Origin of the sequence: Hymenobacter translucens, assembly GCF_020685205.1 — a bacterium.
Classification (GTDB): Bacteria; Bacteroidota; Bacteroidia; order Cytophagales; family Hymenobacteraceae; genus Hymenobacter; species Hymenobacter translucens.
In genome coordinates this window covers 339,474-395,052 of sequence record NZ_JAJERB010000003.1, presented here as the reverse complement: position 1 = coordinate 395,052, position 55,579 = coordinate 339,474, and the positions used below count along the sequence as shown (strand labels likewise).

General features: G+C 61.9%; 51 protein-coding genes and 1 tRNA gene (1 of these 52 running past the window's edge). 23 read left to right on the top strand and 29 right to left on the bottom strand.

What is annotated here, in order from left to right:
* Nucleotides 1-208 precede the first annotated feature (208 nt).
* Both LJY25_RS08905 and LJY25_RS08900 read left to right on the top strand, forming a co-directional pair.
* Nucleotides 209-826, top strand: coding sequence for a hypothetical protein (locus LJY25_RS08905; protein ID WP_227607971.1), 618 nt, complete (start codon nucleotides 209-211; stop codon nucleotides 824-826).
* 286 nt (nucleotides 827-1,112) lie between these two features.
* Nucleotides 1,113-2,873, top strand: a complete 1,761-nt coding sequence (locus LJY25_RS08900) for a T9SS type A sorting domain-containing protein (protein ID WP_227607970.1) — start codon at nucleotides 1,113-1,115, stop codon at nucleotides 2,871-2,873.
* A gap of 113 nt (nucleotides 2,874-2,986) precedes the next feature.
* Here LJY25_RS08900 and LJY25_RS08895 read toward each other — a convergent pair whose 3' ends face one another.
* Both LJY25_RS08895 and LJY25_RS08890 read right to left on the bottom strand, forming a co-directional pair.
* Entirely contained in the window at nucleotides 2,987-3,511 is a 525-nt protein-coding gene (locus LJY25_RS08895; protein WP_227607969.1) for an MOSC domain-containing protein, read from the bottom strand.
* 139 nt (nucleotides 3,512-3,650) lie between these two features.
* Nucleotides 3,651-4,361, bottom strand: coding sequence for a VIT1/CCC1 transporter family protein (locus LJY25_RS08890; RefSeq protein ID WP_227607968.1), 711 nt, complete (start codon nucleotides 4,359-4,361; stop codon nucleotides 3,651-3,653).
* Between the two features lie 169 nt (nucleotides 4,362-4,530).
* Here LJY25_RS08890 and LJY25_RS08885 point away from each other — a divergent pair, with 169 nt between their 5' ends.
* Nucleotides 4,531-5,184 (top strand): Dps family protein, encoded by a 654-nt coding sequence (locus LJY25_RS08885; RefSeq protein ID WP_227607967.1) that lies wholly within the window; start codon nucleotides 4,531-4,533, stop codon nucleotides 5,182-5,184.
* 139 nt (nucleotides 5,185-5,323) lie between these two features.
* Here the strand turns inward: LJY25_RS08885 and LJY25_RS08880 are convergent, their stop codons facing one another.
* On the bottom strand, nucleotides 5,324-5,821 hold the full coding sequence (locus tag LJY25_RS08880; protein ID WP_227607966.1) for a low affinity iron permease family protein: 498 nt from the start codon (nucleotides 5,819-5,821) through the stop codon (nucleotides 5,324-5,326).
* 395 nt (nucleotides 5,822-6,216) lie between these two features.
* Here LJY25_RS08880 and LJY25_RS08875 point away from each other — a divergent pair.
* Nucleotides 6,217-6,299 (top strand) — tRNA-Leu (locus tag LJY25_RS08875).
* A 132-nt stretch (nucleotides 6,300-6,431) separates the two neighbouring features.
* Here the strand turns inward: LJY25_RS08875 and LJY25_RS08870 are convergent.
* Entirely contained in the window at nucleotides 6,432-7,985 is a 1,554-nt protein-coding gene (locus tag LJY25_RS08870; RefSeq protein ID WP_227607965.1) for an NFACT RNA binding domain-containing protein, read from the bottom strand.
* Between the two features lie 315 nt (nucleotides 7,986-8,300).
* On the opposite strand from LJY25_RS08870, the gene LJY25_RS08865 reads away from it, so the two are divergent.
* Nucleotides 8,301-8,780: a hypothetical protein gene (locus tag LJY25_RS08865; protein WP_227607964.1), complete on the top strand. Its 480-nt coding sequence runs from the start codon at nucleotides 8,301-8,303 to the stop codon at nucleotides 8,778-8,780.
* A 6-nt stretch (nucleotides 8,781-8,786) separates the two neighbouring features.
* On the opposite strand, the gene LJY25_RS08860 is transcribed toward LJY25_RS08865, so the two are convergent.
* From LJY25_RS08860 to LJY25_RS08850, 3 genes are all read right to left on the bottom strand, one after another.
* Nucleotides 8,787-9,557, bottom strand: coding sequence for an MBL fold metallo-hydrolase (locus LJY25_RS08860; RefSeq protein WP_227607963.1), 771 nt, complete (start codon nucleotides 9,555-9,557; stop codon nucleotides 8,787-8,789).
* 113 nt (nucleotides 9,558-9,670) lie between these two features.
* Nucleotides 9,671-10,048: a response regulator gene (locus LJY25_RS08855; protein ID WP_227607962.1), complete on the bottom strand. Its 378-nt coding sequence runs from the start codon at nucleotides 10,046-10,048 to the stop codon at nucleotides 9,671-9,673.
* Between the two features lie 37 nt (nucleotides 10,049-10,085).
* Nucleotides 10,086-14,096 carry a PAS domain S-box protein gene (locus LJY25_RS08850; protein ID WP_227607961.1) on the bottom strand — a complete coding sequence of 1,337 codons (4,011 nt, stop codon included), beginning with the start codon at nucleotides 14,094-14,096 and terminating at the stop codon, nucleotides 10,086-10,088.
* A gap of 137 nt (nucleotides 14,097-14,233) precedes the next feature.
* Here LJY25_RS08850 and LJY25_RS08845 point away from each other — a divergent pair, with 137 nt between their 5' ends.
* Nucleotides 14,234-15,352 carry a glycosyltransferase gene (locus LJY25_RS08845; RefSeq protein WP_227607960.1) on the top strand — a complete coding sequence of 373 codons (1,119 nt, stop codon included), beginning with the start codon at nucleotides 14,234-14,236 and terminating at the stop codon, nucleotides 15,350-15,352.
* Nucleotides 15,353-16,264, top strand: a complete 912-nt coding sequence (gene miaA / locus LJY25_RS08840) for a tRNA (adenosine(37)-N6)-dimethylallyltransferase MiaA (protein WP_227607959.1) — start codon at nucleotides 15,353-15,355, stop codon at nucleotides 16,262-16,264. It abuts the gene before it with no gap.
* Between the two features lie 212 nt (nucleotides 16,265-16,476).
* On the opposite strand, the gene pfkA is transcribed toward miaA, so the two are convergent.
* Entirely contained in the window at nucleotides 16,477-17,448 is a 972-nt protein-coding gene (pfkA, locus tag LJY25_RS08835) for a 6-phosphofructokinase (protein ID WP_227607958.1), read from the bottom strand.
* A gap of 262 nt (nucleotides 17,449-17,710) precedes the next feature.
* Between pfkA and LJY25_RS08830 the strand changes: the two genes are divergently transcribed.
* Entirely contained in the window at nucleotides 17,711-18,160 is a 450-nt protein-coding gene (locus tag LJY25_RS08830; protein ID WP_227607957.1) for a tellurite resistance TerB family protein, read from the top strand.
* 49 nt (nucleotides 18,161-18,209) lie between these two features.
* Here LJY25_RS08830 and LJY25_RS08825 read toward each other — a convergent pair whose 3' ends face one another.
* The 4 genes from LJY25_RS08825 to LJY25_RS08810 all read right to left on the bottom strand — a co-directional run bounded on the left by LJY25_RS08825 (nucleotide 18,210) and on the right by LJY25_RS08810 (nucleotide 21,056).
* Nucleotides 18,210-19,403: an aspartate aminotransferase family protein gene (locus LJY25_RS08825; RefSeq protein WP_227607956.1), complete on the bottom strand. Its 1,194-nt coding sequence runs from the start codon at nucleotides 19,401-19,403 to the stop codon at nucleotides 18,210-18,212.
* A 105-nt stretch (nucleotides 19,404-19,508) separates the two neighbouring features.
* The gene (locus LJY25_RS08820) at nucleotides 19,509-19,997 is read right to left on the bottom strand and encodes a hypothetical protein (RefSeq protein WP_227607955.1); all 489 of its coding nucleotides are present in this window, start codon (nucleotides 19,995-19,997) and stop codon (nucleotides 19,509-19,511) included.
* Between the two features lie 30 nt (nucleotides 19,998-20,027).
* Entirely contained in the window at nucleotides 20,028-20,483 is a 456-nt protein-coding gene (locus LJY25_RS08815; RefSeq protein ID WP_227607954.1) for a hypothetical protein, read from the bottom strand.
* Between the two features lie 30 nt (nucleotides 20,484-20,513).
* Entirely contained in the window at nucleotides 20,514-21,056 is a 543-nt protein-coding gene (locus tag LJY25_RS08810) for an RNA polymerase sigma factor (protein ID WP_227607953.1), read from the bottom strand.
* Between the two features lie 233 nt (nucleotides 21,057-21,289).
* Here LJY25_RS08810 and LJY25_RS08805 point away from each other — a divergent pair, with 233 nt between their 5' ends.
* From LJY25_RS08805 to LJY25_RS08785, 5 genes are all read left to right on the top strand, one after another.
* Nucleotides 21,290-21,973 (top strand): zinc ribbon domain-containing protein, encoded by a 684-nt coding sequence (locus LJY25_RS08805; RefSeq protein ID WP_227607952.1) that lies wholly within the window; start codon nucleotides 21,290-21,292, stop codon nucleotides 21,971-21,973.
* A gap of 81 nt (nucleotides 21,974-22,054) precedes the next feature.
* Nucleotides 22,055-22,720, top strand: coding sequence for a hypothetical protein (locus tag LJY25_RS08800; protein WP_227607951.1), 666 nt, complete (start codon nucleotides 22,055-22,057; stop codon nucleotides 22,718-22,720).
* A gap of 79 nt (nucleotides 22,721-22,799) precedes the next feature.
* Entirely contained in the window at nucleotides 22,800-23,519 is a 720-nt protein-coding gene (locus tag LJY25_RS08795) for a DUF92 domain-containing protein (protein WP_227607950.1), read from the top strand.
* A 98-nt stretch (nucleotides 23,520-23,617) separates the two neighbouring features.
* Nucleotides 23,618-24,223 (top strand): hypothetical protein, encoded by a 606-nt coding sequence (locus LJY25_RS08790; protein WP_227607949.1) that lies wholly within the window; start codon nucleotides 23,618-23,620, stop codon nucleotides 24,221-24,223.
* A 230-nt stretch (nucleotides 24,224-24,453) separates the two neighbouring features.
* The gene (locus LJY25_RS08785) at nucleotides 24,454-25,590 is read left to right on the top strand and encodes an eCIS core domain-containing protein (protein ID WP_227607948.1); all 1,137 of its coding nucleotides are present in this window, start codon (nucleotides 24,454-24,456) and stop codon (nucleotides 25,588-25,590) included.
* 106 nt (nucleotides 25,591-25,696) lie between these two features.
* Here LJY25_RS08785 and LJY25_RS08780 read toward each other — a convergent pair whose 3' ends face one another.
* From LJY25_RS08780 to LJY25_RS08755, 6 genes are all read right to left on the bottom strand, one after another.
* Entirely contained in the window at nucleotides 25,697-26,656 is a 960-nt protein-coding gene (locus LJY25_RS08780; protein ID WP_227607947.1) for a transketolase family protein, read from the bottom strand.
* Nucleotides 26,657-26,753: 97 nt separating this feature from the next.
* The gene (locus LJY25_RS08775; protein WP_227607946.1) at nucleotides 26,754-28,154 is read right to left on the bottom strand and encodes a vWA domain-containing protein; all 1,401 of its coding nucleotides are present in this window, start codon (nucleotides 28,152-28,154) and stop codon (nucleotides 26,754-26,756) included.
* Nucleotides 28,155-28,224: 70 nt separating this feature from the next.
* On the bottom strand, nucleotides 28,225-29,130 hold the full coding sequence (locus LJY25_RS08770) for a transketolase (RefSeq protein ID WP_227607945.1): 906 nt from the start codon (nucleotides 29,128-29,130) through the stop codon (nucleotides 28,225-28,227).
* 155 nt (nucleotides 29,131-29,285) lie between these two features.
* A complete protein-coding gene (gene bcp, locus LJY25_RS08765) occupies nucleotides 29,286-29,735 on the bottom strand; it encodes a thioredoxin-dependent thiol peroxidase (protein WP_227607944.1) in 450 nt (149 codons plus the stop codon).
* A gap of 117 nt (nucleotides 29,736-29,852) precedes the next feature.
* Nucleotides 29,853-31,898 carry a M23 family metallopeptidase gene (locus LJY25_RS08760; RefSeq protein WP_227607943.1) on the bottom strand — a complete coding sequence of 682 codons (2,046 nt, stop codon included), beginning with the start codon at nucleotides 31,896-31,898 and terminating at the stop codon, nucleotides 29,853-29,855.
* Entirely contained in the window at nucleotides 31,882-32,496 is a 615-nt protein-coding gene (locus tag LJY25_RS08755; RefSeq protein WP_227607942.1) for a fumarylacetoacetate hydrolase family protein, read from the bottom strand. The genes LJY25_RS08760 and LJY25_RS08755 overlap by 17 nt, the downstream gene beginning before the upstream one ends.
* A gap of 253 nt (nucleotides 32,497-32,749) precedes the next feature.
* Here LJY25_RS08755 and LJY25_RS08750 point away from each other — a divergent pair, with 253 nt between their 5' ends.
* Entirely contained in the window at nucleotides 32,750-33,547 is a 798-nt protein-coding gene (locus tag LJY25_RS08750; RefSeq protein WP_227607941.1) for a M48 family metallopeptidase, read from the top strand.
* A gap of 29 nt (nucleotides 33,548-33,576) precedes the next feature.
* Nucleotides 33,577-34,149, top strand: coding sequence for a hypothetical protein (locus tag LJY25_RS08745; RefSeq protein ID WP_227607940.1), 573 nt, complete (start codon nucleotides 33,577-33,579; stop codon nucleotides 34,147-34,149).
* A 166-nt stretch (nucleotides 34,150-34,315) separates the two neighbouring features.
* On the opposite strand, the gene LJY25_RS08740 is transcribed toward LJY25_RS08745, so the two are convergent.
* Both LJY25_RS08740 and LJY25_RS08735 read right to left on the bottom strand, forming a co-directional pair.
* Nucleotides 34,316-35,014: an alpha/beta fold hydrolase gene (locus tag LJY25_RS08740; RefSeq protein ID WP_227607939.1), complete on the bottom strand. Its 699-nt coding sequence runs from the start codon at nucleotides 35,012-35,014 to the stop codon at nucleotides 34,316-34,318.
* On the bottom strand, nucleotides 35,011-36,417 hold the full coding sequence (locus LJY25_RS08735) for a UDP-N-acetylmuramate--L-alanine ligase (protein WP_227607938.1): 1,407 nt from the start codon (nucleotides 36,415-36,417) through the stop codon (nucleotides 35,011-35,013). Before LJY25_RS08735 ends, LJY25_RS08740 begins: the two co-directional genes overlap by 4 nt.
* 265 nt (nucleotides 36,418-36,682) lie before the next feature.
* Between LJY25_RS08735 and dnaB the strand changes: the two genes are divergently transcribed.
* A complete protein-coding gene (gene dnaB / locus LJY25_RS08730; RefSeq protein WP_227608226.1) occupies nucleotides 36,683-39,235 on the top strand; it encodes a replicative DNA helicase in 2,553 nt (850 codons plus the stop codon).
* A gap of 153 nt (nucleotides 39,236-39,388) precedes the next feature.
* Here dnaB and LJY25_RS08725 read toward each other — a convergent pair whose 3' ends face one another.
* The 3 genes from LJY25_RS08725 to LJY25_RS08715 form a co-directional block, all read right to left on the bottom strand.
* Nucleotides 39,389-39,745 (bottom strand): hypothetical protein, encoded by a 357-nt coding sequence (locus LJY25_RS08725; RefSeq protein ID WP_227607937.1) that lies wholly within the window; start codon nucleotides 39,743-39,745, stop codon nucleotides 39,389-39,391.
* A gap of 162 nt (nucleotides 39,746-39,907) precedes the next feature.
* On the bottom strand, nucleotides 39,908-40,357 hold the full coding sequence (locus LJY25_RS08720) for an ankyrin repeat domain-containing protein (RefSeq protein WP_227607936.1): 450 nt from the start codon (nucleotides 40,355-40,357) through the stop codon (nucleotides 39,908-39,910).
* 115 nt (nucleotides 40,358-40,472) lie between these two features.
* A complete protein-coding gene (locus tag LJY25_RS08715; protein ID WP_227607935.1) occupies nucleotides 40,473-42,086 on the bottom strand; it encodes an MDR family MFS transporter in 1,614 nt (537 codons plus the stop codon).
* A 163-nt stretch (nucleotides 42,087-42,249) separates the two neighbouring features.
* Here LJY25_RS08715 and LJY25_RS08710 point away from each other — a divergent pair, with 163 nt between their 5' ends.
* The gene (locus LJY25_RS08710; RefSeq protein ID WP_227607934.1) at nucleotides 42,250-43,017 is read left to right on the top strand and encodes a sulfite exporter TauE/SafE family protein; all 768 of its coding nucleotides are present in this window, start codon (nucleotides 42,250-42,252) and stop codon (nucleotides 43,015-43,017) included.
* 255 nt (nucleotides 43,018-43,272) lie between these two features.
* On the opposite strand, the gene LJY25_RS08705 is transcribed toward LJY25_RS08710, so the two are convergent.
* The 3 genes from LJY25_RS08705 to LJY25_RS08695 form a co-directional block, all read right to left on the bottom strand.
* Nucleotides 43,273-44,529, bottom strand: coding sequence for a pyridoxal phosphate-dependent aminotransferase (locus LJY25_RS08705; RefSeq protein WP_227607933.1), 1,257 nt, complete (start codon nucleotides 44,527-44,529; stop codon nucleotides 43,273-43,275).
* A gap of 213 nt (nucleotides 44,530-44,742) precedes the next feature.
* A complete protein-coding gene (locus LJY25_RS08700; RefSeq protein WP_227607932.1) occupies nucleotides 44,743-45,981 on the bottom strand; it encodes a PepSY-associated TM helix domain-containing protein in 1,239 nt (412 codons plus the stop codon).
* 80 nt (nucleotides 45,982-46,061) lie between these two features.
* Entirely contained in the window at nucleotides 46,062-48,473 is a 2,412-nt protein-coding gene (locus LJY25_RS08695; protein ID WP_227607931.1) for a TonB-dependent receptor, read from the bottom strand.
* Between the two features lie 256 nt (nucleotides 48,474-48,729).
* Between LJY25_RS08695 and LJY25_RS08690 the strand changes: the two genes are divergently transcribed.
* Nucleotides 48,730-49,167 carry a molybdopterin cofactor-binding domain-containing protein gene (locus LJY25_RS08690; RefSeq protein WP_227607930.1) on the top strand — a complete coding sequence of 146 codons (438 nt, stop codon included), beginning with the start codon at nucleotides 48,730-48,732 and terminating at the stop codon, nucleotides 49,165-49,167.
* Nucleotides 49,168-49,658: 491 nt separating this feature from the next.
* Here LJY25_RS08690 and LJY25_RS08685 read toward each other — a convergent pair whose 3' ends face one another.
* From LJY25_RS08685 to LJY25_RS08675, 3 genes are all read right to left on the bottom strand, one after another.
* A complete protein-coding gene (locus LJY25_RS08685; protein WP_227607929.1) occupies nucleotides 49,659-50,846 on the bottom strand; it encodes an MFS transporter in 1,188 nt (395 codons plus the stop codon).
* Nucleotides 50,847-50,918: 72 nt separating this feature from the next.
* Nucleotides 50,919-51,548, bottom strand: coding sequence for a hypothetical protein (locus LJY25_RS08680; protein WP_227607928.1), 630 nt, complete (start codon nucleotides 51,546-51,548; stop codon nucleotides 50,919-50,921).
* Nucleotides 51,549-51,635: 87 nt separating this feature from the next.
* Entirely contained in the window at nucleotides 51,636-52,610 is a 975-nt protein-coding gene (locus LJY25_RS08675) for a hypothetical protein (RefSeq protein ID WP_227607927.1), read from the bottom strand.
* A 281-nt stretch (nucleotides 52,611-52,891) separates the two neighbouring features.
* Between LJY25_RS08675 and ygiD the strand changes: the two genes are divergently transcribed.
* The 5 genes from ygiD to LJY25_RS08650 form a co-directional block, all read left to right on the top strand.
* On the top strand, nucleotides 52,892-53,725 hold the full coding sequence (gene ygiD / locus LJY25_RS08670; RefSeq protein ID WP_227607926.1) for a 4,5-DOPA-extradiol-dioxygenase: 834 nt from the start codon (nucleotides 52,892-52,894) through the stop codon (nucleotides 53,723-53,725).
* Nucleotides 53,726-53,978: 253 nt separating this feature from the next.
* Nucleotides 53,979-54,530, top strand: a complete 552-nt coding sequence (locus LJY25_RS21355; protein WP_317206586.1) for a hypothetical protein — start codon at nucleotides 53,979-53,981, stop codon at nucleotides 54,528-54,530.
* An 86-nt stretch (nucleotides 54,531-54,616) separates the two neighbouring features.
* Nucleotides 54,617-54,925 (top strand): hypothetical protein, encoded by a 309-nt coding sequence (locus LJY25_RS08660; RefSeq protein WP_227607925.1) that lies wholly within the window; start codon nucleotides 54,617-54,619, stop codon nucleotides 54,923-54,925.
* 99 nt (nucleotides 54,926-55,024) lie between these two features.
* On the top strand, nucleotides 55,025-55,297 hold the full coding sequence (locus LJY25_RS08655; RefSeq protein WP_227607924.1) for a hypothetical protein: 273 nt from the start codon (nucleotides 55,025-55,027) through the stop codon (nucleotides 55,295-55,297).
* A 117-nt stretch (nucleotides 55,298-55,414) separates the two neighbouring features.
* On the top strand, nucleotides 55,415-55,579 hold the 5' portion of the coding sequence (locus LJY25_RS08650) for a hypothetical protein (protein ID WP_227607923.1). 21 nt of this gene lie beyond the right edge of the window; 165 of the gene's 186 nt are visible here — the first part of the coding sequence; it begins with the start codon at nucleotides 55,415-55,417; its stop codon lies beyond the right edge, outside the window.

Here is a 55,579-nt window from a genome sequence, read left to right as displayed (position 1 = left end):
TTCCCCGGTTTTGAGCTGCTTGAAGCAAGCTGCTGGCCGGGAGGGGCTGACCGGCCTTCGGCCACCCAGCGCAGGCCGGTGCCGCCCTTTGGTTGAAAATAACAGAAGGCGGTTGGTCCGGTATCTTGCTGGGGCGATTTTCGGGGTAGAAAAGAACGGCCGGGCGTACTACTTTTGGAGCACCCCTGACCACCCATACCCCGCTCTCATGATTTTCTTTGGCACCAACGGCACCGTCCGGCGCACCGAGCCCTTGCCCGGCGTAGCCTGCCCCAGCTGTGCTACTTCCGGTTCCCTACACCTGAGTGTGGTTTGCCGGTATGCGCACGTGTACTGGATTCCTACCTTTCCCATCGGCAAAAGCGTGGTGGGGCAGTGCACCCATTGCCAGAAGGCCTGGCTTGCAAACCAGCTTCCCCCGGCGCTGGCGGGAGCGGCCACCGCCCTGAAAAAGGAAACCTCGGCTCCGCTGTGGCACTGGTCGGGGCTGGGCATCCTGGCCGTGCTGATCGGAATTGGTTTGGTTGCCAATGCCCGGGACGACCAGGACGATGCCGCCTATCTGGCGGCCCCCCGGGTGGGCGACATCTATACCGTCCGGGCCAGCGACACAACCAGCAACTACTCTTTGCTGAAGGTGGTCAGCTGCAAAGGCAATACCCTGGATCTGGTAGCCAACGAGTACGTGATTAACGATCCTACTCCCCTGGATGACCTGAACTCCCCGGACAAGTACAGCAAGGAGCCGATGTCCCTGACCCGGGCCGACCTGCAGATCATGCTGAACAAGGGCCAGCTCACCGACGTGGACCGGCTGGGCGAGTAGCGGTCTGCTACTACTCGGAAGTGAGGGCAGGAGCCCGGCGCGTTTCGGCACTGGCTGCCGGCATCACGTAGGCCTGGCCGTGTATGCCGGCAGAAGTCACACTGCAGCCGGGCGGGAGGCTGCCGGCCGGAGGGATTGTCGGGCAGTAGGACCGGAGGCCGGGACGGGGCGCCGGAGGCCCATCCGATGACCGCAAAATCCATGTCACGCGAAGGGGGGTGTTGTCCTTGGCTGGGGTAGGCGAACGGTGAACCTTGGCTCATCGTTCACCTAACCCTTTCACCGTATGTCCACTTTACGCCAAAGAATTCTTCCGCTCCTGGTTTTTGGGGCGCTGCTGCTGCCCGGCCGGGTGTTTGCGCAGCAAGACGCGCTGGTCTTTCAGAAACAATGGGACCAGATGGCGCGGGAGCATGCCCGGGTAGCGGCCCCGGTAGCTCCGTCGGCGGTTTCCGCCCTGCGCAACGGCCCCTGTGACCTGGCCCCCAACGGCGACTTTGAGGCCCAGGGGCAGGCCCCTACCCGCATCAACAACGTGGGTGGCGGCTCCCCGGGCGCGGGGGTGCCCAACGACCCCATCCCCTCCCAGCTGCAAAACTGGATTTCGCCCACCGCCGGCACTCCCGACTTCTACGCCAACAACGGTACCACGGCCGACATCCGGCCGGCTACGGCTATCTACGGGCCTTTCGTGCCGTTTGCCGGGCAGGGCAGCGTAGGCCTGGGAGCCCGGATGGAGTACGTAGACGCCGGCGGCAACTGGCGCGACCGGGTAGCCGAGTACGTGGAGGCGCCGGTAAGCCTGACTCCCGGCCGGTACTACGGGCAGTTTCAGGTAGAGCTGACCCGCAACGCGGCGGCCTCCAACTGCGGCTTTAACAGCGGCTTTGGATTTCAGCTGTCCAACGGGCGGCTGCCGGGTGCCAACGACGGCATGCGGGACTTTCTGCCGCTGACCTTCGTTGGGGTGCTCAGCACCCAGCCCGTCGACCAGAGCTACGTGGATTCCTGGCACCGGGTGTCGGGTCAGTTCACCGTGAGCGGCGAAAACACGCTTACCCTGGGCTTCTTCAACCCCGACAGCCCGGACTACTTTCCCCTGCCCGGCCGCAACCCCGACGTTCCCAACACCTACGTCTTCGTCGATAACGTTGAGCTGTTCCGCATTCCGACGGCCGGCCCCAAGGTGGTTTGCTCGATGCAGGCCGTAGAGATTGGGGAAGGCTGCCCGATTCCCGGCGCCACCTACGAATGGCGGGTGCGGGGCACCTCGACCGTGATTTCCACCAGCCTGCCGGCCACCGTAGCCCCGACCACCACGACTAGCTACGAGCTGACGGTTATCCTGCCCGACGGCTCTACCTATACGACGTCCACGTCGGTTTCGGCCTGTCCGGCTCCTCCCTGCCCGGCGGGCAGCGGCCTCGGCGGTCAGCTGGAGTTTGCTTCCGAACTCGGACCCATTGCCTATCCTCCCGGCTCTCCCAGTCAGAACGACTACGACGACTACTGCTACTCCCAGCGCTTCAGCTTCACGGTGCCGGCCGCTCAGACGACCGGGGCTACGGGCTACGCCTGGGTGGTAAGCGGCTTCGACGTAACCAATGGCAATGAGGTGACCGGCTACACCGAGAGCGGGCCGACTATGTCCTTCGTGCCGATTTCCACCTACCCCAACCGGCTGCGCAACGTGAACGTCACCTGCATCATCAGCTACGGTTCCGGCTGCGCCAGCGGGGAAAGCTATAGCAGCTTTACGGTGGTCAGCGCGGATGAGTATGGTAACCAGTGCGTGATGTACCGTGCCCCGGGCCAGCCAAAGCCCACTACCAAGCTGGCCTTCCCCAACCCGGCCGTCGACTTCCTGACCCTGCCCGCGGACGTGCAGCAGGTTGAGCTTATCAACCAGGCCGGGCGCGTCGTGCTCACCCAGCAGCAGGCTCAGGGTGGTCGTCTGAACGTAGCGTCGCTGCCCGAGGGCCTGTACATGCTCCGCACGCTGCAGGAAGGCAAAGTGGCTACCCAGCGGATTCAGATCCGGCACTGATTCCGGGTTGAGTCCCGCTAAACAAAAAAGGTCCTGCCGGCTGGCAGGACCTTTTTTGTTAGGGTGCCGTCCCCGCGGCCGAACCAACGGCCCCGGTATGGATCGGGCAGGCGTCAGGCGGCCGGCTCTACCATCCTTACTACGTCGCCGACCCGCAGCCGGCCGCCCTGCACGATGCGGGCAGTAAGGCCCCCGTGGCCCCGCATGGCGTTGTAGCCGCCGGGGCCCAGCTCTTCCTCCATCCGGGAGCAGGGGTGGCATTCCCCGGTGATTTCCAGGATTACCTCGTCGCCCAGCTGCACCCGGCGGTTTTTCAAAGCCAGCAGGTTCAGCCCGCTCACGACCAGGTTGCGGCGCAGGCGGCCGGGGTCCACGGACCCGTTCTGGCCCAGAAAGCCCGCTACCGCGGCCAGGTGCTCGTGCTGCAGCAGCGTCACCTGCCGCTTGCCCCCGCTCTTGACGCGGGCATGGTCGCCTTCGAGGCGGGCGTCGGTCAGCACGTCCACCTCAATCAGGCTTTGCAGAGGCTCCCGCCGGGCCGGGCGGATGCCAATCCACTCCACCCGTCCGGTCTGGGGAAGCGTGGCCAGCATCTGCGCAATTTTCGATTTGTCGTCGCCAAAGAAAGGAAAGGGCATGGGTTACTGGGCTGATGAGAGAACGTGTTGGAATAGGCGAATGGGGACGTACAGGTTGATTGGAGATGGGTAGAGGAAGGGAGAACGACTGTTGGGCGTTGCCCGGTTCAACGCAACAGCCATTTTCCCGGTCAGCCTATCACCCTCCGATCCACTGGGCTACGAAGTACGCGGCGCCGGCGGCCAGGGCGCCCACCCCGGCCATCTTGAGGGCGCCGGTTACCGGGGGCTGGCCGGTCATGCGGCTTTTCAGGTAGCCGAATACCAGCAGGCACAGCAGGGTGATGACGGCCGACCAAAGCAGGCCCTCGGTGGGCGTGTCGGTCACGAAATAGGCGCTCAGCGGAATCAGGCCGCCCACGGCGTAGGCAATGCTGATGGTGGCGGCGCTTTTCCACGCCTGCCGGGGGTCGGGTTTTTCCAGGCCCAGCTCGTACTTCATCATAAACCGCACCCACTGCTCGGGGGAGGCGGTCAGCTCCTGCACGGCCAGCTCCCGGGTGGCTTCCGACAACCCGATTTCGGCCAGCAGGTCGCGCACCTCGTCCCGCTCCACTTCGGGCACCTCGCGCACCTCCCGGTACTCGCGGGCCAGCTCGGCCTCGTAGTGGTCGACCTCGGTGCGGCCGGCCAGGTAGCCGCCCAGTCCCATGGCAATGGAGCCCGCCACGATTTCGGCCAGCCCCGCCGTAATCACCAGCCCCGACGACTGCACGGCCCCGCTCAGACCGGCGGCCAGGGCAAAGGGTACGGTGAGGCCGTCGGAAAGCCCGATGACAATGTTCTGGAGCATGGCCGAGCTGGTCAGGTGCTGTTCAGGATGAGGGTGGGCGTGGGGATGGGAATGCATAGGAGAAACGGATGCCGAGGAAAGCAAAGCGGTATGATGGGCTACGGATAAAACCGCCAGCCGGGGAAAATGGCCCGGCGGGCGGCCAACCCCGGCCCGGAACGTTCGTAGAGAGAAGCACTGGCAGCCGCAGTTGCTGTCTGCTTTTTCGTTACAAGCTACCCTACGCATGGCAACCAAAGAAACCACCAAGAAAGCATCTTCTTCCAAGGCCGCCGGCAAAGGCGCCGCCAGCAGCAACGGTCAGGCCGCGGTGCAGCCCGGCAACGTCGAGCAGCCCATCCTCAACCAGCGCGCTGATATGCTGCAGCGCTTCGGCATCGTGACGCCCCGCATGCCCGTGGGACTCGACGCCAAGGTGCGGCAGCAGAGCGTGGACATGCTCAACCAGCTGCTCGTGGATACCATCACGCTGCGCGACCTCTACAAAAAGCACCACTGGCAGGTTGTGGGCCCCACCTTCTATCAGCTCCACCTGCTCTACGACAAGCACTACGAGGAGCAGAACGTGCTGGTCGACGCCATTGCGGAGCGGATTCAGCTGCTGGGCGGCGTAAGCTACGCCATGGCCCCCGACGTGGCCGAAAACACCGCCATTCCCCGCGCCCCCCGCGACCGGGAAGAAGCGCCCGTACAGGTGTCGCGCCTGCTCGAAGCCCACGAGATTATCCTTAAGGAGTGCCACGAGTACGCCAAGAAGTCGGATGACGCCGGCGACGACGGCACCAACGACCTCATCGTAAGCCAGCTGATCCGCACCAATGAGCTGCAGGCCTGGTTTGTGTCGGAGCACGTGGTGGATACGCCCCTGGCCCGCTCGTAGGCCGGACCTTCCGCACCGACGAAAAAAGGCTGCTTTCCAGGGGAGGCAGCCTTTTTCTTGTGGTACGTTTTAGTTGTCAGTTGCTGGTTGTCAGTTGTCCGGATCGTTCTGACAACTGATAACTGACAACCAGCAACTGCTAGTGACGGCGTTGGCCCAGCTTTTCCTGGCGGTTTTCCTCGGCCTCGTCCACGGTGTGGGTCTGGCCCAGGTCATCATCCAGCTTGGCTTTTTCAGCCAGCAGGCAGTAGTACTGGTGCAGAATATTGATTTCCTGCTCGGTCAGGTCCTGGGCGTTGATAAGGCGGTTGCTGGAGCCTTTGGTGGCGGCCACCAGCTCGTTGAGCTTGAGGTGCAGCACCAGGGAATCCTTGTTCTGAGCCCGCTGAATCAGGAATACCATCAGAAACGTGATAATGGTGGTGCCCGTGTTGATGACCAGCTGCCAGGTTTCGGAATACCCGAAAAAGGGTCCGCTGACGGCCCAGGCCAGCACGACGCCCAGGGCCAGGCCAAACGCCATGGACGTACCGGACAGCCTGGTAATCAGCTGGGCCAGCCGGGGAAAAAACTCCGCTGACTCTTTGGGGGCTGCTGGGGCCGGCAGGATGGGCGGGGCAAGGGTTTTTGTCGACATAGGAGTAGGGGCGGAAGCTCAGTACAGAAAGGGCCGGCGAAGGGAACCGGCAGTTAATCAGGCCTTTTACGGGAATTACGGTTGAGGTTACGGAAGCCAGAATACCGGAGCTTGCCCATCCTGTTGCTGAACCGCTCTTCAGCCGGAGCTGAACCGTCGGAACCGGGACTGAGAAATAGGATGCCGGGGGCGGCCATTCGGCACGGGCCGGGCATGCACGGGCGCAGCCGGTGCCGAACCTGCTCATTTCCAGTGCCCGCTTGCCGCGGCCCGTCGAGCTTCGGCAAAAAATAGGGGCTATTCTTGCGGGACTGGGATTTGCTCCTTACTTTTGCCCTCGCTTTGCCGCCTCAGCAAAGCCGAAAGCCTGGCTTTCGACGCTTACCCGAATAACTGCGCACGTGGTGAAACTGGTAGACACGCCATCTTGAGGGGGTGGTGCCCTCCGGGTGTGGGAGTTCGAATCTCCCCGCGCGCACAGCCCAACAAGGCCGCTCTGGTTTCCCGGAGCGGCCTTGTTGTTTTTGGGGAATCAGTTTTTAGTTGTCGGTTGCTAGTTGTCCGTTGTTCGTATCGTTCTGACAACTAACAACTAACAACGAGCCTAGGTCTACTGTCCGGCCCGCTCAAAGGGGTTAGCGGGCACGACCAGCACCACCCGCTCCCGCTCCACCACTACCGAGCCCGGCACCGCGCCCTTGGGCTTGCGTACAAACTTCTTGGGCGTAACCGTAACCGGGCAAAGCGAGTCGTTCTGCCGGCGCGAGTACCAGGCCGCCAGCTGGGCGGCGTGCTCCACCACCGGCTCCGGCACCGTCTGCCCCGACTTGTGCCGGATAACGACGTGGGAGCCGGTCACGTCTTTGGCATGCAGCCAGAGGTCCTCTTTATGGGCGTAGCGCTGGGTAAGCAAGTCGTTGTTTTGGGCATTGCGGCCCACCAGAATCGTAAAGCCCGCATCCTCAAACACCTTGAAGGGCAGCTCGGTAGCGGCTTTGGCCTTGGTTTCGGGCTGCAGGCCGTGGGTTTTGCGCCAGGTGCGCAGGGCCCGCAGGTCCGTAACGGCGTCGAGCTCCTCCAGCCGTTCGAGGCACCACAACGCCTCCGCTTCGCGCCGCTCGACCCGCTCCTGCAGCTGCCCGGTTTCAATCTTCTGGTTTTTGGCCTTGCGGTACAGGTTCTGGGCCGTGAGCTGGGGCGTTTCGGTAGCCTTGAGCTTGATGATCCGCTGCTTGTCCTGGTAGAAGTCGAATACCTCTACTTCCGTAGCCCGGGGCGGAATAGTGGTCAGGTTCGCCATAATCAGGTCGGCCGTCTGGCGGTGGCCGGCGGTGTGCTCGAGGGCGTGCAGGCGGGTGCGGGCCAGGCTGGCGCTGGTACTGGCTTCCTCGGCCCGCTTTTCCAGCAGGGCCCGCACCTGGCGCAGCTCGTTTTCCAGGGCCCGGCGGCTGAGCGCCAGGGGCAGGAAGGTGCGCAGCGCCATCAGGGGCTCGGGCGGCAGCGTCTGCTCTACCTCGCCTACCGGCAGCAGGGTAAGCCGGGTTTTGCCGTCGCTACTGGTGATATAGAAGTGGGCCGGGCTTTCCAGTTCGGCTACCACCTGCTCTACCAGTTGCCGGCGGGTAGCGGCATCAGCCTGGTCGTAGCCGCGCTGGGTGCGCAGAAAGCGGGGCGGCACGTCGCCCAGGGCGGGGTAGCTTTTGAGCGGGTTGTTCGGGTCGGGCTGGGGCTCGGGGGCCGGGGCCAGATCGGCATCGGCCGTGTAGCGCTGGTGAAACAGCTCGGCCGGGGCATCGGGCGAGGGCCGGAAAACAGCGTTGGGACGGGGGCCGTAGAGCTTGAGCAGGAGGGAGGCGCCCCCGGCAAACTCCAGCGCCAGCACCCGGTCGTGAGGGAAAGTCGTGGCCCGGTGGAACGCCAGTCCGAGCAGCCCCGGCAGCAGATCCACTGAGTTAGTTCGGGCCCGGTTAAACGACTCCGGCAAGGCCAGCGCGGTAAAGCCCGCCGACAGCTGGGCCTTCAGCCAGAATTCCGCCGCGCCGTTGGTGAGGCCGATGACCAGCTCATCCTTTTCCTGCGAAAAGCACGTGGCTACCCGGAAGCCCGCCAGCTCGTGGGTAAGGGCCCCGGCCAGCTGCCGCAGGAAGTAGTAGTTGTTGTGCATAGGAGGGTAAGGCCGGCTTGCGCCCGGCGGGGCTGAAGATACGGCAGGGTTGCCATCCCCTCATCTGCACTCAGGCTGATGAGTTTGTGTAAGGAAGGGCTGCGGGCCCGTACATTGGAGACCTGGTACGGGCCGCAGCTTATGGCCTGGCCCGGCAGCGGGAAGGCGAAGGACCGAACCGTCTGGCAGTGAGTGTATCCGGTGCCGTGCGTAAGAATAACCCTGGATGAGTGCAACTATTCACCCAGCCTGGGGCTCGACTAAACAGTGGCGGCCGGAGAAGGCGCTCGGCAACTACCTTTTCGCCTGTATCCGATGAAAGTATCTACTCTCGCTTTAGTTGCCCTGCTCGGCCTGGGAGCTTGTCAGAAATCAGCGGTGGCCCCCAACGTGGAACACGGGGATAGTACCGCCGTATTCGACCAGGAGTTTGCCCTGTACTACCGGCAGCAGGCTATGCTACCCGCCGCGGCCGGCCCCGAGCTGACGGTACAGGTAGAGGAGCTGTACACGAGCTACTGCCCTGAAGAAGCGCGGTGCATCGTAAGCACGGCGGCCTGGCCCACGCTCCGGATAACCGACCAGCAGGGCCAGTCGCAGCAGGTGAAGCTTCCGGCCAATCGGCCGGCAGTCTTTACCCCGGCTTTTCTTGATACGACCAGCGTGCAAGCCAACGGCCGCCGCTACCTGCTCACCTACACCCGCTGGAACCTGGATCGGACCCCACCCCGGGGCGGATATCCCGCCAAGCATGATTATACGGTGTCGTTGCGGGTATCCAAGCCGGCGCAATAAGGGCGCTTACTCCACACTCAGCCGCAGCCCGTCGTAGGCCAGGCGAATGAATTCGGGCAGGGTGGCTTCCACGTCGCGGTGCCGGCCCAGCAGGTGGCTGATGTGGGTGAGGTAGGCCCGGCGCGGTGCCAGCTCGGTCAGGATTTCCACGGCTTCGGGCAGGGAGAAGTGGGAAATGTGCTTTTCCACCCGCAGGGCATTCAGCACAATCACGTCGGCGCCGCGCAGCTGCTCCATCGCCTCGGGGGCCAGGTAGTTGGCGTCGGTCACGTAGGCAAACCCGCCGATGCGGAAGCCCAGCACCGGCAGCTTGTAGTGTAGGGCCCGGATGGGCTGGAAGGGCACCCCTTCCACCAGAAAGCTTTCCGTGTCGCTCAGGATCGGAATGGTCTGTACCTGGGGTACGCCGGGGTACTTCTTGTCGGCAAAGATGTAGGCGTACTCCCGGCGCAGCTGGTCCAGCACCCGGGGCTCGGCGTACACCGGCATGTCCTGCTGTTGCTTGAAGTTGTAGGCCCGGATGTCGTCCATGCCGGCGGTGTGGTCCTTGTGCTCGTGGGTGAACACCAGAGCATCGAGGTGGTCGATCCGCTCGCGCAGCACCTGCTGGCGGAAGTCGGGCCCCGAGTCGATAATCAGGCTTTTTCCCTGCACCTGCACATGCACCGACACCCGCAGCCGCTTGTCGCGGTAGTCGAGCGAGCGGCACACGGTGCAGTGGCACCCAATCACGGGCACCCCCTGCGACGTTCCCGTACCGAGGAAAGTAACTTGCACTTCGTTTGAATTAAGAATTAGTAATTAAGAATTAATAATTGTCGGCCAAAAAGCCGGAACCGGACAACAAGACCCAATTCTTAATTACTAATTCTTAATTGTTAATTCATTTCCTACCCCGCGTGCTGCTTGACCATGCGCACCAGGGCGTCGAAGTCGAGGGGCTTGGGCAGGTAGTCGGTGATGCCGGCCTCGCGGAACTGCTCCATGGAGTAGTTATTGGCGTTGCCGGTAATGGCAATGATGGGCACCTGGGCAATGCGGGGGTCGGCGTGGCTGCGGATTTCACGGCTGCACTCCATGCCGTTCTTCACGGGAATGTTGATGTCCATGAGTACGCAGTCGATCTGCTGACTTTCAACCTGCTTAAGGACCTCGCCACCGTTTTTGGCCGATACGATGCGGTATTGCTGGAGCTCCAGAATTTTCTTGGTCAGATTCAGAATAACTGAGCTGTCTTCTGCAATCAGGATCGTTTTGGAATCAGCCATGAGAGGAAATTTGTAAAGGAGGGTTAGGAGGGTAAGCTCAGGAGCGGGGCGCGGTCAGCGCCGGGTAAGCAGTAGTGAATTGTACAAAGAAACGACGCAGGGCTTCAAAATCCTGCTTTGTACGCTGGGAATTTCCCTGCCGCAGGTCGTGCTCCATCGATTTGGCGCACTCAGCCAGCGCGTTAAGGCCCAAGGTAAAGCCCGTACCCTTGAGTTGATGCAAATGTGGCAAAATCTGGTCGTACTGCCCGGCGGCCACCAGGGTTGCGGCCTCCAGCAGCAGGTCGCCGGCTTCCTGCTCGAAATCCTGGTACAGCTGAAAGGCAAATTCCTCGCCCCCCAGCTGCCGCAGCTGTTCTAGCACTTCCCCGTCGAGGGCCGCCACGTCCGGCTCAGCCGGTGCCGCTAACGCCGGAGCTTCGGAGGCAGCGGGATGGCCCACCGCCCAGCGGTGCAGCACGGTGTACAGATCCTGGGTTTTAACCGGTTTGGCCACGTACCCATCCATGCCCTGCTGCACAAACCGCTCGGCGTCCTCCTTCATCGAGTAGGCCGTCATGGCCACGATGGGCGGGCAACTGGCGCCCAGGCGCTGCCGGATTTCCAGCATGGCCGTTACCCCGTCCATCTCCGGCATCTGAATGTCCATGAATACCACGTCGTAGTGGGCGTTGGGGGCCGTTACCCGGCTGATGGCCTCGAATCCGTCGTTGGCCACGTCGGTCTGGCAGCCCAGCTTTTCGAGCAGGCGGAAGGCGACTTTCTGGTTGATGGGGTTGTCGTCGACGAGCAGCACCCGCGGGGCCACCGCGAAGCGCACCATCTCGGGGCCCCGCTCCCGGGCCGCCTGGCGCACCCGCATGATTTCGGCCTCGTTGGTAGCCACCCGGCAGCGGATGGTAAACCAGAACGTACTACCGCTGCCTTCCTCCGACAAAACGCCGATTTCACCGCCCATCAGCTCGGCCAGCTGCTTGCTGATGGCCAGGCCCAGCCCGGTGCCGCCAAATGACTTGGTGGGCGTGTTGTCCAGCTGGGTGAAGTTGGTGAACAGCAGCTTGGCGTTGTCGCCGGAGATGCCGATGCCGGAGTCCCGCACCGCGAAGCGCAGGGTGTGCTCCTGCCCGTCGGTGCTCACCGATGATACCAGGATGCTGACCGTGCCCTGCAGGGTGAACTTGATGGCGTTGGACGTCAGGTTCGACAGCACCTGCAGCAGGCGGGTTTCGTCGGCCAGAATGAAGCGGGGCGTGTGGGGCGTGATTTCAAACGTGAAGTCCAGGTTTTTCTGGTGGGCCCGGTTGGCAAACAGGGAGTGAATCTTCTCCAGCGTGTAGTGCAGGTCGATGCCGGTTTCGTTGAGGTCGAGCTTGCCGGCCTGAATCTTCGACAGATCCAGGATATCGTTGAGAATGGCCAGCAGCGCGTCCGACGACTTGCGCAGCGTATCCACGTAGTCTTCCTGCTCTTCCGAGGCCACCGTCTGGTGCAGCAGGTCAATCATGCCGATGATGCCGTTCATGGGCGTACGCAGCTCGTGGCTCATGTTGGCCAGAAACTGGGTTTTAGCTTCCAGCGCGCTTTCGGCCTCGTCCTTGGCCCGGTGCAGGTCGTCCTGAATCTGCTTGAGCTCGGTAATGTCGCGGGCAATGCCTTCGGTGCCGCTCAGCTCTCCCGACACGGCCCGGGCGTTGATCAGCACGCTTACCGGATACCCGTCCTTGTGACGGATGGCGGTTTCGAAGTTGCGCAGTGCTCCGTGCCGCTTTACTTCTTCCAGCAGGCGGCCCCGGTCTGCGGGGTTCACGTAGTAGTCCAGAATCGGGGTGCCCAGCACTTCCTCGGGCTTGTAGCCCAGCACCTGCTCCACCGAGGGGCTCAGAATGGTAAGCAGGCCCTGGTCGTCGGTGCGGTAGTAGATGTCCTGGAACGACTCGAAGATGGCGCGGAACTTCTCTTCCTGGGCGGCCAGCTCGAGCTGGGACCGTTTCTTTTCGGTGATGTCGTGGGCAATGCCGGAAATTTCCTCGAACGTGCCATCGTCGAGGTAGATGGGGTTGAGGTAGATTTCCCGCCAGGTGTCCTGGCCCCGGGCGTCGCGCAGGCGCACCTCAAACCGCTGGGGCTGACCCAGAAATGCCCGCCGGTAGTTGTCGACGAACAGCTCCCGCGACTCGTCCTCCATCATGCTCAGGTCGGCCTGCCAGAGGTTTACGTTCAGGACCGGGTACACGCCGTTGCGGCGCAGGAAGTAGGCGGCGTAGTTGCGGTTAAACGAAGTCAGGTGGGAGCCCGTGTCCACGGACCACATCAGGTGGGACCCGCTTTCAAAGATGGCGTTCAGGCGGGCGTTCTGCTTGTTGATCTGTACCTCGTTGCGCTTGCGCTCAATGGCCAGGGCTACCTGGTTCGAGATGAAGTGCAGAATCTCGATGTCGGCCGGGGCGTAGGCGTCGGCTTTGTGGTAGTCCTGCACGGCAATCACGCCGATAATCCGCTCCCCGATGCTCAGGGGCGAGCACAGCATCACCTCCGGCATCTGCCCGTAGGCCGCAATCGTGCCCGCGTTGATCAGGGCCTGAAGCTCGTGCTTGAGCAGAAACAGGGGCCGGCCGGTCCGGATAATGTACTCCGACACACCCGTCGAGAAGGGCCGGGCCACCGAGCCGTGCCCGCCCTGCATGTTCTGGTCGACGAAGTACGAGAAGTTGAGCTGGGTGCGGGCCTCGTCGCAGAGGGCGATGTAGATGTTGTTGGTTTCAATGATCTTGCTCAGCTCCCGGTGAATGGCCCCGTAGAGCGAGGACAGGTCTTTGGAGCTGATAGCCAGGTTGGCAATGCTGTAGTATACCTTCTGCAGGCGCTCGGCCTTGATGCGGTCGGTGATGTCGTGCAGAATGGCGCGGGTGCTAATTGGCTCGTCGCCCTGCCAGGTGCAGGTGATGGACCCGATCAGGTGAACCGGCTTCCCGGTTTTGGTCAGGAATACCGTTTCCAGCTTGTTCACCTTCTCGCCCTTGTACAGGTTGCGGAGCTGGTACAGCAGCTTGGCCTTGTAGTAGGGGTGCACCACGTCGCTGAGCGTCATGTTGGGCAGCTCCTCGTCGGTGTACCCGAGCTTCTCTTTCCACGCCTTGTTCACGAACAGGAAGTGGTGGTCGATGCTCAGGTTCTGAATCAGGTCGTGGGCATTGTCGAGAAAGTCCTGGAGGCGGTTGCGGTTGTCGGTCAGCGCCCGGGCCGTCTGGTCCCGTTCGGTCCGGTCGCGGCCTACTGCCTCGAGCCCGATCACCTCTCCCTTGGGGCTGCGCACCAGCTGGGTGTGCCAGTACATGGCGTGCGTGGTCCCGGACCGGTTGACGAACATCTGCTCGTAGAACTCCTGCACCACGCCTTCTTCCATGCAGCGGGCGTAGGCCTGCCGGCGCATGGCCCGCTCTGCGGGCAGGACCACGGCATCCAGGTAGTTGCGGCCGATCAGCTCCTCGCGGGAATAGCCGGAAAGTTGCAGATAGGTGTCGTTCACCTCCACCACATTGGCTTCCCGGTCGGTGCGGACGTAGGCCATCTGGAAGCGGCTCAGCAGCTGGCGCAGCTGCTGAAACTGGGGGCTGTCGGTGGCCGTCAGCGGAACCGGGCTTACCGCCGCCACGGCCGCGTCGGGGCGCAGCGTCAACACTACCTTTGCTCCCGCGCCCGACCCCAGGCGGTGCAAACCCAGCGTCCCCGGCTGGGGTGTACCGTCGGGGTAGCGCCCATGCCAGGCGTGGGCGGTGGGCTGGCCGGTGCGGGCCGTGTAAAGCACCGCGTCCCGCAGCCAGCTGGAAGAGGAGCTGGTGCTCAGCGCATCCAGGCCGGCGGCCATCACCTCCTCCCGGCTGATGCCAAGCACGCGCAGGGCCGTCTGGTTGCAGTCGAGCAGGTTGCCCTGCGTATCAGCCACGAACAGCGCGTCGAAGGCCTCGTCGAATAACGTCCGGTAAAGGTCCTCGGCAGGCGGGGAAGCCGGGGGCGAAGCGGCCGCCGAGGGCAGAGAATATAAGGGCATTGCGGAAAGCGGTAGCGCGCCGGGCCGCCGGTCAGGAGGTCGCGCGCAGTTTTTACTCGTTAAATTTGTCGAAAATATCCCAGATGGCATGCTTGGGACCGGTATTGATACCGATTGCCCGCCTGCCGGCCCGCCGTATGCGCCCCTTGCTCTTCACGGTAACCACCGACCTGAACTACGACCAGCGGATGCAGCGCATCTGCGGCAGCCTGGCCGCACACGGCTACGACGTGCTGCTGGTAGGGCGGGAGTGGCCTTCTTCCCGGCCACTCACGTCCCAGCCCTACCGTCAGCACCGGCTGCGCTGCTGGTTTAGCAAGGGCAAGCTGTTTTACCTGGAGTTTAACCTGCGCCTGCTCTTCTACCTGCTGGGCCAGCAGGCTGCCGCGTGGTGCGCCATCGACCTGGATACGGCCCTGCCGGTGTGGCTGCGCAGCCGCCTGGGCGGGCAGCCGTTCGTGTACGACGCCCACGAGCTGTTCACGGAGGTGCCCGAGGTGGTGGCGCGGCCCGGGGTGCAGCGCTTGTGGCGGCTGGTGGAGCGGTTTATCGTGCCCCGCACCCAGCTGGCATATACCGTAGGACCGGCCCTGGCCCAGGTGTTTGAGTTGCGCTACGGTCGGCGGTTTGAGGTGGTGCGCAACATCAGCCGCCTGGAGCCCCTTAAGCTGCCCCCGGCGCCCGACCGGCCGGAGGGCTACATCGTGTACCAGGGCGCCCTGAATGCCGGCCGCGGCCTCGAGGCGCTGCTCGACGCCATGCCCCGGGTGGCCGGCCGGCTGGTTGTCTGCGGGGACGGTGACCTGTCGGCGGAGCTGCGGGCGCGGGCCGAGGCGCTGGGGCTGCTGGGCAGCGGACAAGTGGAGTTCCGGGGCTTCGTGCTGCCGGCCGAGCTGCGGGAAGTAACCCGGCACGCGGCGGTGGGCATTATGCTGCTCGAAAATCAGGGTATGAGCTACTATTACTCGCTGGCCAACAAGTTCTTCGACTACCTGCACGCCGGCGTACCGCAGCTGATTGTCGACTTCCCCGAGTACCGCCGGCTCAACGACGAATACGACGTGGCCGAAGTGGTGGCGCTAACGCCCGACGCCATTGCCGACGCCCTCAACCGCCTGCTCCGCGACGACGTGGCCCGCTACCGGGAGCTGGCCGAAAACTGCCGCCGGGCCCGGCAGGAGTTGAACTGGCAGCGCGAGGAAGCCCACCTGCTGGCGTTGTACGATACGCTGCTCACGCCCCAAAGCCTTACATGAATGAAGCTGCCTGCTGAGCTGGAAGTAATTCTGGAAACCCTGCGCCAGACTCCGGAGCCTACGCTGCTGGTGGTGGGTGGCCCGACGGCCGTGGGCAAAACCGCGCTCTGCGTACGGCTGGCCCAGGAGCTGAAAACGGAAATCGTGTCGGCTGATTCCCGGCAGTTCTACCGGGAGCTGAGCATCGGTACGGCCAAGCCTACGCCCGATGAAATGCAGGGCATACCCCACCATTTCATCAATTCCCACTCCATTACCGAGGAGTACAATGCCGGCCGCTTCGAAACCGACTGTTTGGCGTTGCTCGACACGCTTTTCCAGCGCCACCGCACCGTCATTCTCACCGGCGGCTCGGGTCTGTACCTGCAGGCCGTCACCGAAGGGTTCGACGCCATGCCGGCCATCGACCCGGCCGTGCGGGTCGCTATACAGCAGGAATTAGCGGCGCACGGGCTGCCGGCTTTGGTGGAAGAGCTGGGCCGCCTCGACCCCGTTGCCCACGCCCGCATCGACCGGCAGAACCCCCAGCGCATCGTGCGGGCCCTGGAAGTCACCCGGGGAACGGGCCGCCCGTTTTCCAGCTTTCACGCCGCCAAGCCGGCCGTGCAGCGCCCGTTCAGGGTGGTAAAGGTCGTGCTGACCCGGGAGCGGGAAGTGCTCTACCAGCGTATCGACCGGCGCGTAGACCAGATGCTGAAGGACGGGCTGCTGGCCGAGGTGGAGTCTTTGCTGCCGTACCGCCACCACAACGCCCTGCAAACCGTTGGCTACCAGGAAATCTTTGACTTCCTCGACGGCCTGTACGACTGGCCCGAAACCATCCGCCTACTCAAGCGCAACACCCGCCATTACGCCAAGCGCCAGCTCACCTGGTTCCGGCGGGATGCGGCTTATCAGGCCGTGCACTTGTGAGGTGAATGTTCGGAGTGCGCCGACCTTAGTCAAGGTGCTTGGCAGCTCTTTGCTTGTTGCGCCAGGACCGGTTTCTGTAAGCAACAAGCCCCGATGTACGCATACGTCGGGGCTTGCCAGGGCTGGTTTGATGTGCGAATGCCGCAGGGGGCGTTGTCTCACCCGAAGAAGCGTAGCGCATCAGCACGCTTCTCATACAGGCCACGTCAAACCTATACCGACAGGATTTCCACCATCCGCATAAAGGTCTGGTTGATGATCTTCTTCTTGTAGATCGTGTCTTTAAAAGGCGTGTACACAAGCTTGCGGTCGATGATGCCGGCCATTACGTTGCGCATGCCGTTCATCAGGCCTTCGACGGCGGCAATGCCGATCTGCGAGCCCAGCAGGCGGTCGGCGGCGGTGGGGGAGCCCCCGCGCTGCACGTGCCCGATGATGGTAACGCGGGTGTCGAGCTCGGGAATGGCTTCCTTGACCTTGGCGGCAATGGCGGTGGCGTTGCCTTCCTCGTCGCCCTCGGCTACAATCACGATAAACGAGGTCTTGTGGCGCTTCCACCCGCTTTGCAGCGTGTCAATCACGGCTTCCGTCGACATCATCGTTTCCGGAATCATCACGATTTCGGCCCCGCCTCCAATGGCGCATGGAATGGCGATGTAGCCCGAGTCGCGGCCCATTACTTCAATAAAAAAGCACCGGTCGTGCGAGTCGGCAGTATCGCGGATCTTGTCAATGGCCTCCAGGGCGGTGTTCACGGCCGTATCGTAGCCGATGGTATAGTCGGTGCCGAACAGGTCGTTGTCGATGGTCCCGGGCGCGCCCACGGTGGGAATGCCGAACTCCTCCTCGAAGATCATGGCCCCGGTGAAAGTGCCGTTGCCCCCGATGGCAACCAGGCCGTCGATGTTGAAGTGGGTGAGCTGGTCAAACGCCAGCTGCCGGCCTTCCTTGGTCAGAAACTTCTGGCTGCGGGCCGACTTGAGAATGGTACCGCCTTTCTGAATGGTGTTGGAAACCGAGGCCGAGTCGAGCTTCACGAACTCGCCCTTGATCATGCCGCTGTAGCCGCGCATGATGCCGTATACTTCAATGCCGTGGTAAACGGCGGTGCGGACCACGGCCCGGATGCAGGCGTTCATGCCGGGCGAGTCGCCGCCACTGGTAAAAACTGCAATGCGCTTCATCATAACTCTGATTCCAAAATCGCCCAATGCGGGGCGGGCAAAGTTGGTGATTCTTGCCTGAAAAAACAGAGCAAATTATCCGGGCCGGAAAATGAAACGGTTGAGCTGGCTGTTTTTTTGTCGTTTACGTATCCGAACTAGTTGCAAAGCCCACTGCCAGCAGCTATCTTAACCGCAGCACTCCGAGGTAATTCCTGCCCGGCCCACCCGGATTTCGCAGTGCCCCTTTTTGTCCTACCCACTACCCTAAGCCGCTTCGTGTATGTTTGGTTTTTTTGAAAACGAGCAGACTAAGAAAGTCAAAAGTCACCTGATGAATCTGGTTACGCTGGCCAAGGCCGACGGCCACATTGATGAGCGCGAAATGAGTTTCATTGTCGCGGTGGGGAAGAAAAACGGGCTGCGGGCCGATGACGTCCGCTCCATCATTGCCAACGCCAACGCCCCGGCCCTGGTATTGCCCGACAACGACTCGGAGCGGTTCGACCAAATCTTCGACCTGGTTGACATGATGCTCGCCGATGGCGTGGTGGACGACAACGAAATGGACTTCTGCATCGACATGGCTGAGAAGCTGGGCTTCCGCAAAGCCATTGTGGGGGTGCTGGTCCGCAAAATTTCCCTTGGCGTCAAGGACGGGCTGCCGCGGGAGCAGATTAAGGAGGAATCCCAGTCCTTCCTCAACTACAACTCCGACGTTAAGCAATTTTAAATTGCCTGACTCCGCACCAAGCCAGCCCCGCAACGGGCTGGCTTTTTTGTTAGCTGACCACGTAGTGAATAGCCCGCTGCAGCGCGGCGCAGGCCTCCTTGATTTCGGCTTCGCTGATGGTCAGGGGAGGAGCCAGCCGAAGCGAGTTGTCGCAGAACAGAAACCAGTCGGTCAGAATGCCTTCGTGCTCGAGGGCGCGGTCGATGATGGGCTTGAGCACGGCGTAGGAGTCGAACTCCACCGCCATCAGCAGGCCCAGGCCGCGTACGTCCCGGATGGCAGGGTGGCGCAGCAGATTCCGGAACAGCGCGGCTTTGGCGGTTACCCCGGCCAGCAGGTTTTCTTCCTGAATCACCTGGAGCGTGGCCAGGGAGGCCACGCACGAAACCGGATGGCCGCCAAACGTGGTGCAGTGCCCGAGCACGGGGTTGGATTTAAAGCCCGCCATGATTTCCTGCGGAGCAATGAACGCGCCGATGGGCATGCCGCCCCCCATGCCCTTGGCGCAGAGCAGCACGTCGGGCACGATGCCAAACTGCTCAAACGCCCAGAAGGTGCCGGTGCGCCCGAAGCCGCACTGAATTTCGTCGAGGATCAGCAGGGTCCCGGTTTCGGTGCAGCGCTGCCGAAGAGCCGGGAGGTAGCCCGGATGGGGTACGCGCACCCCGGCTTCGCCCTGCACCGTTTCCACAATCACGGCCGCCGTCCGGGACGTAATGAGGGCCAGGTCGGGCAAAGCGTTGTACTCAATGTGGCGCACGTCGGGCAGCAGGGGGCGGTAGCTCTGCTTGAAGCCTTCCGAACCCGTCACGGACAAGGCACCGTGGGTGGAACCGTGGTAGGCCCGGTGGCAGCTGATAAGCTCGGTGCGGCCGGTATGGCGCTTGGCCAGCTTGAGGGCGCCTTCCACGGCTTCGGCACCCGAGTTGGTGAAGTACACGGCGTCCAGCACGGCCGGCAGGGTCAGGTGCAGGGCGTGGGCCAGCTCGGCCTGGGGCGTCTGCACCACTTCGCCGTACACCATCAGGTGCAGGTACTTGTCGAGCTGCTGCTGAATGGCGCCGATGACGCGGGGGTGGCGGTGGCCTACGTTGCTGACCCCGATGCCGGAAATCAGGTCGAGGTAGCGCCGTCCGCCGGGACCGTACATGTACACGCCCTCGGCCCGCTCAATCTCCAGCAGCAGGGGCGTATCGGAGGTCTGAGCCTGGTGACGAAGGAAAAGCTGGCGGGGCGTAAGCATACGGATTCGGATTAGCCCGCAAAGATACGTCCTGCAGCGCCCGGCACACGAAAAGAGGCTGATTCGTCAGCCTCTTTCGGGTAAGTAGCATCGGGTTCTGACGGCTTAGTCGTCGGCCTGCATGCCCGGGGCTGCTCCGGCCGCGCCGCGCGGGTCGTTGAGACGCTGAAGCAGCACTTTGGTGAACTCCCGCTCGGCAATGAAGAGCTGGGCCACCTGGCGCAGGGAAATCACCTTCTGAAACTTCTCGAGGTATTCCTTTTCCAGGTTCAGCTCCGTCTGCCGGTTGGCCAGCATCTGGTTGAGGTTGTCGCGCAGCTGCTGATCGGTCAGGCTCTCGGGGTTTTCGGTGCGAAGCAGGCGCTGCCGGCGGTTCAGGTCCCGGCGCTTGTCTGAAAACTCGTTGTATACCGGCCAGAAGCGCTGGGCCTGGTCCTGGGTAAGGGAAAGTTTATCGGTGAGGTAGGCAATCTTGGCGTTTTCAATGCGGCCCAGGCGCTGCTGGCGCTTGCCGCCTCCTGGCTGGGCCTGAGCAAAGCCCGCCACGCTAAGCAGCAGCAGCAGGGCCAGCAGGTTCCGAAAAAGGTTGTTCATATGCGGAGTAAGAAAAGGGCAGGCGTGAAATTATAGGTAGGTATCCTCGATGGGCTGACTTTCCAGGGCTTCTTCCAACTCCGGGGACGAAGCCGGCAGAAAGCTGGCGGTCAGGTCCTGGTCGGTAGCTGCCAGCACGGTCAGGTCGTTGAGCGACACGTGCTGGTCGCTGGTCAGCAGGTACTGAACTACTTCGGTTTGGGGAATAGCGGCCAGGGTGGCATCCGCCGTTGCGGGGGTAGAAACGGCGGCCGGCCGGGCCAGAAAAAAGGAAGCCGCAAACGAGCCGAGCACCAGGGTGGAGGCCAGGGCCGTGCGTAGGGGAGCCGGCAAAGCCAGCAGCCAGCCCAGGCCCGTAGCTCGCGTCGCGCCGGGCTGCACCCGGGCCATCACGCGGGTCGGCAGCCGGTCAAAGTAGTCGGCCGGGGGAGCGGAAAAAGGGTGAGCCCGGCGGGGGTGGTCGTCCAGACGAAAAGGCGTTTTCATGGCGGTTAGACGGGGCAAGGGCCCCAGGGTTTAAGACTGTTCATTCACGTATTGTTCGATCTTCTTGACGGCGTGGTGGTACGAGGCCTTCAGCGCCCCTACCGACGTTCCGGTGACTTCGGCCATGTCTTCGTATTTCATGTCCTCGTAGTATTTGAGGTTGAAGACCAGGCGCTGCTTGTCGGGCAGGCGCAGAATGGCTTTCTGTAGCTTCATTTCCACCTCGTCGCCCGCCAGCTCGGTATCGGCTTCCACCTTGGCCGACAGCTCGGCGGTGATGTCGTTGATGGGCAGGAAAAACTTACGGCGCTTCGAGGAGAGAAACGTCAGGCACTCGTTCGTGGCAATGCGGTAGATCCAGGTGTAGAGCGAGGCGTCCTGCCGGAAGTTGCCCAGGTGGTTCCAGACCTTGATGAACACATCCTGGGTCAGGTCGTCGGCATCGTCGTGGTCGACCACCATCTTGCGTACGTGCCAGTACACCTTGCTCTGGTACTTGCGCACCAGCTGGTTAAAGGCCACGTTACGAGCGGCGGGGTCGGCGAACTTGGCGAGGATTTCCTGGTCTTCCAAGCAGGGAACGGGTTGGGGCGGCGGGGTATGTGCGGTTGGATGGAACGGGCCCCGGAAAGTTTAACGCTTGCGTGTAAAGTCCGTCTGGTTTTTTACCCGGGGGCGGAAGCCGAGCAGTTACTCACATGCATATGTGATTGTTATAGATAAAGTTATACCCTGTTCGGGTCATGTCTTGTTAAAGTTCAATCGTCAATTTCTGGCTTTTAAATGACGTAGATAATCGGCTAAGTTTGCCTATCCACCACATTAGCAGCTACGCCGTGAGCAACCTGATTCAGTTCGTCGCCAACCACGATGACTTGTCCACCGACAAAGGCTTCCAGTTCAAGTTTTACTGCGACAAATGCCGCAACGGGCACATGTCACGGTTTCAGCCGAGCGCCATCGGTATTGCCGGCAGCGTGCTTAATGCCGCGGGCAGCCTGTTCGGTGGTTTTTTCCATGAGGCCGGCAACGCCGCCTACCAGATGCAGCGGGCCATTGGCGGCAAAGCCCACGATGAAGCGCTGGAAAAGGCGGTGCTGGAAGGCAAGCAGCACTTCAAGCAGTGCACCCGCTGCGGCGGCTGGGTATGCCCCGACGTATGCTGGAACCACCGCGCCGGCCTCTGCGAAACCTGCGCCCCCGATGAGCACGAGGAGCTGGCCGCCCAGCAGGCCCTGGCCACAAGTGAGCAGATTCGCGAGAAGACCCGCACTCAGGACTACACCAAGAGCCTGGACTTTCTGAACCGCACCGGCATTGTGCAGTGCACGGGCTGCAGCGCCAAGCTCAGCCCCACCCAGAAGTTCTGCCCCGAGTGTGGCACCACCAATGCTGCCGCGCAGCAGAGCAAGGAAAAGTTCTGCACCGACTGCGGCGGTACCATGAAGGCCGATCAGCGCTTCTGCGCCGAGTGCGGCGCCCGGCAGTAAGGCTGGCGGAAAGGGAAAAAACGCGTCGGCCTGCGTAAGTTGCGGCCTCTCACGCCTGCCCGCAGGCCCTTTGTTCGCGCCGTGCTCCATTTTCGCCCTATTACCGCCCTGATTCTTGCCGCCGGTCTGCTCGGGGCCTGCTCCGAGAAGAAAACCGAGCACCAAGCCTTAACCAGCCCCGGTTCTGCCGAGTCCGTACCGGCCGCTGATTCGGCCGCTACAGTGGAGCGGGCACCCGCCGTCGATTCAACGAATCTGTCGCCGGCTTTCGTGGCCGGGCTGCGGGACATGGCCGGGGGCAGTCAGTACAAGGTGCGGGGCCGGTGGCTGGTGCTGAGCCGCGAGGATTCCGTGGCCTTCCCAACCGAGCTGCCCGCCGGCCAGCCGGTTACGTACAGCGGCGTCCGTGGCTGGGAGTCGTTCAGCCTTACCGTTACGCGGCTGAACTATACCAGCCTGCGTTTCCGGGCCGAAGCCACCGGGCCCATTGGGGAGCCGACGCAGATCGAAGCCGTGGCCGACCTTTCGCCGGGCTTCTACCTGACCGACGAGCTGCCGGGTGCGGCGGCAAGCACACCTGAGTTTAAGGCCAGTGAGTTTGTGGCCGAGACCCGGGAAGGCCGGTTTTCCATCCTGATCGGGGAAGGCCGGGACGCCGACAAAGCCAGCCTCTCGGCCTTCGACGCAACGGGTCAGCCCCGGGAAAAATGGCGGAATCTGCCCACGCTGCGGCGGGTGGTATTGTAAGCGTGATTGGAGTTCGCAGTGGAAGTAAGCACATTGACTTAGCGTAATTAGGCGGCAAGCGGCAGCATTTTACTTCACGATGACCGACACAATTCACCTTGCCCTGGTTGTGGCGCTGCTCACGAGCGGCATGGTGTACAGCGCGCGGAGCGGCAAGCTGACCCGGGCCGGCATGTGGCTCGGCGGAGGGCTGGGGCTGCTGATTTACCTGGGCAACGGCTTTACCGGACTAAGCTTGCTGGCGTTGTTTTTCGCCCTGGGCTCGGCGGCTTCGGCCTGGAAAGTGAGGGAGAAGCGCCAGCTCGGGCTGGCAGAAGCCAATAAAGGGCAGCGCACGGCCGGTCAGGTGCTGGCCAACGCCGGGGTAGCGGCAATGGCCAGTCTGCTAGCCTGCTTGGTCCCGGAGTATGTGCAGCTGGCCGGACTGATGGTCGCCGGGAGCTTTGCGGCCGCCACTGCGGATACGCTTTCGTCGGAGCTGGGCAACGTTTACGGCCGCCGCTTTTTCAACGTGCTGACCGGGAAGCCCGACGTGCGGGGTGAGAATGGGGTAGTAAGTTTAGAAGGGACGGCGCTCGGGGTGGCGGGCAGCGCGCTGGTGGCCGGAGCGTACTGCGTGGGCTTCGGCTGGGGCCCGGCTTTCTGGTGGCTGCTGGTGGCCGGCACGGCCGGCAACCTGGCCGATTCGGTGCTGGGCGCCACCCTCGAACGGCGGCACCTTGTCTCAAACAACTTCGTCAATTCGGTGAATACGCTCGTCGGGGCTCTGACGGCTGCCGGACTGGCGGCTCTGGGGTAGTTTTCGATACTGGTCGCTATATATTAGTTTATCTATTGCCATCTGGGTGTGCCTTACCCTTATCCCGAGCGGCCATCCAGGTAACAAGCAGTAAGCGGATGCAAAAAGATATACTAATACTATCAGCGTGTTGCCTGACGGCCCTGTTTTCTTTTACCACGACTTCCCGCCATCCCCGGCTTTATGAGGCTGGCGCTGCCCTGGAGACGGTCAGCCCGGCCGATAGCCTCGTCTGCGCCCGGGCCACTCCTAAGCCGGTGCTGAGGAAAAAGGTGTTTCCGAAATCAGGCTTCCGTCTGCTACCCGACAAGCAAACTGCCCTCGAAAAAGTAACGCTTGCCAATGGGGATCAGCTCATGCTACGCCACTGGGGCTGTGAGTACTACGCGCTTACCTTTCGCTTCGAAACCGCCCGGTTTACGGAGCCAACCTCCCAGCGGGCCGCCTGGCATCACCATGCCGTGGGGCTGATGCGTTCGGTCTTGCCCGGGGTGGATGCTCCGCTCGACCTGGAAAAAGGCGTGAAGTACCTGAATGCCCGCCTTGTGCGCCGCGCCAAAACGAGATACCGCAACCAGGAGCTCCGGGAGGAAATAACCTTCGACGAAGGTGAAATCCGCAGCTTCGTGACGGTTGACAAGATCGAGAAGCTGCCCGGTGGAAAGTCGGCCGTGGAACTGACCTTTGCCAGCGGGCCGCTGTAAGCCCGACGCTTCCGACTTCTGGTAAAACACTGACTAGTACGCGTTTTGTCTGATAAAGCTACCCGTCGGCGGGCTCCCGGCGACTTTAGTTAGTACAGACCTGATAAAGCTTCCTTATTTGAGCGGCTTTCCTGATATTGGCTGCAGGCAGAGCGCCTTTTTACGAAAGCAGCCGGGCCAGTAGCTCATAAGTAAGTGATTGTATACCAGAATCTGAAAAAGAAGAAACTATGAATATCCATGCTGAAAAGACTCAGGAAGATAAGAGCGAAACAGGGGCGAATGCTGCCATGCAGAGGCAGAGCGCAGCCGAGCCGGCTTTTCGATTTGCAGATAACCGACCGGAGGCTATTGCGCAACGGCAGGTGAAGGAGGGTGCCAATAACAGCTCCCGCGTTGCGCAGCTGCGAACGTTACATGAATCCGTAAATAATAGTCCGCAAGCAACCCAAGGAGTTCAACTGCAAGCATTGGCGAACCCCCATTCGGCAACCCGGCAACTCATTCAAAAGAAAGAAAACACAACCGGGTTGCCGGATAGCTTAAAAACCGGAATAGAAAGCCTGTCGGGAATGTCCCTGGATGATGTAAAGCTGCATCGCAACTCTGCTAAACCCGCGCAGTTGCAAGCCCATGCGTACGCCCAGGGAACAGATATTCATTTGGGGCCGGGACAAGAACAGCACCTGCCGCATGAAGCCTGGCACGTGGTGCAGCAAAAGCAGGGGCGGGTAAAGCCGACTATGCAAATGAAAGGCAGCGTGGCGGTAAACGACGACGGTAGCCTGGAGAAGGAGGCGGATGTGATGGGAGCAAAGGCCCTGCAGCTTAAAGGCTCATCAGCCGAGGAGCCCAGCTCCTTCTCCGCCCCGGGAATGGTTGCCGGTGTCGGCCCGGTGCAGCGCCAGGTGGACGTAACGGCCACTCAACGGGGAAAAACGAGCGTCGTGATAGAGGCGGAAGGGGAAGTAGAAGATTTCGCGGAAGGAGAGGATGCGAAGAACTACGGGTGGAACGGCGTCACGAAATACAAAGCCGATGCGTTGGTGGGAGATACAAACATCAACATCGGGATGACCAATAACCGGTTCATTGTCGGACAAGCCGGTCACGTGCTTGCCCAACAGAATGGCGGTGACGGTAGCGACGGAGACAATGTGTTTGCCCAGGACGGCGGGGTGAACAATGGGCCGTACCGCTCCAATTTTGAGAATCCGATGCGAAAAGCGCTGGATCAAACTGCGGACGACGAGGAAGTGAGATTCAGGGCTGTTCTATACGGGGATAAGATCACAAAAGGGAAACTGTCAAAAGAGTCGGATAATCTGGAGGGAAGCGACGAAGACACCGATTTTGAAGGGTTTTAGTGCGCCCTGGTTATCTGTCAGCTGGTTCAGGTGAAACAGCTTTCGGCCTTAAAGCAAAAGCCCCCACAACATGCGCTGTGGGGGCTTTTATTTGGTTCCGGAAAAACTACTTCCGCTTCCGGGCCAGGACTTTCTCCACGGCAGCCACGATGTCGTTTTCCATCAGGCCGTATTTCTCCATGAGCTGGTCGGGGGTGCCGGACTCGCCGAAAGAGTCGTTGACGGCTACCATTTCCAGGGGCAGAGGCTCTTCGCGGGCGAGCAGCTGAGCCACGGAGTCGCCGAGGCCGCCGTTCATCTGGTGCTCTTCGGCCGACACGGCGCAGCGGGTTTTGCGCACCGAGGCCAGCACGGCCTCTTCGTCGAAGGGCTTGATGGTGTGAATGTTGATGATTTCGGCATCGATGCCCTTCTCCGCCAGGATCTTACCCGCCAGAATGGCCTTCCATACGAGGTGGCCGGTGGCGAAAATGCTCACGTCGGCGCCTTCGTTCAGCACTACCGCCTTGCCGATTTCGAACTGCTGGTCAGCCGGGGTAAAGTTGGGCACCACCGGGCGGCCGAAGCGCAGGTAGACCGGGCCTTCGTAGTCGGCAATGGCAATGGTGGCAGCCTTGGTCTGGTTGAAGTCGCAGGGGTTGATGACCGTCATGTGGGGCAGCATCTTCATCATGCCCAGGTCTTCCAGAATCTGGTGGGTGGCGCCGTCCTCACCCAGCGTAACGCCGGCGTGGGACGCGCAGATCTTCACGTTTTTGCCCGAGTAGGCAATGCTCTGGCGGATCTGGTCGTAGACGCGGCCGGTGCTGAAGTTGGCAAAGGTGCCGGTAAAGGGAATCTTGCCTCCGATGGTAAGACCGGCCGCAATGCCCATCATGTTGGCCTCAGCAATGCCCACCTGGAAAAACCGCTCGGGAAAGTCCTTTTTAAAGGCATCCATTTTGAGCGAGCCGGTCAGGTCGGCGGTGAGGGCCACCACGTTGGGGTTCGACTTGCCCAGCTCGTGCAGGCCGGCGCCAAAGCCGGAGCGGGTGTCTTTTGATTCGGAGTAGGGGAATTCTTTCATGTGGGGTTCTGGGACTTAGGATCTTAGTTTCGTATGGTTCGGGTTCCGCCCCCGGCTTACAGTATGCCACTGCCCGGGGCGGAACGCGGGGCGGAGGTTACTTCCCGAAAATGCTGACGGAGCTGGTTTGCCCGCTGCGGATGGTGAAGTTGCGCACGTCGGTGAACTTGCTGCCGGTAGCCGTGGCGGTGCGGTACACGAGGCGGTACACCCCGGGCTGCATGGGCAGGTTGATTTTGCTGGTGGTTTCGGGCAGGTTGTAAAGCCAGGTCTGCGACTCGTCGTTGTTGATCCGGTAGATGCTGCCGAAGCCTTTCAGGTCGGAAACGATGTTGAGCGTGCCGGGCGGGTCGAAGGTGAGCGTGGTGGTCTGGCCCTGCTTGATGGTGATGCGGCGGATGATGCGGGGCAACGTCAGGAACTCCACCTCGTAGTTGCCGGCCAGTAGCTTCTGGCGGTTACCGAAGTTCAGCGCCAGCACCGTAGCCGGATTGCCCTGGGCCCGGATGACGGCCCGCATCACGCCGTAAGGGTTGGGGGAAATATTCGGGGGCTGCAGGACCAGCACGCCCTGCGGGGTTTTGTAAGTCAGCACGTTGGCTTTACCGGGCCGGATCGGCACGTTCTGCTGGCGCACCGGCGGCACCGTGTTGATGACCAGGTCGTAGCTCTGCAGGGCGTCGATGTCGAGCACGTCGGGCCGGCCCTGGGCGTCGCGGAAGTGCACGTAGTTGTACTCGGGCTGCTCGGTCACGTTGTTGATGAACGTCATGTTCACGTTCGTTTCCACCGGCTTGCCCGCCTCGTCGGTCAGGTTCACGCTCACAGTCGTTTTGGTCAGCGTCTGGGCAATGACGTTGTCGAGCACCTGCTGAAAAGTCTTCACGTCGGCGGCGTTGTAGTACTGCCCCAGGCACTCAAGCTGACGTCCGAAGTCCTTTTCGGCCCCGATGCCGATGACGAAGGGCTTGAGGAAGATGTGCTTGCGCTGCAGGGCAATGGAGGTAGCGCAGGGGTCACCCTTGCACGACTCCAGCCCGTCGGTTATCAGAATCAGTACGTTGCGGGAAGTCTTGTCGGCGGGGAAGTCGTTGGCCGACTGCTCCAGCGAGTAGGTGATGGGCGTGTTGCCCTGCTGCTGAATGGATTTAAGCTTGGCCTTGATGGCCCCGGCATTCTTGCGGCCGAAAGGTACTTCCAGCTTGGAGTCCTGGCAGTTGGCTTCCTTGGCTTCGTGCTGATGCCCGTACACGCGCAAACCCAGCTCCAGGTTGGGGTAGGTGTTGAGCGAGTCTACCATCTTGGCCAGCAGGCTCTTGGCGACGTCCATGCGCGGGCGGCCCTCCCAGGGAGCATTCATGCTGCCCGAGGCGTCGAGCAGAAACAGAATGCGCGTCACCCGGGGCTTTTCGGGCGCTACGTTCTGGGCACGGGCAGCCGGAGCCAGCAAAGCCAGGCTCAGCAGAAAACCATAAAAACGAACGTAGAAGGAATGCATAAACGCCGGTTAAACTGTCGATTACCCGGGCCTAACGAATGCACGTCGGCTCAGCTTGTACTCCGGCCGCCTAATAGTCGCTTTGCTGATCGACCAGCAGCTGCTGCAACGCCAGCTCTAGCTGCTCGTCGTTCGGGGCCGTGCCGTGCCACTTGTGGGAGCCCATCATATAGTCGACGCCATAACCCATCTGCGTGTCCATCAGAATCATGATGGGCAGGCCCTGGCCGCTGAGCTGCCGGGCTTCTTCCAGGGTCGGAACCAGCTTTTCGAGGTCGTTGCCGTCGGTTTCGAGCACCTTCCAGCCAAACGCCTCAAACTTGGCGCGCAGGTTCCCCAGGTTCATAATGGCATCGGTAGGCCCGTCGATCTGCTGACCGTTGCGGTCGACCAGCGCAATCAGGTTGTCGACCTTGTGGTGGGGGGCGTACATGGCTGCTTCCCACACCTGGCCTTCCTCCAGCTCGCCGTCGCCCATCAGCACGTACACCTGCCGGTCGTCGCCGTTGAGCTTTTTGGCCTGGGCCGCACCGATAGCCACGCTCAGGCCCTGGCCCAGAGAGCCGGAGGCAATGCGGATGCCGGGCAGGCCCTCCTCCGTGGCAGGGTGGCCCTGCACCCGGGAGTTGAGCTTGCGGAACGTGCCCAGCTCACTCACGGGGAAATAGCCCGAGCGGGCCAGCACCGAGTACCACACCGGGGAAATGTGGCCATTCGACAGGAAAAACAGGTCTTCGCCTTCGCCGTTCATGGCAAACGCCGGGTCGTGCTTCATCACCCGGAAATACAAGGCCACCAGCAGGTCGGCGCAGCCCAGGGAGCCGCCGGGGTGGCCTGAGCTGACGCCGTGCACCATGCGCACGATGTCGCGGCGCACCTGGGCAGCAATCTGCTTGAGCTCGGCAGGGGTTTTCGTAGCGGAAGCGGAATGGGTTTCGGAAGTAACAGGCGAGGTGGAAGCGGAAGGCTGCGACATGAACAGGAAAGGAAATAGGTTAGTGGGGCAAATGTAGGAAAATCAGGGCGGAGGCCTTAGCCGGATTATCCGGAGTATCATTTTTCCGGGGCTGACGGCTACTACACGAAAAAAGCCCGGACCAGGGCCCGGGCTTGGTCGGCGGCATCACCCCTTTAGCCCAGCAGCTGGGCCGCGTGGTTTTTGGTATCGACCTTGGTGATAACGCGCTCAATCCGGCCCTGCTCGTCGATGAGAAAGGTGTAGCGCATGGTGCCCATGTACTTGCGGCCGTACATCGACTTCTCCTGCCAAACCCCGTAAGCTTCCACGATTTTCTTGTCCTCGTCAACCAGCAGCGGGAAGTTGAGCTCGTACTTCTGGGCGAATTTCTGGTGGGACTTCTGGCTGTCGATGCTCACGCCGAGTACCTGCACGCCGGCCTCAGCCAGCTCGGTGCGGTGGTCCCGCAGGTCGCAGGCCTGGGCGGTGCAGCCCGAGGTGTCGTCCTTGGGATAGAAGTACAGCGCCACTTTCCGGCCGCGAAAGTCCTGGAGCCGGATGAGGGTGCCGTTCTGGTCAACGGCTTCGAAGTCGGGGGCGGGAGTGCCGGGTTCGGGGAGCATGGTGTTTAAGGTGCTGAAGTGGGAAATGGGCTGATGGAATTCACGTGGCCGCTGCCGTTTGTAGATCGTGTCATCCGGCGGCAAAGCCGAAGGAAGACAGTGCCGGTTTGAGCCTGCTTACAGATTGAGCCGGAGTACCCGCTCGTTGCCCATCATATCCCGGATGGTAAGCGTAGCGGGCCCGCGCAGGGCGGGTCCCAGCGTGTCCTGCCGCTCGGTGAACAGAATGGCCTTCTTGTGCTCGTAGCGCAGCAGGCGAAACTGCCCGCCGATTTCCAGCTGGTAGCTGGCCAGGCCCGACAGGTTGTCGCCCACCTTGAACACCAGCCCGCCGGCACCCCGGCTCACCAGCGTGGCCGAGGGCGGAATGGTATCGGCAAAGATCCGGAAGGTGCCGAACTGCTTCAGATTCAAAGAAATTTCGTTGCCGTTCCACTTGCCGCCCTGGTAAATCCGGCCGCCGGAGGGCGTCATCAGGTACACCGCCGAACGGGCCGGGTCGGCCGGGGGCGTGGCGGGGCGCAGGGTGAGGCGGTAGGGCAGATACAGCGGCGTGCGCTGGTTGAATACCGTCCATTCCTCTTTCGGACCCGCCTGGTAGCTGGTCTGGAAGTAAAGCGTATCAAACAGCGTGCGGGGACCGAACACCACGTGCATCGATGAGGTGGTAAAGGAATGCTCCTGGCCCGACGGAATCATGGCCTGGCGCTCGAACCGCTTCGTCACGTTGCCGAACCGCATCGAGTCGGGCATGCCGGCCCGCAGGTCGTAGAGGTACACGTTTTCGCTCTGCACGGTGTAGCTGGGCTTCACAGACAGGCGCTGCCGGCCCCGGGCCATCAGCAGGTTGCCGCCCACGGCGCTGGTGTCGGGGTCGGCGGCAAATACCTTGAGCAGGTTGCGCGTGACCTCGTAGCGCAGGGCCGGGCGGCGCACTGCCGCGCTGCGCGTTTTAAAGTACCGGGGCTCCTCGCCCCGCAGTACCAGCCGCACGGGCGTGGCGTTGCCATAGGAGTCCGCCATGCGGATTTCGATGGTGTAGACGCGGCCAGCCTCCACGCGCAGCCGGCCCCGGCCGGGGCCGGTGGTGTACATGGTCAGGTCGTTGCCGTCGTCCACCCAGAGCTTCTGCAGCTGCCGGCCCTTGGTCATTTGCCACTCGTAGTCGACGTGGTTGCCGATCTGCCGGGAGCCTTCCGGAAACGGCACCGCGTCCACCTCGTGGGAGTAGTGCGGCTTGCCGTTCACGAGCACGTCCACCCGCTGCACGCCGTTCTTGTTCCAGGCGTTGTCGAACCGGTCGAAGGCCTGGAACTGTAGGCCCACCGTGCCGAAGGCGGCAATGGTATCGGGCCACACGATTTCCTTGCCGGGCGGCGTGGCCGTTTTGGGCACGAACACGGCCTTGTCGAACCGGCCCTGCACCCGCGACTCAATGCTGAGAGGCTCCACGGCAAACGCCTGCAGGGTAGGAGCTATGTGGTCCTGAATTTCCGGGAAGCCGCCCCACTGCAGGGGGTTGTACTGCCGGTCCTGGGCGTCGCGCACTTCCCAGTGCAGGTGGGGGCCGGCCGAGCCGCCGGTGTTGCCCGACAGCGCCACCACTTCCCCGCGCTTCACCGGGAACTGCCCTTTTTCAAAGAACAGCTCCAGCTCGTAGGTTTTCTTTTCGTACTGGCGCCGGAGCATTTCCTGCGCTACCGGGCCCATAAACCGGTTGAGGTGGCCGTACACGGTGGTGGTGCCGTTGGGGTGCACGATGTAGAGTACGTTGCCGTAGCCCGCCGTCGACTGCTTCATCCGGGAGATGTAGCCGTCGGCCGAAGCGTACACCGGCAGATCCACCCCACCGCCGGTCTTGATGTCGAGGCCGCCGTGGAAGTGGTTGGGCCGCAGCTCGCCCATGCTGGCGGCCAGGAAATTGGGCTGGCCGGGCCTGATGGGAAACAGGTAGTAGCCTTTCGGCACCACGGGGCCCTTGCCTTCCGGCGCGGGGCGCGGGGCGGCGGGAAGCCGCCGGGCCGTGTCGGGCGCATCATGGTCCTGGCCCTGGCAGGCGGGCGTCAGCAGCTGGGCCAGCAGCAACAGCAGCAGGCGGGCGCTGCCCAGCGGTTTCCGGCGCTCCGGCCGGCTGGCCGGGGAGGAATTATTTAACTGCAACATCCAACAGCTTTTCGTCTTCCAGGTAGCCTGCCAGCCGGTCCCCGATTTTCACCGGGCCCACGCCGCTGGGGGTGCCGGTAAAGATCAGGTCGCCCATTTTCAGGGTGATAAAGCGGGAAATGTAGGCAATGATGGCGCTGAACGGGTGCAGCATCAGGCCGGAATTGCCTTGCTGCCGGGTTTCGCCGTTGACTTCCAGGTGGAAGCGGATATTGCCCAGGTCAGCGAAGTCGGCCACCGGCTTAAACGTGGGCGACAGGGGCGCGGACCCGTCGAAGCCCTTGGCCAAGTCCCAGGGCAGGCCCTTGGTTTTGGCCTTGGTCTGCAGGTCGCGGGCGGTGAAGTCGATGCCCAGGCCGATGGCATCGAAGTAGGTGTGGGCAAACTGCTCCTCGATGTTCTTGCCGTTTTTGCACACCCGCAGCACCAGTTCCAGCTCGTGGTGAATGTCCTGGGAGAAGTCGGGGTAGAAGAAGGGCTGGTTGCGCTGGATCAGCGCCGTCTCGGGCTTGAGGAAGATGACCGGCTCGTCGGGTACCTCGTTGTGGAGCTCGGCAATGTGTTCGGCGTAGTTACGGCCGATGCAAAGTATTTTCATGGAGGAAGTCTAAGTCAGTAAACGGCCGGCGCGACCCTGCAGGCTGCGGGCAGTGAAGCACCCGGTGGGGGCGCTGCGCCAAAAATAGGGCTTAATTCGTGGCCTTAAAAAGAGTTTTGCCTCGTACGCGCGCCCACCGGTCCGGTTCCGCTGACGGGCTTTAAACATTTTACCCGCTGCTCTTCGTATAGCCTGGCAGGGGTCGGCGGCATGCTGCTCCGGCCTGCTCACCGTTCATTTTCACAATCTTCCTATGCTAAAGAAACTTGTTCTGGCTACGGGGCTTCTGGTGGCCGCGGGCTGCACCACCGTCCCGATAACCGGGCGGCAGCAGCTGAGCCTCGTCAGCGACGCGGAAATGAACACGCTGGCCGAGCAGCAGTACCGTGAGGTGCTCAGCAAAAGCCAGCTTTCCGCCGATGCCAACCAGACGGCAATGGTACGGCGGGTGGGCCAGCGCATCCAGCAGGCCGTCGAAACCTACTTCCGCCAGCAGAACGCCTCCGATCAGCTGGCCGGCTACGCCTGGGAGTTCAACGTGATTCAGGACGACAAGCAGCAGAACGCCTGGTGCATGCCTGGCGGCAAGGTGGCCGTATACACCGGCATCCTGCCCATCACCCAGGACGAAACCGGGCTGGCCGTCGTGATGGGCCACGAAATTGCCCACGCGGTGGCCAAGCACGGCAACGAGCGGATGAGCCAGGGACTGGTGCAGCAGCTGGGCGGACAGGCTTTGTCGGCGGCGTTGTCGAGCAAGCCCGAAGCCACCCAGAGCATCTTTCTGCAGGCATTTGGGGTGGGTTCCTCTGTGGGCCTGCTTAAGTACGGCCGTAACCAGGAAACCGAAGCCGACCACCTGGGCCTGATTTTCATGGCTATGGCCGGCTACAACCCGGATGGGGCGGTGGCGTTCTGGCAGCGGATGGAAGCCGGGCAAAACGGCGCCGCTCCACCCGAGTTTCTTTCTACGCACCCTTCCAGCGGCACCCGCATTGCCAATATTCAGCGGGAATTGCCGGAGGCGCGTAAGTACTACACGCCCCGCTAATATTCACCTGCCTGTTTCCTGCTTCCCTGATGATCGTAACCTCTATATCCCGCCGCCTGCTGCTGCTGCCGGCAACCCTGCTGCTGTTGCTTACCGCCTGCGAAACCAGCAGGCCCGGGCGCGGCGGCTTTCCGGAAGTCAGCACGTCGACCGACCCGGACGAACTGCGCAAGCGCAAGCTGGAAACAACGAGTACGCAGGTAGCCCGCGTTTCGGAGGGCAAGATTGAGTACCTGATTCCGCGCAGTCAGCTGGCCCAGAACTTTATCCGGCAGTTCAGCGACGGCACCGTTATCGACAAAACCATCATCCGCAAGGTTCAGGGCAGCTCCAAGGACAAAGCCGGGTACTATCTGGTGGGACTGGGCATGTACAACGGCTCGTACCGGGCCATGGCGCTGCCCCTGCAGATCTCCTCCGACCAGAGCCTGTACCTGACCTCGGATGCCGAGCGGTATATCGTGACCAGCGTGGGCTGCCAGTTCTGCTACTTCTCGTTTGAGAAAAGCGCCATCACCGGCACGGCCTGCGAAGACAACACCGCCGGCAACCACTGCGACATGACGGTGGAAAACGGCAACACCTTCTTTCCCCGCAAATGAGCCGTCAGTGGATTCTGCGCCTGAGCCTGACGGCCCTGGCATTGCTGGTCGTCTCGGACCGGCGGCGCCCCGGCCCGCCACCGGCTGCCCCGCCCAAACCCTGAATAAAACAACAAGGCCCGTCACTGCTGACGGGCCTTGTTGTTTTATTCAGGAGCTAAGCAAGTCAGGAGTGCTCCCCGATAAAGCGGCTGATGCGCTCAGCCAGCAGGTCGGGGTTCACGCGCTCCAGCGGGTGGGGCGTGTTCATAATTACTTCAAACCGGCCCCGGGGCAGGTAGCCCGCAAACTGCGCCGACGCATCCACACCGGCCGTTTTATCCAGCTCCCCGACGAGAACCTGCACGGGGAGGGCTACTTCGCTTAGCGTGGCGGCTGTCAGGGGCGGACTGTCACCCAGCTGGCGCATCATCGTGCCCGTGGCGGCCAGCACCTGGGTCCAGTCAGTGGGCGCGTGAGTGAGGCGGAGCTGCTCGGCAAACTGCGGCACCTTTTCCTGGATTTTGGCCGCGTCCAGCATCCGGGTTTCGGCCGCGGCCGTTTCCGGCGTCCAGTCGAACTTGGTGCCCAGCGTGGTAATGGTACGAATCGGGCCGGGGTGGCGCAGGGCACTCAGCAGGGCCGCGTACCCGCCCATGCTGTAGCCGAACACGTGGACCTCGGTCAGGTCCTTGCCTTCGAGGTAGGCATGCACCTCTGCGGCAAAGCTGTCCATGGTAAACTCGGCCGGGACCAGCTCCCGGCCGCCGTGTCCGCTAAAGGACAGCGTATGCACGGCAAATGCGGCGCTCAGCTGCCGGGCCAGGGGCTTGAGCTGACTTTCGGCGGCCAGGGCGCCGTGGAGCAGGAGTAGGGTAGGCTTCATTCGGCTGTTACCTGTTCGGCCAGCTTGGTCAAATCCAGCCCGTCAAACGTGCCCGACGACATCATCAGCAGGTTGGCGTCGGTCCAGTCCTGCTTCTGTAGAAACGCGGCCAGCTCCCTGCTGTCGGTAAACACCTGCAGGTCGGGGCGCTGAAAGGCCTTTTGCACCTGCTCCGGCGGGAGCGGGGGCAGGCGCTTGTGCTCGAGCACGTGGGGGTTGAAATACACCACCGCCACGTCGGGCGCGTCGAAGGTATGGGCGTACTGGGGTAGGAAGTTCGGGTTCAGGGAGCTGAAGGTGTGCAGCTCCAGGCAAGCCACCAGCCGGCGCTTCGGAAACTGCTGCTTCAGGGCCGTGGCCGTGGCCTTCAGCTTGGACGGGGCGTGGGCAAAGTCCTTGTATACTACCGACGACTTGCTTTCCCGCACCAGCTCCAGGCGGCGGGCCGCGCCCTTAAACGTGGCAATGGCCTCGTAGAAATCCTTACCCTTGATGCCGAGCTGCTTGCAGACCTCCTTGGCGGCCGAGATGTTGCGCAGGTTGTGGGCCCCGAACACCTGCACCGGCACTTCCTCGTCGCGCTTGGTGAGCAGGAACGTGCGTCCGTCGCGCACCACGTTCTCGTGCGGGCCGTAGCCGATGTACTTCACCGAGGGGTTCGAGGGAACGGTTACGAGCTGTACCTGCTCGTCGTCCTGGTCGTAGATGAGCACGCCGGCCTTGGGCGTCATCTCGGCGAAGATGCGGAACTGCTCCCGGTAGTCTTCTTCGGTCGGGAACACGTTGATGTGGTCCCAGCTGATGCCCGAAATCAGGCCGATGTGGTGCTGGTAAAGGTGAAACTTGGGCCGCCGGTCGATGGGGGAGGACAGGTACTCGTCGCCTTCGATGATGATGATGGGCGCATCTTCCGTCAATTGCACCATCAGGTCGAAGCCTTCGAGCTGGGCCCCCACGGCGTAGTCGAACTTGCGGCCGTGGAAGCGCAGCACGTGCAGGATCAGGGACGTGATGCTGGTCTTGCCGTGCGAGCCGCCGATAACGACCCGCTGCTTGTCCTTGGAAGCCTCGTAGATATATTCCGGAAACGAGTACACCCGCAAACCCAGCTCCTGGGCCCGGAGCAGCTCGGGATTGTCGGCCCGGGCGTGCATGCCCACGATGACGGCGTCGAGGTCGGCGGTGACTTTCTCCGGAAACCAGCCTTCCTGGGCCGGCAGCAGGCCGGCGGCGGCCAGGCGGCCCTTGGCGGGCTCAAAGATTTCGTCGTCGGAACCCGTGACGCGGGCGCCGCGGCGGTGCAGGGCCAGGGCGAGGTTGTGCATGATGCTGCCTCCACAGGCAATCAGGTGGAGGCGCTGGGCGGGAGCGGCCGTGGCGTCGGCAGCGGAAGATACAGCCATAAGGGAAAGCAAACGGGGCGAAAAAGAGCGGTAAAGGTAGCAAACAACCGCGCTTTGGGGCGGTTCTGAAAAGCCCGCTACCGGGCAAGGTAACGAAAAGAAAGCGGGAAAACAGGCCTGCACTTCTGCGCTGTTGAGCCTAGCTTTGTAGCCCTTTCGGGTTAGCTTTGAGAGAATGAAGATGAACGACCAGATGGACGACCGCCTAAAACAATCCGCCGCCCGTGCCAAAGCCGCCCTGATCAACCGGCCCAGCGTGGTGCCGATGGGGGCGCCGGCCGGTAAGCTGCCGCCCCAGGCCCTGGAGCTGGAAGCGGCGGTGCTGGGCGCGCTGATGCTGGAAAAAGACGCGCTGACCACGGTAATTGATATCCTGAAGCCGCCATCCTTCTACAAGGACGGGCACCAGCGTATTTTCAAGGCCATCCTCAGTTTGTTCGACAAGTCGGAGCCCATCGACATCCTCACGGTGACGCAGGAGCTGCGCGAGCTGGGCGAGCTGGAAGCGGCCGGCGGGGCCCACTACGTGGCCAACCTCACCTTCAAGGTGAACTCGGCGGCCAACATCGAGTACCACGCCCGTATCATCACCGAAAATGCTATCAAGCGGGAGCTGATTCACATTGCCAGCTCGATCCAGCGCGACGCCTTCGAGGATACCACCGACGTATTCAACCTGCTCGACAGCACCGAACAGGCGCTGTTCGAGGTGTCGGAGTCGAACATCCGCAAGAACTTCGACGACATGCGCAGCCTGATGGGCAAGGCCATCAAGGAGCTGGAGGAAAAGAAAAACCAGAAGGACGGCCTCACCGGCGTGCCCTCGGGCTTCTCGGCCCTGGACCGCGTCACAAGCGGCTGGCAGCCCTCCGACCTGGTTATCATTGCCGCCCGCCCTGGCATGGGTAAGTGCCTCGGCAAGGGCACGAAAGTGCTGATGTTCGACGGCACGCTTCGCAACGTGGAAGACGTGCAGGCCGGCGAGCTGCTGATGGGCGACGACTCTACGCCGCGCCGGGTGCTTAGCATTGCCCGCGGTCGGGAGCAGATGTACTGGGTGCGGCAGAACAAGGCCGAGGCCTACCGCGTCAATGAAAGCCATATTCTTTCCCTGAAGCGCAGCCGCACCGAGGGCCCGCACTGCCACGGCGACGTGCTCAACATCACCGTGAAGGACTGGCTGGCACAGTCGGAAAAGTTTCGCTCCAACTACAAAGGCTACAAAGTACCGGTGGAGTTTGCTGCGCAGGACGTGCCGGTTGATCCGTACTTTCTCGGCGTGTGGCTCGGCGACGGGTCCTCTGACAACTGCCGCATTACCGGCCAGGATCCGGAAATCATCGACTACCTGCACGAGTACGCCGGGGCGCTGGATATGCAGGTAACGGTGGGCGTGGTTGAAGGCCGCTGCAACAGCTACGGCATTACCCGGGGCCGGCAGGGCGGCAGTAGCGCGCAGTATTCCCTGCAGGATGAGCTGCGCCAGCTGGGCGTCCTCGGTGATAAGCATATTCCCCAGTCGTACCTCGCCAACAGCACCGAAAACCGCCTGCGCCTGCTGGCCGGCCTGATCGACTCCGACGGTCACCTGGACCCGGTAAGCAACGGCTACGAAATCACGCAGAAAAACCACCGCCTCGCCCGGCAGATCAAGTTCCTGGCCGACTCCCTGGGCTTCCGCACGTCGCTGAAGAAAAAGCGGGCCGCTATTTCCCGCATCGGCTACGAGCGTGAGGTATTCCGGGTGCGGATCTACGGCGATATCGACCGGGTGCCGGTACGCGTGACGCGCAAGCAAGCCAATCCCTGGGCCAGCAAAGTTGACTGGCGCATGACGGGTATTTCGGTGGAGCCCGACGGCGAGGACGACTACTACGGCTTTGCCATCGATGGCAACCGCCTGTTCCTGCTCCAGGATATGACAGTGACGCACAACACCGCTTTCGTGGTATCGGCCATGCGCAACGCCGCCGTCGACCACAAGAAGCCGGTGGCCATCTTCTCGCTGGAAATGTCCTCGATTCAGCTCGTCAACCGTCTGATTTCGGCTGAGGCCGAGCTGGACTCCGAGAAAATCAAGAAAGGCAACCTGGCCGACTACGAGTGGGCCCAGCTCAACCACAAGATTTCGTCGTTGTCGGCGGCCCCGATCTACATCGACGACACGCCTGCGCTGAGCATCCGGGAGTTGCGTACCAAGTGCCGCCGCCTGAAGGCCCACCACGACATCCAGATGATCATCATCGACTACCTGCAGCTGATGACGGGGAACTCGGATGGGGGCAAGGGCGCCGGCAACCGCGAACAGGAAATTGCCTCTATATCCCGGGCACTGAAGGGCATTGCCAAGGAGCTGAACGTGCCGGTGCTGGCGCTGTCGCAGCTTTCGCGCTCGGTGGAAACCCGGGGCGGCGACAAGAAGCCCCAGCTAAGTGACCTGCGTGAATCCGGCTCGATCGAGCAGGACGCTGACATGGTGGTATTCCTTTACCGCCCCGAGTACTACAAGATTACGGAGGACGAGATGGGCAACCCGACCCAGGGAACCGGTGAGGTGATTATCGCCAAGCACCGGAACGGCTCGCTCGAAACCGTGCAGCTTAAGTTTATCGGCCGCTTCACCAAGTTTGCCGACCTCGATGGCGGAGGCTTCGGTGCCGACGCCGACTACAACCCCGGCGCCTTCCCGGCCAGCACCTTCGACGAACAGACCGGCTTTACGCCCGGCACCATCCGCCTGGGCAGCAAGATCAATGACGGCCCGGCCCCCAAGCCCTTCCCGAAAAGCAACTTCGGCAACGACGACCCACCTTTTTAAGCTGTTAGCGGTTGGCTTTGTTGCTCCCAAGTGATACCGACTTAGCAATGACCCTAAACAAAGAGCGCCGGACGAATACATCCGGCGCTCTTTGTTTATGCTTGTAGGCTGGCTACAGACTGTGACCTCAGAACGAAAGCTAACAGCTTAAAACTACTGGCAGTTCTTGAGCAGGGTGATGGCCTTCTCGGTGTATTCCTGAGCTTTTTTGCCATGCTTGCGGGTCTCGCCGGCGTCCTCACCCTTGTAGGCTTTCTTGGCGCTTTTGTAGGCATCCTCGGCAGCGTCGTTGGCCGCCGCGCAGCCGCAGTCATCGGTGTTGTCCACTACGTCGTCGAGCAGGTCCATGGCCTTGTCGAGATTTTTCTTGGCTTCGGCCCAGTCGCCGTTCTGGGACTTGCGCACGAGGTTCAGCGCGTCCTCGGCGGCCACAAGGCCCTTTTTACAGGTAACCGGATCAGAAAAGCCAAAGCCGATAGCGGCGCAAAAAAGCAGAGTAAGAAGCTTCATGGGAAAAGGATAAGGTGATACGTATACAAGTATAACACAAAATGAGCGGCTGCCACCACAAAATCAAAAAGCTTATTACCAGCCGGATCAGTAAGCAAGCAGCCCCGCCAGCCCCGGCTGTTCGGGAGTGGCGGGGCTGCAATGGCAGGCGGGCGGGAGCGGTTAGCTGTGCTTTTGCAGCAGGGCAACTACCTCCGCGTTGCCGCTTTCCCGGGCCGCGGCCAGGGCATCCTTGCCATCATCGTCCTTGAGTTTGGCATCGGCCCCGCTGCTGAGCAGGAATTCTACCACGGCTTTGTGGCCTTTACCGGCGGCAGCCATCAGCGCGGTGCCGTGAAACTGGTCCTGCCAGTTCACCTGCGCTTTGCTGCCGACCAGTGATTTTACAATTTCCAGGTTGCCGTGGTTGGCGGCCGTGATAAGGTAGCTGGTTTTAAAGCCGGGTACAATCTCCAAAGCTACGTTGGGGTCGGCGCCGGCCTTAAGCAGGGCTGCAACCTCGGCAGCGTTGTTTTTGGCCACAGCTTTATACAAATCCTGTTTTTGATTCTGGGCAAAGGCAGTAGAGGCGATGCTGAAGAGCAGCGCCAGCAGAAGCAGGGCTTTTTTCATGGGGTAAGCGGAATCCTAAAAAATACGAGCGGCAAACGTACGAAAAAAACAGCTTTTTACCGCGGTATTGTTCTATATATATAAGCAAAGTTCAACGATTGGCGGATTTCTGCTTTTACTCCGCCATAGCTGGGACCTTGGTCGTCGGGGAGCCGGCGGCAGGGGCATTCGACTTACGCAGGGGCAGCTCCGGAATAAACCAGCTCGCCAGCCAGCCGGCCAGCACCAGGCAGATCGTGCAGAGGTAGATGCGGGAGATAGCCCGGGCAAAGGCCTCCCGCACCAGGGGGCTAGCGGCCCCGCTGCCGTCGCTGGCCATGTCATTTACCGTCAGAGCCGGGCCCTCACTCACCGACAGCTGCTGAGCCGGGGTAGGCGCCGCCGTGGCGGGTAGCAGGTGCGCCAGGCTCATGGTCAGCACGGTTCCCAGAACGGCGGCGGTGATGGCCCCGCCGATCTGCCGGAAAAACTGACTGGCCGAGGTGGCCTGCCCGATAAACCGCGGCTCAATGGCATTCTGAATCGCCAGCGTGTAAAGCGGCATGCTCGGGCCCAGTCCCACGCCGCATACCAGCACGTAAAGCATCACCCGTCCGTAGCTGATGTCGATGGGCATAGTAGCCAGCAGGCTCAGGCCAGTCAGGACCACGAGGCCGCCGGCCAGCATCCAGCGCTTGTAGTGCCCGAAGCGCGACACCATCTGCCCGGCCAGCATTGAGCCCGACACCACGCCGAGCGAAAGCGGAATCAGGCTCACCCCCGCCTTGGTGGCTGTAACGCCCACCACGTTGATCATGAACAGGGGTTCGAAGATGATGATACTCAGGAAGGCTCCGCCCAGCAGAAACAGCGCAATGTTGGCGGAGCGAAACACCTTGTTCTTGAACAGGCCGAGGTCCAGGATTGGATTGGGGGAGTGCAGGGAGCGAACCACAAACAAAACCAGCGCCGTCAGCGCCGCACCGAACAGGCCCAGGGTAGTAGGCGACGTCCAGGGATAGACGGCTTTGTTCACCTGCAGGCCGATAACGAGCGGCACCAGGCCGGCCATCAGCAGCAAAGCCGAGAGGTAGTCGAGCGGCAGCCGCTCCCCGCGCGGGCGCAGGGCCGGCATCCGTGAGGTGATAAACCACAGCGCCAGCGCGCCCAGGGGCAGGTTTACGTAGAACACCAGCCGCCAGCCTTCCACACCCGGCACCAGGCCCGTGCCATGGTCGGTAAGCAGTCCGCCCAGGAACGGCCCCAGCACCGACGAAACCCCAAAGGTGGCGCCCACGAAGCCCTGATAGCGGCCGCGCTCGGCAGGCGGAAACAGGTCGGCAATGATGATAAAGGCCATGGCAAACAAGCCGGCGCCGCCCAGCCCCTGAATAGCCCGGAAGATGATGAGCTGGGTCATGCCGTCGCCCAGCAGGGGCAGCGTACCAAACTCCCCGGCCAGGCCGCACAGAGCCGAGCCGAACAGAAAGGTCAGCACGGCAATAATCTCGATGGCGCGGCGGGAGTACATATCGGCCAGCTTGCCATACACGGGTACCAGCGCGGTGCTGGCCACGAGGTAGGCCGTGGCTACCCAGGTAAAGCGGTCGAAGCCATGCAGGTCGGCCACAATCCGGGGCAGCGCCGTGGAAACGATGGTCTGGTCGAGAGAGCCAAGGAACAGCGCGAGCAGCACCCCGGTCAGGGTGAGCAGCTTGCTGCGGTGGGTGAGCGTAGCAGGTTCGGACATGATGGGAAACGGGCAGGAGCGCCCGGCGAAGGTACGGGGCTTTCCCCGCCGGCGTTGACCCCGGCCGGGAAAAGACCCCGGCCGCAAAGCGGAAAACAGCGGCATCCGGCGGATCGACGGGAGGGCACCTGTTATCTTCGCCCGGTAATTTTCTTTCGCTGCTATGACGCTTACCCTGGTCTACCTGTGTCTATTTGCCTTTATGGCCGGCTTTATTGACTCGATCGTGGGCGGGGGCGGACTGATTCAGATGCCGGCCATGCTGCTGCTGCTCAAAGGCCAGGCGCCCGACCCTACCATCATCGGCACGGGCAAGCTGGCTTCGATGGCGGGCACCTCGGTGGCGTTTGGGCGCTACGCCCGGCAAGTGGATATTCCGTGGCGGGCGGCGGGTACGGCGGCCGTCGTAGCCGGCGTATTCTCGTTTCTGGGAGCCCGGGCCCTGAGTTTGATGCCGCCGGAGCTGATTCGCCCCCTGGTGCTCGGGCTGCTGGTGGTCATTGCCATCTACACCTTCTGGCGCAAGGATTTCGGCTCCATCCACGCCCCCCGCCTCACCGACCGAAAGGAAGTGTATTTCGGCGTGCTGGTGGGCGTGGTGCTGGGCTTCTACGACGGGTTCTTCGGCCCCGGCACCGGCAGCTTTCTGCTGTTTGCCTTCGTGGGGTTGTTTGGCTACGACTTCCTGACCGGCTCGGCCTCGGCCAAGCTCGTGAACGTGGCGACCAACCTGGCCAGCGTGGCCTACTTTGCCTTCACCGACCAGCTGCTCTACCACGTTGCCCTGCCCATGGCGGCAGCCAACATGGCCGGCTCGGCCCTCGGGGCGCGGGTGGCCCTGAAAAAAGGCACCGGCTTCGTGCGCGTATTTTTTCTCATCGTGGTCGGGGCCATCATCCTGAAGCTCGGCTGGGCCACGTTTGGCGAATAGCTTTTAGTGCTTGGTGCTGGAGGCAGACGCTGGAATTGTCTTCCGAGTGAAGTCGAGGCACCGAAGGGCAGCGCAGCTCGTCTCGCGTGCTGACGCTGGCTTACTAAGCAAATGGAGCGGTAAAGATGCTTCGGCGTCGCGCAGCATGACGTTCTTTTTTGCCCATAACATGATGCTGCGCGGCGCTTGGCAGGAACTCCTTAGGAAGCATCATGGCCGCTTTAAAATCGGCTTTCTGCTGAGCGGGGGCGAATGCTACGTCAACTCGTCGAGGGCCTGGCGCAGGCGGGGGAGGGCGGCTTCGATGGATTTGAGCGAAGCCCCGCCCACCGACATCCGAAACCAGGTCGAGGTTTCGGAGGTGCCGAATGCGCCGAACGGAACCAGCGCCAGCTTGGCCCGGCCAATCAAATAGAAGGTAATGTCCTTGTTGGTTGCCAGCAGCTTGCCCTCCGGCGTGGTTTTGCCGAGCACGTCGAGCTGGGCGGTAAGGTAGATAGCGCCCATCGGCACCACGGCATCCACGGGGTAGCCTTCCCGGCGCATTTCCTGCAGGCCGTGGTAGAGCGCGTCGAGGCTGCGCTGAATCCGGGTGCCGAAGTCAGCCACGAAGGCATCGACGGCCTGGGTCTGACCTAAAAAGGCGGCGGTGGCTATCTGCTCGGCCTTGGGCGCCCAGGCCCCGACGTGACCCAGGATAGACTTCATCTTGTCGATGACCCCGCTAGGCCCAAACGCGTAGCCGACCCGCACGCCGGTGGCCGCGAAGCACTTCGAGATGCCGTCGATATAGATAACGTAGTCGCGCAGATCGGGGCGCAGATTTACCGGGTCATAATGCCGGGTTTCGCCGAAGGTGAGCAGCCAGTAGATCTGGTCGTACATGATGTACAGCGGCTTTTCTTCCGGGCCCCGGCTCTTGTTCTCAGCAATGACCAGGTCGCAGATGGCCTCCAGGTCGGCGCGGGAAAAGGCGGTGCCGGTGGGATTGAGCGGGGAGCATAAGGCCAGCAGGGTAGCGGCGTGCAGGTGGGGCGCGATGTCGGCCGCGGTGGGCATGAAGTTGTTGTCCTGCCGCGTTTCCACCTCCACGCCCTGGGCGCCGGAGAGGTGGCAGTAGTGGTTGTTGTTCCACGACGGTACCGGGTACACCACTTTGTCGCCCGGGTCGATAAGGGCCAGGTAGGTAGCGTAGATCAGGGGGCGGGAGCCGCCGGCAACCAGAATATCGGCCGGGGAATAGCTCAGCCCCAGCCGGGACTCCAGAAAGGCGGCGGCGGCATTGCGCAGCTCGGGCACGCCGTTGGCCGGGGGGTAGTTGGTGTTCCCGGCCGCGTAGGCAGCCGTGATTTCCGTACGCAACTCTTCCGGAATCGGGAAGATGGCCGGGTCGAAGTCGCCGATGGTGAGGTTGCAGATTTCCTCGCCCTTGCGGATCATGTCGTTGACCTCGTTGCCGATTTTGATAATCTCGGAGCCAATCAGGCTGCCGGCCATTCTGGAGACGTTCATGCGCCAAATATAGAGGCGGATTCGGTGGTTGTTTGTTGCTGATTGGTAGTTGTTGATTGTTGAGGGTTTGGAGTTGTTATCCTGAGCTTGCGAAGGACCTTATTACGCCAGAAAGGCATGCGTAACAACGACTCGTTCAAATCCGATAAAATCCTTCGCTTTGCCTAGGATGACAATGAATTAACCAAGACCCCAATACCGGGCAATCAACACCTAAGCGCTAACCGCGACCTGCTTCCGGGCTTTCTTCCGGTTTTTCTTCAGGCGGTTCAGCCAGAGAATGACGCCGGTGATGGGGAACGTGGTACCCAGCAGGCAGACGACCACGGCCACGATCTTGGACGGCAGACCAAAGATGGCGCCGGTGTGCACCGGCTTAAACGTGCGTCGCACCCGCTGCCCGAGGTTGCGGTCGTCGAAGTTGAGCTTACCCAGGACCTGCCCGTTGTACTGGTTGAGATAGAGCTCGTCGGTGGCGCCTTCGTAGGCAGCCTGCGGGCCGGTTGTCACTACCCGGAAGGCTTCGGTAAAGTCCTTGGGCGCTGAAATGGCGTACGAAAACGCGCCGGGCACCTGCTTTCGGGCCACGGCGTAGGCCAGATCATAGTTCGGGGTTTCCAGGCTCAGTTTGGGGGTTTCAAACCCGGTGGACTTCGGCGCTTCGGGTCCTTTGGGGTCGGAGCGGGTGACGGCGAAGATGCCGTTGTTGAACCACTCAAACGACCAGGCCAGGCCGGTAAACGCGAAGACGAACAGGAACAGGGCGCTGTAGAAGCCGAGCACGATGTGCAGGTCGTGGTTGAGGCGCTTCCAGCCGGCCTCCCACTTTACCGTGAAGCGCTGCCGAACCGCTTTTCGCGTGGCGGGCCACCACAGCACGATGCCGGTGCCGATAATGAACAGAAAAAAGAGGGTGCTCACGCCCACCACCAGCTTGCCGATGGGCCCGCCGACCATGCCCCGGTGCAGCGCCATCATCGTAAAAAAGAACGTGTCGCGGTAGTTGACCTGGTCTACCACGGCCGCCGTGTAGGGGTTTACATAGATCTTGGGTCCGCCACCGCCTTCGTTGGGAGCTTCCTTTTTGCCGCCGGCGCCTAGCTGCCCGGTTTTGGCCTGGCTGGCGCCCTGTGCTTGTCCTTCCCGGCCCGGCTTGCCTTCACCGTCCTTTTTCGGGCCGGCCAGGCTTACTTCTGCCGTGCGGGCCGGGTCGGCGTACACTTTGATGCCGGTGATTTTGGCGTTGGGCACGGTGGCCTTTACGGCTTCCGTGAGGCGGGCCAGGGACAGGGGCTGCCCGCCGGTGGGCGTCACGAAGAAGCGGTCCGGGTGCCAGGCCTGGTCCAGCTCTTTCTCAAACACCAGCACCCCACCGGTAAAGCACACCACGGCAATGACCAGCCCCGAGACCAGGCTCAGGTAAAGGTGAATGGTGCGGAAGAAGGTTTTCATAACCTGAGAGTTAATAGAGTTTTAAAGCAGCGCACCAGGCAGTGGCTGACCCGGTGCGCCCTAAACGGAGGATAAGTGGACTAAAGCCGGTAGGACAGCGTCGATGAGAACAGCCGCGGGGCAATGGGGTTGATGCTGTTGTCGTCGTGGGCGTTGTAGCTGAGCTGGTTGAGCAGGTTCGATACCTTTACCCGCAGCGTGAGGCGGTCCAGGGTATAGCCCATCGAGGCGTCGAACTGCACGTAGTCGTTGATGGGAATCAGGCGGTTGAGCGGGTTCGACTCCACCACCGAGCGGCCGGCCTGACGCTCCCCGATGTAGAGGGCCGTGAAGCCGCCGGTCAGCCCGCGCAGGGCGCCATGCTCCCGGCTGTAGAACAGGCTGGTGTTCGCCGTGTGGTTGGGGTTGTAACGCAGCAGGCTGCCCACGATAAACGTGTTGCTTTTGCTGTAGTAGGTGCGGTTGTAGCTATAGCCGGAAATCAGGGAGAAGCCCCGGTACGGCTTGCTTTGCACGTCTACTTCCACGCCCCGGCTCGTGACTTCGCCGGCCAGCTCCTGGGCGTTGGGGCGGTTGGCGTTAAAGCGGGGGTCGTTGGGGGAGATAACCTGGGCCAGGTTGCTGTTCACGATCTGGTAGGCCGTCACGTTAGCCGAGAGCAGCCCTTTGAACAGGTCATTCTTGATGCCGACCTCGTACTGGTCGATAAAGGACGGCGCCAGCGTGTTGCCCTGCAGGTCAAGGGCTGTGTTCAGGGTAAAGGAGTTGGCATAGCTGGCAAACAGTGCGGTGGTCTTGATCGGCTGGTACACCAGGCCCACGCGGGGCGTGAACGCCTTGTCGAAGCGGGAAGCGGCCGGAGTTACGGTGCCGTCGCGGTAGGACAGCACGTCGCTGCGGGTTTCAATGTAGGTCCAGCGGAGGCCGGCCAGCACTTTCAGCTTCTCGCTGATGCTTACCAGGTCCTGGGCGTAGAAGCCGGCCCGGCGGATGTGGCCTTCGGTGCGGGCGTTGCGGGTGAACTCCGGTACCGAATTTCGGGGCTTGTAGCGGTCCAGGTCGAAGATGTTAATGGAGTCGTAGCGGGCAATGGCGATGTAGCTCACGGCTTCGGTGCGGTACTGGTCGGCATCTGCGCCCAGGAGCACCGCGTGGTCGAGGAAGCCGGTTTTGAATTTGCCGGTCAGGTCAAGCTGGGCCAGGAGGTACTGTTCGTCGGAGCCGGCGCGCTGCAGGTTGCGCACCAGATTGCCGTACAGGGCGGGGCTGCCGGCCAGGGTGCCCACCTTCACGTTGTCGCGTACGGTCGAAGGGCGGGCGGCGCTCATCAGCTCGTTGGTGTAATTCTGGTAGGCGGCCATACACCGCAGCTGCCAGCTGTCGGTCAGGCGGCGAGTCAGGGTGAGCGTGGCGCTGCGCTGGGTGGTGGCGTTGTTGGCCCAGGAAGTGTTCAGGAAGCGGCTGCGGGGCACATCGGGAATGCGGTAGTTGATGGCGCCGATACCGTAGTCGGGCGTGCGGTTGTCGTTCAGGTAGTCGCCTTCCGCCAGCAGGTCGGTCTTCGTCCCGATTTTGAAGAGCAGGGAAGGATTCACGTAAATTCGGGCAGACTTCACGCCGTCGCGGAAGCTGCGGGCATTCTCGTAGGTGGTATTCACCCGGAAGGCCACCTGCTCGCTATTGTTGATGGCGCCGTACACGTCCACCATCGGCTTATAGAAGTCGTAGCTGCCGGTGCGGAAGCTGAGCTGCCCGCCCGGCTCGAACCGGGGCTTCTTGGTAACCAGGTTCAGCACGCCACCGGCGGCCACGTTGCCGAACAGGATGGCGTTGCTGCCTTTCAGCACCTCAAACTGCTCCAGGGAGCTTACTTCCGGCATCACGCCGTTGTTGAAGCGCACACCGTTCTTAAAGGTGTTGTTGCTGCCGAAGGCAAAGCCGCGACCGGCAATTTCTTCCTGGGTTCCGCCGGTATTGCCCATCACGTACACCCCGCTCACGTTGGCTAGCACGTCGCTGATACGCAGGGTCTGCTGCTGCTCGAGCACGGCCTGGTCAATGGACACCACGCTTTGGGGCAGGTCGATGGGCCGCACGGGCAGCTTGCCGATCCGAACCGGCTTTTCGTTGAGGGTCTTGGTGCCGGTTACCGTCACCGAGCGTAGCTGCCGGGCATTTATTTCCAGCGTTATCACGGGCAGGGTAGTGGTTTCGCCGGCCTTGACCACTGCGTATACTTCCTTGGTGATATAGCCCAGGCTGCTGATCAGCAGCTGCTGGGTACCGGCCCCGGCCCGCAGCTGAAAGCTGCCGTCGGCAGCCGTACTGACGCCGGTGCCATCCTGCTTTAGGCTGATGGAAATTGCGGGAAGTCCGGCACCATCGGGACCAACCAGCCGACCGGTAATAAGGCCCGTCAGGGCCTGCGCAGAGGCGAGGGGCGGCAAACAGTACGTGGCGAGCAGCAGAGCAAGGAGTAGTAAGCGGCGCATAGGGTTATTTAGAAAGCCTTATAATAAGACAAAGTTGATAGCTTATTTAGAATTTATCCAAATAGATCGCGTACTTTTTATGTTATTTTATGCTGTTGACTGATAATTAATTGTTTATGATTTTTGGTAAAGCCGTGTCGGGAAGGGGTAGCAGCCCTATCAGGTAGGTCGATAGACTCGTAGAATCACGCGGGAGCGAAGGTGAGAGCGGAAAAGTTCAGCCGGACGGTAGGCCTCCCGCGTGTGGGATGCGCAGATGCAGAAAGCCGCTGCGAAAGCCACGCTCTCCGCCAATGGCCCCCTGACCGTAGCCAGTGGAGCCTGGGAAAACGGCACCAGTACCTACATCATCAGGACCCGGATTGCGGTCGAAACGCTGAGCCTGCCGCTTGAAGCTGTTACGCTTAAACTCGGCGACACGACTCTGCCCAAGGCACCGTTGCAGGGCGGCTCCTGGACGGCTGCGTCGGTGGGCATGGCCGTAAAAAACACGTGCGAAACCCTGGGTGAAAAGCTGCTGAAGCTGGCCCAGAAGATGACCGACTTCCCGCTGAAAAACGCAACGTTCGAGGATAGGAAATTCGTCAACGGTCAGCTTCGCCTCCGGCTGGAGTCCACCCAAGCCGTGGTGATGCGCAACAGTCTACAGGGCAGCGGGAGCTGGAAGCTGCGGCCACGGTCATGCCCGACCTGATAACAAGCAGAAGTCCTTGATGCACGCCTATAACGCCGTTTCGCGGAAGTGAACGTGGACGAAGAGCTGGGCACGTCACGCGGGTGGTGAATGCCGTGGCCGCCTTACCAACGCCGTGTACCACGCCACCCGCATGCGCGTCCGCGAGTTTCCGATTTATCTGGACAAGCTGCTGTAAAGGCCGCTACCGAAAACAAAGGAGTCCCGAAGCCATATGGTTTTGGGGCTCTTTTTTGAAGATGGATTAGACTAAGAGACAGGCACACTCACAGGCGGTCATTCCGAGCGAAGCCGAGGAATCTAGCGCGCTGACATTGGTATGACTAATTCCGATGATGCAGGTGGAATTTCTCTGTTCCTTACCTGATGCCCCAGATGCGCATACTAGCAATGCTACTGCAACGAAGCGAGCGAGATTTCTCGGCTTCGCTCAGAATGACCGTAGGTAGTGTTGCCATCCCTGTAGCCACTGACAAGCAGTATGATTGGCTTCAAGGCTGACCTGAGCCCAGCCGGCTCTTTTCACTACCATGCCACAACGCCCACAATCCCAGCACCGGACCCAGCGCCAGCGGTACCAGCAGCCACTGCGGACCGAGCCGGGGCGCCAGCCAGCCGGTAAGCTGCACACTGATGATGGTCAGCGCAAAGCCGAGGCAGTTGACGATGGTGAGGGCCGTACCCCGTGATGCCTCCGGGGCGTGCCGGGCCACCAGGGTGGAAAACTGCGGGGAGTCGGCTACCACTACCAGGCCCCAGAAAAACAGGAACCCAACCAGCGCCCCCGCCGAGCTGCCGCCCAGAAACAGCGGCGACACCACGCAGCAAAGCCCCGACAGCGCCAGCGCCCCTGCGGCTACCCGACGCGGACCTATTGCCTGCGACCAGAATCCGCCAACCACGCAGGCCAGGCTGCCCGCGCCAATGATGAGAAACGAAAGCACGGATACGGATAGTCGTACCTCCGGATGAAGCAGCTGGTAGGACGTCAGCAGCACCGGTACGAACGCCCAGAACGTGTACAGCTCCCACATGTGACCGAAATAGCCCAGCGCGGCGGCCCGGAACTGCGGTTGCCGGAACCCGGTCAGGAAAGCCGTGAGCTGCAGCTTCTGTCCAACCCGGCGGTGGGGGCCGTCAGGTACGAGCAGCACCAGGGCCAGGCCGCCCAGCGTCGCCAGCGCCGAGGTAGCTCCGGTTACGGCCTGCCAGGGCAGGTGGCCGGTCAGGCTGCGGAGCAGATGCGGGAAGGCCGTGCCCAGCACCAGTGCCCCCACCAGCCACCCCAACGACTTTCCTAACCCCGCCTGGTAGTAGTCGGAGGCTATTTTCATGCCCACGGGGTAGATGCCCGCCAGGAAAAACCCGGTCAGAAACCGGCCCGCCAGCAGCCCGGTGCCGTCGAGGCCCGGAAGCATACTGCCCAGGTTGCAGAGCGCGGCCAGCAGGGCACTGCTGAAAAATACCCGCGACGGCGAAAATCGGTCGGCCACGGCCAAAAGGGCGAAAACGAGCGTGCCGCTGATAAAGCCCAGCTGCACGGCGCTGGTGAGAGCCGCCACGAAGCCGGGCGGCAGCTGAAACCGCGCGGCCAGCTCGGGGGCAATGGCATTGCCGGCAAACCAGAGCGAGGTGCAAAGAAACTGCGCCCCCACAATCGTGGGTAAAGTGCGTCGCATGAAAAACGGGTGGGAGAGGAGCCGGCCGGCAAAGTACCCAAATCCACGGTCCGGCACCACGGCATCCTTCACTCAGCGCGCTTCCGAATAGCCGGCCCACCGGTAGCGGGCCTGCAGGTGCTTATTCAGCGCCAGGGTTAGCTGCCGGGCCGTTGAATACAGCTCGGTTTCCAGCTGCCGGGCGGAAACTCGGAGAAAACGGTTGGTATTGAGCGTGAACAGCGGGACGGTTGCCTGACTGGTCAGGCGGGCCGAGATGGTGCAGAACGTGCGCGTAGTGCGCTTCCCGCCAAACCGGACCTGTTCCTGCTGCCCCCTGACTACTAGTTCCTTGATGTCGGTCAAAGCCAGCCGCTGCCGGCTGAAAGCATGGGGGCGGGCGACCACCTGGCCGGTGTGCTTGTCGATAACCAGCAGGTTTCGGATCGGCTGTAGCAGGTGGGACAGACTAATAGCTCCCTGCACGAACGTCTGAAAGGCAAACAGTAGCCCGGCCGCAATGACAACGACGCTCATGGTTTTGACGCCTTGCCGCAGCAGCAGGAAAGTGCCGGCAACCAGAAACAAGGTAAAGGCCAGCGTCAGGGCCGTGTCAAACCAGTCTTTCGCGCTTTTCCGGTAGTGGACCACCACCGAGTCCGTGGTTTCCTGAATTGTAAAGTTGCCAATCACGCCGTAGGTTGAATAAGAAAGCAGCGGCAAGGTAGCCACCCGGGCCAGCTTGCCGCTGCTTTCTTGCGGTAATACAGGCCGGGTCGGAAATTCCGGCCCCGGCGGGTGCCAGATCGGTTAAAATCTCCGGGTCAAACTAAAGGCGAGGCCGGTGTCGTGGGTGCGGGTGGGGTAGCTATATACGTTCCAGGTGGTCAGCTTGTCCTTGGGCGGGCACTTCGTGAACAGGTTCCAGGCGCTCAGGCCCGCCGTAGCCGTGCCCAACCCGATGTTGAGCATCGAGAGGATGGTCTCACTTTCGTTGACCCGCTCCGGAACCCCGAAACTGCGGCCCCGGGTCAGCAGCACTCCCGAGCCGAGCACCACCTGGCTGACCCCGGTTATCAGGCCGATGGCCGGCGCGGTTTTATTACCCCCACCGTTGATGAGCTGGATGCCGTTGATGGTGTTTGCCGCCACGCTGGTGCCGCCCAGCAGCGCGGACGTCGCGCCGTACCACGGCTTGATGTGATTGTAGGTAACGACAGGCTCGGGGCCGTAAGTGGGCTGAATCATGGCGCATTCCTCTTTGGTGAGCCCGCTGGTGCGCACCCACTCCTCGACGCGCTGATCGTTCATGGCCAGCAGCTCGTCGTACTGATGCAGCTGGTTGATCTGTTCGGCAACGGCCCGCCCGGCGGTTTGCTCCACCAGATAGCCCACGGCGCAGATAGTGCCGTCCCGGTCGATAAAGCAGGGCTTGCGCTGGGCGGCGTAGTCGTAATTGCGGGGAAACCGGCCCGCCGTCCAGTAGTCGTGCAGCCGGTCCAGGGCCTGCTGCCGCTTTTCCTGCAGCGCCAGCGGCAGGGCCGACGCGTCTTTCTGCCGCAGCAGCTTCTCGGCGTACTCCAGATGGGTGCGGATGCGCAGCTCGTTGTCCGTGGTGGCGTCGGGCCGGCGGCCAAACTTGGTTTCAAAGCTGATGTCGCCGAGGACCGGGTTTACGGTTTGTCCCGACGCGCTTGCGGGTTTGGTCGGTTTCAGAAACAGCGCGGCCACGACCAGGGCGAGCAGGAAGAGCAGATGCTTCAGGGTGCTTTTTGCAGGTGACATTCAGGGTAGGGTTAAATGGGGTGGCTGCGGAAACGAAGACCGGATCAGATGCAACTGGGTGAAACTACTTCCCTGCCGGCTGGGTGGCATGCAGGAAGACGGGGAGCAACAGAATACCGAGGTCCGGATGGCACCGTACGGTTGCACGCCGCAGTTTATTTCTTATCCTGTCGCCGAGGTACCCGGGGTTAGCAGGCGGTAGCTTTGTTGCGTATAAACAGCCTTACCAGGCACCCCAGGATTTTCTCGGAATGCTGGCCGTGCCGCCATCTGTCCCTGCCATGAACTCGCTCCAGGACCTGCACAACACGGCTTCCTCTTTCCAGAAAACGGCGAAGATGCCGGTGCTGTTCGTCGGCCACGGCTCCCCGATGAACGCGCTGGCAGATAACCCCTTCACCCAAACCCTGCACCAGTTGGGCCTGGACCTCCGCAACCGGCAGCCGCCCCGGGCTATTCTGGTGGTATCGGCGCACTGGCTGACGCGCGGCACGTTCGTGGCCGTGAATGAGCGGCCCGAAACCATCCACGACTTTGGCGGCTTTCCGCAGGAGCTGTTTGACATGCAGTACCCCGCACCCGGCGCGCCCGATGTGGCCCGCGAAGTGCTGACCGCCCTGCCCGATGCCCATCCGTCCGACGAGTGGGGCCTCGACCACGGCACCTGGACCGTTTTGCACCACCTGTTTCCCGCCGCCGACATTCCTGTGTTCCAGGTCAGCATCGACTACTACAAGCCCATTACCTTTCATGCCGAGCTGGCCCGGCAGCTGCAGTTTCTGCGCCGCCGCGGCGTGCTGATTGTGGGCAGCGGCAACATCGTGCACAACCTGCGCCAGAGCATGCCCAAATTCATGGCCGACGACCCCACGCCCTATGCCTGGGCCGCCGAGTTCGACGAATGGGCGAAAGTCCGCATAAACCAGCGCGACCTGAACGCGCTGGCCCACTACCAGCAGGCCGGCGCCAGCGGCCCGCTGTCCGTACCCACCCCGGACCACTACATCCCGATGCTGTACAGCCTGGCCCTGGCCGAGCCCACCGACGAAATCCGGCATGCCTTCGAGGAAGTCAGCTTTGGGGGAATGAGCATGCGCACGTTCGTGATAGGGTAGGTTGCCCGCTCCGGCAGGCCGCAGGCTAGGATTTCTTTACCGGAGTATTGCAGCAGGCCCTGCCCAGGCGAAACCCGCAGGCAGGAACCCCGTATTTTGAAAATACTTTGAATTACAAAGTTCTTTCATTTACTTTGTGACGTTCCTGCTGGTTGTTCAACCCCTCGGCTTGCTATCCGCTCAGGGCCTTGCCAATCAGGGACCATCCAACTCAGTTACTGCAACCCATTTTCAACCCCTTAACCGCACTGCCATGACTTTGCCCGCCAAAACCCTTGCTCGCCCTGCCGTCATCACCGCTATGCTCTTGCTGGTGCCCCTGGTAGCAATGCAGTTCACCAGCGAAGTGAACTGGACGCGCTCCGACTTCGTCTTCGCCGGCACCATCCTGTTCGGCACCGGCCTGGCCTACGAGCTGATTTCGCGCAAAGGCACTACGGCCATGTACCGGCTGGCCGCTGCCGGGGCGCTGCTGACCGGTTTCTTTCTGATCTGGAGCAATCTGGCCGTGGGTCTTATCGGGAGCGGACCGAACCCGGCCAACCTGTTGACCGGTGGGGTGGTCCTTGTGCCGGTAGTAGGGGCCATCATGGTGCGCTTCCGGCCCCTTGGGATGGTTCGCGTGCTGCTGGTTACGGCCCTGGCGCAGGCGCTGGTACCGGTACTGGCCCTGCTGGTCTGGCCGGAGATGCGTCTGCACGTCCGGGAGGCGGTAGGCGTTACGGGCTTCTTCGGCGCCCTGTGGCTGGGGTCGGCCTTCCTGTTTCGCCGGGCGGGCATCAATGAGCCGGAACGCCGGGCCTAACGATCAACCAGAACACCTGGCTGCCTGCTCAGGAAACCAGTCAGGTGCACGTTTCTCCACCGCTTTCAATTCTGACAACCAAAGCCATGCATTCTAACTCAAACGCGGTGAAGGGTTCCTCAACCCTGGCGGACCTGGCCGGCTGGCTGTTCGGCCTGATTGGGCTGGCAATCGGGGTGGTGAATACCTTCTGGGGCAATGACCCTGGTTTTGGAATCTTTATAGCGCTGCTGGCCTTGCTTTACGTCCCGCCGGTAAATGGGTGGATCAGGCAGAAAACCGGCTTTGCGGTTCCGCTGCTGGCCAGGATTGTGCTCGGCTTTCTTATCATCTGGGCCGCGCTGGGCGTGGGTGAGCTGTTCCATAAGATAGACCTGATGCTGAGCAGCTTCTAGCGAATCCAGCAGGCAGAAAGCCGGCCCCATTCCCCAGAAAACAGCCCGATTTGCCAGCTCCGGCTTTGTGCCGGACTCTCCACCTAACTTTCCAGAGAAATGAGCATGCAGCTGAAAGCCTCCCTCGCACCCTTGGTTAACTGGGTCTGCGGCCTGATTGTATTCGCAGTCGGGGTCCTGAACATGATGCTGGTGCACCCGGTGCCCGCCGTAGGGTATATGCTGGTTTCCCTTGTGTATTTCCCCCCGACCAACAACCTGCTCCGGGAAAAAACCGGTTTGTCTATTCCGCTAATCGTTAAAATTGGCCTGGGCGTTATTCTGGTGATGTTCACGCTGGGCGTTAGCGACCTGGGCGACATGATTGACTAAGCGGGCACGTTAGCATGCCCGGCCGCTGGCCTACCCGGTTCACCGCTATCCGCAGCTCGTGTTAAGACGCGGTTTCACCGCCGCTGGAAGCTGACCTCCGCTACGATCAGCTTGTTTGTGGTCGGTTCCTTCGCGGGTGCAATCGGCGCTTCTATTCTCTATACCCGGATTTTTGCCGATAAAAACCGTTACCAGCACTCATTCGAAGCAGTTATTGGTTATCTGGTAACATTGGTGGCGGCTGCCCTGCTGGGTGGCACCTTGGCGGTTGGCGCGGGCCGG

Excerpts from the sequence above, each read along its gene's own strand:
- LJY25_RS08775 (WP_227607946.1), bottom strand. The coding sequence starts at position 28,154 with ATGCATTCCTTCTACGTTCGTTTTTATGGTTTTCTGCTGAGCCTGGCT.
- LJY25_RS08715 (WP_227607935.1), bottom strand. The coding sequence starts at position 42,086 with ATGTCCGAACCTGCTACGCTCACCCACCGCAGCAAGCTGCTCACCCTG.
- LJY25_RS21355 (WP_317206586.1), top strand. The coding sequence starts at position 53,979 with ATGACTTTGCCCGCCAAAACCCTTGCTCGCCCTGCCGTCATCACCGCT.
- LJY25_RS08695 (WP_227607931.1), bottom strand. The coding sequence starts at position 48,473 with ATGCGCCGCTTACTACTCCTTGCTCTGCTGCTCGCCACGTACTGTTTG.
- LJY25_RS08745 (WP_227607940.1), top strand. The coding sequence starts at position 33,577 with ATGATCGTAACCTCTATATCCCGCCGCCTGCTGCTGCTGCCGGCAACC.
- dnaB (WP_227608226.1), top strand. The coding sequence starts at position 36,683 with ATGGGGGCGCCGGCCGGTAAGCTGCCGCCCCAGGCCCTGGAGCTGGAA.
- LJY25_RS08865 (WP_227607964.1), top strand. The coding sequence starts at position 8,301 with ATGAAAGTATCTACTCTCGCTTTAGTTGCCCTGCTCGGCCTGGGAGCT.
- LJY25_RS08820 (WP_227607955.1), bottom strand. The coding sequence starts at position 19,997 with ATGAACAACCTTTTTCGGAACCTGCTGGCCCTGCTGCTGCTGCTTAGC.
- LJY25_RS08685 (WP_227607929.1), bottom strand. The coding sequence starts at position 50,846 with ATGCGACGCACTTTACCCACGATTGTGGGGGCGCAGTTTCTTTGCACC.
- LJY25_RS08740 (WP_227607939.1), bottom strand. The coding sequence starts at position 35,014 with ATGAAGCCTACCCTACTCCTGCTCCACGGCGCCCTGGCCGCCGAAAGT.
- LJY25_RS08755 (WP_227607942.1), bottom strand. The coding sequence starts at position 32,496 with ATGAAAATACTTTGCATCGGCCGTAACTACGCCGAACACATTGCCGAG.
- LJY25_RS08830 (WP_227607957.1), top strand. The coding sequence starts at position 17,711 with ATGTTTGGTTTTTTTGAAAACGAGCAGACTAAGAAAGTCAAAAGTCAC.
- LJY25_RS08760 (WP_227607943.1), bottom strand. The coding sequence starts at position 31,898 with ATGTTGCAGTTAAATAATTCCTCCCCGGCCAGCCGGCCGGAGCGCCGG.
- LJY25_RS08850 (WP_227607961.1), bottom strand. The coding sequence starts at position 14,096 with ATGCCCTTATATTCTCTGCCCTCGGCGGCCGCTTCGCCCCCGGCTTCC.
- pfkA (WP_227607958.1), bottom strand. The coding sequence starts at position 17,448 with ATGAAGCGCATTGCAGTTTTTACCAGTGGCGGCGACTCGCCCGGCATG.
- LJY25_RS08750 (WP_227607941.1), top strand. The coding sequence starts at position 32,750 with ATGCTAAAGAAACTTGTTCTGGCTACGGGGCTTCTGGTGGCCGCGGGC.
- LJY25_RS08770 (WP_227607945.1), bottom strand. The coding sequence starts at position 29,130 with ATGTCGCAGCCTTCCGCTTCCACCTCGCCTGTTACTTCCGAAACCCAT.
- LJY25_RS08870 (WP_227607965.1), bottom strand. The coding sequence starts at position 7,985 with ATGCACAACAACTACTACTTCCTGCGGCAGCTGGCCGGGGCCCTTACC.
- LJY25_RS08795 (WP_227607950.1), top strand. The coding sequence starts at position 22,800 with ATGACCGACACAATTCACCTTGCCCTGGTTGTGGCGCTGCTCACGAGC.
- LJY25_RS08705 (WP_227607933.1), bottom strand. The coding sequence starts at position 44,529 with ATGAACGTCTCCAGAATGGCCGGCAGCCTGATTGGCTCCGAGATTATC.
- LJY25_RS08880 (WP_227607966.1), bottom strand. The coding sequence starts at position 5,821 with ATGTCGACAAAAACCCTTGCCCCGCCCATCCTGCCGGCCCCAGCAGCC.
- LJY25_RS08710 (WP_227607934.1), top strand. The coding sequence starts at position 42,250 with ATGACGCTTACCCTGGTCTACCTGTGTCTATTTGCCTTTATGGCCGGC.
- LJY25_RS08895 (WP_227607969.1), bottom strand. The coding sequence starts at position 3,511 with ATGCCCTTTCCTTTCTTTGGCGACGACAAATCGAAAATTGCGCAGATG.
- bcp (WP_227607944.1), bottom strand. The coding sequence starts at position 29,735 with ATGCTCCCCGAACCCGGCACTCCCGCCCCCGACTTCGAAGCCGTTGAC.
- LJY25_RS08855 (WP_227607962.1), bottom strand. The coding sequence starts at position 10,048 with ATGGCTGATTCCAAAACGATCCTGATTGCAGAAGACAGCTCAGTTATT.
- LJY25_RS08780 (WP_227607947.1), bottom strand. The coding sequence starts at position 26,656 with ATGAAAGAATTCCCCTACTCCGAATCAAAAGACACCCGCTCCGGCTTT.
- LJY25_RS08785 (WP_227607948.1), top strand. The coding sequence starts at position 24,454 with ATGAATATCCATGCTGAAAAGACTCAGGAAGATAAGAGCGAAACAGGG.
- miaA (WP_227607959.1), top strand. The coding sequence starts at position 15,353 with ATGAAGCTGCCTGCTGAGCTGGAAGTAATTCTGGAAACCCTGCGCCAG.
- LJY25_RS08900 (WP_227607970.1), top strand. The coding sequence starts at position 1,113 with ATGTCCACTTTACGCCAAAGAATTCTTCCGCTCCTGGTTTTTGGGGCG.
- LJY25_RS08720 (WP_227607936.1), bottom strand. The coding sequence starts at position 40,357 with ATGAAAAAAGCCCTGCTTCTGCTGGCGCTGCTCTTCAGCATCGCCTCT.
- LJY25_RS08660 (WP_227607925.1), top strand. The coding sequence starts at position 54,617 with ATGCATTCTAACTCAAACGCGGTGAAGGGTTCCTCAACCCTGGCGGAC.
- LJY25_RS08905 (WP_227607971.1), top strand. The coding sequence starts at position 209 with ATGATTTTCTTTGGCACCAACGGCACCGTCCGGCGCACCGAGCCCTTG.
- LJY25_RS08700 (WP_227607932.1), bottom strand. The coding sequence starts at position 45,981 with ATGAAAACCTTCTTCCGCACCATTCACCTTTACCTGAGCCTGGTCTCG.
- LJY25_RS08725 (WP_227607937.1), bottom strand. The coding sequence starts at position 39,745 with ATGAAGCTTCTTACTCTGCTTTTTTGCGCCGCTATCGGCTTTGGCTTT.
- LJY25_RS08825 (WP_227607956.1), bottom strand. The coding sequence starts at position 19,403 with ATGCTTACGCCCCGCCAGCTTTTCCTTCGTCACCAGGCTCAGACCTCC.
- ygiD (WP_227607926.1), top strand. The coding sequence starts at position 52,892 with ATGAACTCGCTCCAGGACCTGCACAACACGGCTTCCTCTTTCCAGAAA.
- LJY25_RS08815 (WP_227607954.1), bottom strand. The coding sequence starts at position 20,483 with ATGAAAACGCCTTTTCGTCTGGACGACCACCCCCGCCGGGCTCACCCT.
- LJY25_RS08655 (WP_227607924.1), top strand. The coding sequence starts at position 55,025 with ATGAGCATGCAGCTGAAAGCCTCCCTCGCACCCTTGGTTAACTGGGTC.
- LJY25_RS08885 (WP_227607967.1), top strand. The coding sequence starts at position 4,531 with ATGGCAACCAAAGAAACCACCAAGAAAGCATCTTCTTCCAAGGCCGCC.
- LJY25_RS08845 (WP_227607960.1), top strand. The coding sequence starts at position 14,234 with ATGCGCCCCTTGCTCTTCACGGTAACCACCGACCTGAACTACGACCAG.
- LJY25_RS08735 (WP_227607938.1), bottom strand. The coding sequence starts at position 36,417 with ATGGCTGTATCTTCCGCTGCCGACGCCACGGCCGCTCCCGCCCAGCGC.
- LJY25_RS08890 (WP_227607968.1), bottom strand. The coding sequence starts at position 4,361 with ATGCATTCCCATCCCCACGCCCACCCTCATCCTGAACAGCACCTGACC.
- LJY25_RS08790 (WP_227607949.1), top strand. The coding sequence starts at position 23,618 with ATGCAAAAAGATATACTAATACTATCAGCGTGTTGCCTGACGGCCCTG.
- LJY25_RS08690 (WP_227607930.1), top strand. The coding sequence starts at position 48,730 with ATGCAGAAAGCCGCTGCGAAAGCCACGCTCTCCGCCAATGGCCCCCTG.
- LJY25_RS08675 (WP_227607927.1), bottom strand. The coding sequence starts at position 52,610 with ATGTCACCTGCAAAAAGCACCCTGAAGCATCTGCTCTTCCTGCTCGCC.